General features: G+C 72.4%; 48 protein-coding genes (1 of these 48 only partly in view). 27 read left to right on the top strand and 21 right to left on the bottom strand.

Going from position 1 to position 48,789, the window contains the following annotated elements; translation table 11 throughout:
* Positions 1 to 2,125, bottom strand: partial view of an aconitate hydratase AcnA gene (acnA, locus tag ACWED2_RS36585; protein ID WP_449695088.1) — the 5' portion only. Its footprint begins 686 nt before the window's first position; 2,125 of the gene's 2,811 nt are visible here — the first part of the coding sequence; its start codon is at positions 2,123 to 2,125; its stop codon lies beyond the left edge, outside the window.
* A 308-nt stretch (positions 2,126 to 2,433) separates the two neighbouring features.
* Here acnA and ACWED2_RS36590 point away from each other — a divergent pair, with 308 nt between their 5' ends.
* From ACWED2_RS36590 to mobA, 3 genes are read left to right on the top strand one after another with little or no spacing between them, the layout of a single operon-like run.
* Positions 2,434 to 3,783: an NlpC/P60 family protein gene (locus ACWED2_RS36590; protein ID WP_449695089.1), complete on the top strand. Its 1,350-nt coding sequence runs from the start codon at positions 2,434 to 2,436 to the stop codon at positions 3,781 to 3,783.
* Positions 3,784 to 3,825: 42 nt separating this feature from the next.
* Entirely contained in the window at positions 3,826 to 4,539 is a 714-nt protein-coding gene (locus tag ACWED2_RS36595; protein WP_449695090.1) for an SAM-dependent methyltransferase, read from the top strand.
* Between the two features lie 9 nt (positions 4,540 to 4,548).
* On the top strand, positions 4,549 to 5,094 hold the full coding sequence (mobA, locus tag ACWED2_RS36600; protein WP_449695091.1) for a molybdenum cofactor guanylyltransferase: 546 nt from the start codon (positions 4,549 to 4,551) through the stop codon (positions 5,092 to 5,094).
* Positions 5,095 to 5,249: 155 nt separating this feature from the next.
* On the opposite strand, the gene ACWED2_RS36605 is transcribed toward mobA, so the two are convergent.
* Complete coding sequence (locus ACWED2_RS36605; RefSeq protein WP_449695092.1) at positions 5,250 to 5,633, bottom strand: nuclear transport factor 2 family protein; 384 nt, start codon at positions 5,631 to 5,633, stop codon at positions 5,250 to 5,252.
* Positions 5,634 to 5,675: 42 nt separating this feature from the next.
* A complete protein-coding gene (locus ACWED2_RS36610; RefSeq protein WP_449695093.1) occupies positions 5,676 to 7,211 on the bottom strand; it encodes an HD domain-containing phosphohydrolase in 1,536 nt (511 codons plus the stop codon).
* A 202-nt stretch (positions 7,212 to 7,413) separates the two neighbouring features.
* Between ACWED2_RS36610 and ACWED2_RS36615 the strand changes: the two genes are divergently transcribed.
* From ACWED2_RS36615 to ACWED2_RS36625, 3 genes are all read left to right on the top strand, one after another.
* Positions 7,414 to 8,484, top strand: a complete 1,071-nt coding sequence (locus ACWED2_RS36615; RefSeq protein WP_033260648.1) for an AAA family ATPase — start codon at positions 7,414 to 7,416, stop codon at positions 8,482 to 8,484.
* Positions 8,485 to 8,491: 7 nt separating this feature from the next.
* Positions 8,492 to 9,436, top strand: coding sequence for a DUF58 domain-containing protein (locus ACWED2_RS36620; RefSeq protein WP_449695094.1), 945 nt, complete (start codon positions 8,492 to 8,494; stop codon positions 9,434 to 9,436).
* A 142-nt stretch (positions 9,437 to 9,578) separates the two neighbouring features.
* Positions 9,579 to 10,559, top strand: coding sequence for a VWA domain-containing protein (locus ACWED2_RS36625; RefSeq protein ID WP_449695095.1), 981 nt, complete (start codon positions 9,579 to 9,581; stop codon positions 10,557 to 10,559).
* A 1-nt stretch (position 10,560) separates the two neighbouring features.
* Here the strand turns inward: ACWED2_RS36625 and ACWED2_RS36630 are convergent, their stop codons facing one another.
* The 8 genes from ACWED2_RS36630 to ACWED2_RS36665 form a co-directional block, all read right to left on the bottom strand.
* The gene (locus ACWED2_RS36630) at positions 10,561 to 11,070 is read right to left on the bottom strand and encodes a hypothetical protein (protein ID WP_449695096.1); all 510 of its coding nucleotides are present in this window, start codon (positions 11,068 to 11,070) and stop codon (positions 10,561 to 10,563) included.
* Positions 11,071 to 11,093: 23 nt separating this feature from the next.
* Positions 11,094 to 11,555: a tRNA (cytidine(34)-2'-O)-methyltransferase gene (locus ACWED2_RS36635; protein ID WP_449695097.1), complete on the bottom strand. Its 462-nt coding sequence runs from the start codon at positions 11,553 to 11,555 to the stop codon at positions 11,094 to 11,096.
* 4 nt (positions 11,556 to 11,559) lie between these two features.
* Entirely contained in the window at positions 11,560 to 11,982 is a 423-nt protein-coding gene (locus tag ACWED2_RS36640; RefSeq protein ID WP_449695099.1) for an acyl-CoA thioesterase, read from the bottom strand.
* Between the two features lie 119 nt (positions 11,983 to 12,101).
* Complete coding sequence (locus ACWED2_RS36645) at positions 12,102 to 13,046, bottom strand: TAXI family TRAP transporter solute-binding subunit (RefSeq protein ID WP_449695100.1); 945 nt, start codon at positions 13,044 to 13,046, stop codon at positions 12,102 to 12,104.
* Entirely contained in the window at positions 13,043 to 14,437 is a 1,395-nt protein-coding gene (locus ACWED2_RS36650) for a sensor histidine kinase (protein WP_449695101.1), read from the bottom strand. The genes ACWED2_RS36645 and ACWED2_RS36650 overlap by 4 nt, the downstream gene beginning before the upstream one ends.
* 4 nt (positions 14,438 to 14,441) lie before the next feature.
* Positions 14,442 to 15,119 (bottom strand): response regulator transcription factor, encoded by a 678-nt coding sequence (locus ACWED2_RS36655; RefSeq protein WP_449695102.1) that lies wholly within the window; start codon positions 15,117 to 15,119, stop codon positions 14,442 to 14,444.
* A 7-nt stretch (positions 15,120 to 15,126) separates the two neighbouring features.
* Entirely contained in the window at positions 15,127 to 16,440 is a 1,314-nt protein-coding gene (locus ACWED2_RS36660; RefSeq protein ID WP_449695103.1) for an MFS transporter, read from the bottom strand.
* Positions 16,441 to 16,558: 118 nt separating this feature from the next.
* A complete protein-coding gene (locus ACWED2_RS36665) occupies positions 16,559 to 17,320 on the bottom strand; it encodes a GntR family transcriptional regulator (protein WP_449695104.1) in 762 nt (253 codons plus the stop codon).
* 96 nt (positions 17,321 to 17,416) lie between these two features.
* On the opposite strand from ACWED2_RS36665, the gene ACWED2_RS36670 reads away from it, so the two are divergent.
* Positions 17,417 to 17,671, top strand: a complete 255-nt coding sequence (locus ACWED2_RS36670; RefSeq protein WP_449695105.1) for a hypothetical protein — start codon at positions 17,417 to 17,419, stop codon at positions 17,669 to 17,671.
* A gap of 57 nt (positions 17,672 to 17,728) precedes the next feature.
* Here the strand turns inward: ACWED2_RS36670 and ACWED2_RS36675 are convergent, their stop codons facing one another.
* Positions 17,729 to 18,298, bottom strand: a complete 570-nt coding sequence (locus ACWED2_RS36675; protein ID WP_449695106.1) for a hypothetical protein — start codon at positions 18,296 to 18,298, stop codon at positions 17,729 to 17,731.
* Positions 18,299 to 18,454: 156 nt separating this feature from the next.
* Here ACWED2_RS36675 and ACWED2_RS36680 point away from each other — a divergent pair, with 156 nt between their 5' ends.
* The 4 genes from ACWED2_RS36680 to fabI all read left to right on the top strand — a co-directional run bounded on the left by ACWED2_RS36680 (position 18,455) and on the right by fabI (position 21,852).
* Positions 18,455 to 19,510, top strand: a complete 1,056-nt coding sequence (locus ACWED2_RS36680) for a histidine kinase (RefSeq protein WP_449695107.1) — start codon at positions 18,455 to 18,457, stop codon at positions 19,508 to 19,510.
* Positions 19,507 to 20,133 (top strand): response regulator, encoded by a 627-nt coding sequence (locus tag ACWED2_RS36685; protein ID WP_449695108.1) that lies wholly within the window; start codon positions 19,507 to 19,509, stop codon positions 20,131 to 20,133. Before ACWED2_RS36680 ends, ACWED2_RS36685 begins: the two co-directional genes overlap by 4 nt.
* A gap of 212 nt (positions 20,134 to 20,345) precedes the next feature.
* The gene (fabG, locus tag ACWED2_RS36690) at positions 20,346 to 21,050 is read left to right on the top strand and encodes a 3-oxoacyl-ACP reductase FabG (RefSeq protein ID WP_449695109.1); all 705 of its coding nucleotides are present in this window, start codon (positions 20,346 to 20,348) and stop codon (positions 21,048 to 21,050) included.
* Between the two features lie 34 nt (positions 21,051 to 21,084).
* Positions 21,085 to 21,852, top strand: a complete 768-nt coding sequence (gene fabI, locus ACWED2_RS36695) for an enoyl-ACP reductase FabI (protein WP_449663764.1) — start codon at positions 21,085 to 21,087, stop codon at positions 21,850 to 21,852.
* A gap of 19 nt (positions 21,853 to 21,871) precedes the next feature.
* Here the strand turns inward: fabI and ACWED2_RS36700 are convergent, their stop codons facing one another.
* Complete coding sequence (locus tag ACWED2_RS36700; protein WP_449695110.1) at positions 21,872 to 23,032, bottom strand: Cmx/CmrA family chloramphenicol efflux MFS transporter; 1,161 nt, start codon at positions 23,030 to 23,032, stop codon at positions 21,872 to 21,874.
* Between the two features lie 69 nt (positions 23,033 to 23,101).
* Entirely contained in the window at positions 23,102 to 23,683 is a 582-nt protein-coding gene (locus tag ACWED2_RS36705; RefSeq protein ID WP_449695111.1) for a TetR/AcrR family transcriptional regulator, read from the bottom strand.
* Positions 23,684 to 23,769: 86 nt separating this feature from the next.
* Between ACWED2_RS36705 and ACWED2_RS36710 the strand changes: the two genes are divergently transcribed.
* Entirely contained in the window at positions 23,770 to 24,813 is a 1,044-nt protein-coding gene (locus tag ACWED2_RS36710; RefSeq protein ID WP_449695112.1) for a ferrochelatase, read from the top strand.
* A 9-nt stretch (positions 24,814 to 24,822) separates the two neighbouring features.
* On the opposite strand, the gene ACWED2_RS36715 is transcribed toward ACWED2_RS36710, so the two are convergent.
* Entirely contained in the window at positions 24,823 to 25,620 is a 798-nt protein-coding gene (locus tag ACWED2_RS36715) for a hypothetical protein (RefSeq protein WP_449695113.1), read from the bottom strand.
* 113 nt (positions 25,621 to 25,733) lie between these two features.
* On the opposite strand from ACWED2_RS36715, the gene ACWED2_RS36720 reads away from it, so the two are divergent.
* From ACWED2_RS36720 to mshC, 4 genes are all read left to right on the top strand, one after another.
* Positions 25,734 to 27,131, top strand: coding sequence for an ATP-binding protein (locus ACWED2_RS36720; RefSeq protein WP_449695114.1), 1,398 nt, complete (start codon positions 25,734 to 25,736; stop codon positions 27,129 to 27,131).
* On the top strand, positions 27,128 to 29,089 hold the full coding sequence (locus ACWED2_RS36725) for a hypothetical protein (RefSeq protein WP_449695115.1): 1,962 nt from the start codon (positions 27,128 to 27,130) through the stop codon (positions 29,087 to 29,089). The genes ACWED2_RS36720 and ACWED2_RS36725 overlap by 4 nt, the downstream gene beginning before the upstream one ends.
* 103 nt (positions 29,090 to 29,192) lie before the next feature.
* Positions 29,193 to 29,600 carry a MerR family transcriptional regulator gene (locus tag ACWED2_RS36730; protein WP_449695116.1) on the top strand — a complete coding sequence of 136 codons (408 nt, stop codon included), beginning with the start codon at positions 29,193 to 29,195 and terminating at the stop codon, positions 29,598 to 29,600.
* 179 nt (positions 29,601 to 29,779) lie between these two features.
* Positions 29,780 to 31,018 carry a cysteine--1-D-myo-inosityl 2-amino-2-deoxy-alpha-D-glucopyranoside ligase gene (gene mshC, locus ACWED2_RS36735; RefSeq protein WP_449695117.1) on the top strand — a complete coding sequence of 413 codons (1,239 nt, stop codon included), beginning with the start codon at positions 29,780 to 29,782 and terminating at the stop codon, positions 31,016 to 31,018.
* Between the two features lie 53 nt (positions 31,019 to 31,071).
* Here the strand turns inward: mshC and ACWED2_RS36740 are convergent, their stop codons facing one another.
* Positions 31,072 to 32,697, bottom strand: coding sequence for an ABC-F family ATP-binding cassette domain-containing protein (locus ACWED2_RS36740; RefSeq protein WP_449695118.1), 1,626 nt, complete (start codon positions 32,695 to 32,697; stop codon positions 31,072 to 31,074).
* A gap of 156 nt (positions 32,698 to 32,853) precedes the next feature.
* Positions 32,854 to 33,330, bottom strand: coding sequence for a MarR family winged helix-turn-helix transcriptional regulator (locus tag ACWED2_RS36745; protein ID WP_449695119.1), 477 nt, complete (start codon positions 33,328 to 33,330; stop codon positions 32,854 to 32,856).
* Positions 33,331 to 33,475: 145 nt separating this feature from the next.
* On the opposite strand from ACWED2_RS36745, the gene ACWED2_RS36750 reads away from it, so the two are divergent.
* Together ACWED2_RS36750 and ACWED2_RS36755 are read left to right on the top strand one after the other, a co-directional pair.
* Positions 33,476 to 34,063, top strand: a complete 588-nt coding sequence (locus ACWED2_RS36750) for an ArsR/SmtB family transcription factor (protein ID WP_449695120.1) — start codon at positions 33,476 to 33,478, stop codon at positions 34,061 to 34,063.
* A complete protein-coding gene (locus ACWED2_RS36755; protein ID WP_449695121.1) occupies positions 34,060 to 35,298 on the top strand; it encodes an MFS transporter in 1,239 nt (412 codons plus the stop codon). Before ACWED2_RS36750 ends, ACWED2_RS36755 begins: the two co-directional genes overlap by 4 nt.
* Here ACWED2_RS36755 and ACWED2_RS36760 read toward each other — a convergent pair.
* Positions 35,202 to 36,575: a serine hydrolase domain-containing protein gene (locus tag ACWED2_RS36760; protein WP_449695122.1), complete on the bottom strand. Its 1,374-nt coding sequence runs from the start codon at positions 36,573 to 36,575 to the stop codon at positions 35,202 to 35,204. The genes ACWED2_RS36755 and ACWED2_RS36760 overlap by 97 nt on opposite strands.
* Entirely contained in the window at positions 36,572 to 36,844 is a 273-nt protein-coding gene (locus ACWED2_RS36765; protein ID WP_449695123.1) for a hypothetical protein, read from the bottom strand. Before ACWED2_RS36765 ends, ACWED2_RS36760 begins: the two co-directional genes overlap by 4 nt.
* A 124-nt stretch (positions 36,845 to 36,968) precedes the next feature.
* Here ACWED2_RS36765 and ACWED2_RS36770 point away from each other — a divergent pair, with 124 nt between their 5' ends.
* Together ACWED2_RS36770 and ACWED2_RS36775 are read left to right on the top strand one after the other, a co-directional pair.
* Positions 36,969 to 37,946, top strand: a complete 978-nt coding sequence (locus ACWED2_RS36770; RefSeq protein WP_449695124.1) for a helix-turn-helix domain-containing protein — start codon at positions 36,969 to 36,971, stop codon at positions 37,944 to 37,946.
* Complete coding sequence (locus ACWED2_RS36775; RefSeq protein WP_449695125.1) at positions 37,910 to 38,743, top strand: metallophosphoesterase family protein; 834 nt, start codon at positions 37,910 to 37,912, stop codon at positions 38,741 to 38,743. The genes ACWED2_RS36770 and ACWED2_RS36775 overlap by 37 nt, the downstream gene beginning before the upstream one ends.
* Here ACWED2_RS36775 and ACWED2_RS36780 read toward each other — a convergent pair.
* Entirely contained in the window at positions 38,738 to 39,283 is a 546-nt protein-coding gene (locus ACWED2_RS36780; RefSeq protein WP_449695126.1) for a CGNR zinc finger domain-containing protein, read from the bottom strand. The genes ACWED2_RS36775 and ACWED2_RS36780 overlap by 6 nt on opposite strands.
* Before the next feature lie 38 nt (positions 39,284 to 39,321).
* Here ACWED2_RS36780 and ACWED2_RS36785 point away from each other — a divergent pair, with 38 nt between their 5' ends.
* Positions 39,322 to 40,257 carry a phosphotriesterase family protein gene (locus ACWED2_RS36785; protein WP_449695127.1) on the top strand — a complete coding sequence of 312 codons (936 nt, stop codon included), beginning with the start codon at positions 39,322 to 39,324 and terminating at the stop codon, positions 40,255 to 40,257.
* A gap of 18 nt (positions 40,258 to 40,275) precedes the next feature.
* On the opposite strand, the gene ACWED2_RS36790 is transcribed toward ACWED2_RS36785, so the two are convergent.
* Positions 40,276 to 41,181, bottom strand: coding sequence for a PAC2 family protein (locus tag ACWED2_RS36790; protein ID WP_086839241.1), 906 nt, complete (start codon positions 41,179 to 41,181; stop codon positions 40,276 to 40,278).
* 38 nt (positions 41,182 to 41,219) lie between these two features.
* Between ACWED2_RS36790 and metH the strand changes: the two genes are divergently transcribed.
* The 6 genes from metH (at position 41,220) to hisG (ending at position 48,708) form a co-directional block, all read left to right on the top strand.
* A complete protein-coding gene (metH, locus tag ACWED2_RS36795; protein ID WP_449695128.1) occupies positions 41,220 to 44,765 on the top strand; it encodes a methionine synthase in 3,546 nt (1,181 codons plus the stop codon).
* 42 nt (positions 44,766 to 44,807) lie between these two features.
* Positions 44,808 to 45,440, top strand: coding sequence for an HAD family hydrolase (locus ACWED2_RS36800; RefSeq protein ID WP_449695137.1), 633 nt, complete (start codon positions 44,808 to 44,810; stop codon positions 45,438 to 45,440).
* A 59-nt stretch (positions 45,441 to 45,499) separates the two neighbouring features.
* Entirely contained in the window at positions 45,500 to 46,960 is a 1,461-nt protein-coding gene (locus ACWED2_RS36805; protein WP_449695129.1) for a DNA-3-methyladenine glycosylase 2 family protein, read from the top strand.
* A gap of 17 nt (positions 46,961 to 46,977) precedes the next feature.
* Positions 46,978 to 47,463, top strand: a complete 486-nt coding sequence (locus ACWED2_RS36810; protein ID WP_449695130.1) for a methylated-DNA--[protein]-cysteine S-methyltransferase — start codon at positions 46,978 to 46,980, stop codon at positions 47,461 to 47,463.
* A gap of 103 nt (positions 47,464 to 47,566) precedes the next feature.
* On the top strand, positions 47,567 to 47,830 hold the full coding sequence (locus ACWED2_RS36815; protein ID WP_013226745.1) for a phosphoribosyl-ATP diphosphatase: 264 nt from the start codon (positions 47,567 to 47,569) through the stop codon (positions 47,828 to 47,830).
* A 32-nt stretch (positions 47,831 to 47,862) separates the two neighbouring features.
* Positions 47,863 to 48,708 (top strand): ATP phosphoribosyltransferase, encoded by an 846-nt coding sequence (hisG, locus tag ACWED2_RS36820; RefSeq protein WP_449695131.1) that lies wholly within the window; start codon positions 47,863 to 47,865, stop codon positions 48,706 to 48,708.
* The last annotated feature ends 81 nt before the right edge of the window (positions 48,709 to 48,789 follow it).

Consider the following 48,789-nt stretch of genomic DNA (forward strand, 5'->3'; position numbering starts at 1 on the left):
CGCCCAGCTTCGCCAGCACGCGCGCGCCGGTGATGTCCTGGACCGGCGCCGGCTCCGGCGTCATGCCCTCGAAGTACGGGGGCTTCCGCACGTAGGTGGACTCGGCGTCCCACTCGAAGGTCTTGCCCTCCGGCGTCGGCAGCGACTTCCAGCGCTCGCCGCCGTCGAAGACGTCCGCGTAGTCCTTGGTGAACATCTCCTGCGTGATCGCGTGGTCGATGGTCTCCTGGATCTCCTTGGCCGTCGGCCAGATGTCCTTCAGGAAGACGTCGTTGCCGTCCGTGTCCTGGCCCAGCGGCTGGGTCGCGAAGTCGAAGTCCATCGTGCCGGCCAGCGCGTAGGCGATGACCAGCGGCGGCGACGCGAGGTAGTTCATCTTCACGTCGGGGTTGATCCGGCCTTCGAAGTTGCGGTTGCCCGAGAGCACCGAGACCGCGGTGAGGTCGTTCTCCTGGATCGCCGCGGAGATCTCGTCCGACAGCGGGCCGGAGTTGCCGATGCAGGTGGTGCAGCCGTAGCCGACCAGGTGGTAGCCCAGCTTCTCCAGGTACGGCCACAGGTTGGCCTTGGTGTAGTAGTCGGTGACGACCTGCGAGCCCGGCGCCATCGACGTCTTGACCCACGGCTTCACCGCGAGGCCCTTCTCGACGGCGTTGCGCGCGAGCAGCGCGGCGCCGAGCATGACCGACGGGTTCGAGGTGTTGGTGCACGAGGTGATCGAGGCGATCACCACGGCGCCGTGGTCGAGGATGAACTCGCCGCGGTCGGAGCTGGAGACCTTGACCGGCTTGGACGGGCGGCCGCTGCCGCCGTTGGCCGCCGACTGGATGTCGACCGCGTCCTCGTCCTTGAACGACAGCGCCGCCGGGTCGGACGCCGGGAACGACTCCTCGACGGCCTCGTCGACCTTGGTGTGCGGGGTCTCCTGCTCGCCGTTCACGTAGTCGTGGATCGACTTGCGGAACGACGACTTCGCGTCCGACAGCTCGATGCGGTCCTGCGGGCGCTTCGGGCCGGCGATCGACGGGACGACCGTCGACAGGTCCAGCTCGAGGTACTCGGAGTAGGCCGCCTCGCGCGACGGGTCGTGCCAGAGGCCCTGCTCCTTGGCGTAGGCCTCGACCAGCGCGACCTGCTCGGCCGAGCGGCCGGTGAGCTTGAGGTAGCGGACGGTCTCGTCGTCGATCGGGAAGATCGCCGCGGTCGAGCCGAACTCTGGGCTCATGTTGCCGATGGTGGCGCGGTTGGCCAGCGGCACCTCGGCGACGCTCTCGCCGTAGAACTCGACGAACTTGCCGACCACGCCGTGGCGGCGCAGCATCTCGGTGATGGTGAGCACGACGTCGGTGGCGGTGACGCCGGCCGGGATCTCGCCGGTCAGCTTGAAGCCGACGACGCGCGGGATGAGCATCGACACCGGCTGGCCCAGCATGGCCGCCTCGGCCTCGATGCCGCCGACGCCCCAGCCCAGCACGCCCAGGCCGTTGACCATGGTGGTGTGCGAGTCGGTGCCGACGCAGGAGTCGGGGTAGGCCTGGCCGCCCCGGGACATCACCGTGCGGGCGAGGTGCTCGATGTTGACCTGGTGCACGATGCCGGTGCCCGGCGGGACGACCTTGAACTCGTCGAAGGCGCCCTGGCCCCAGCGCAGGAACTGGTAGCGCTCGCGGTTGCGCTCGTACTCGATCTCGACGTTGCGCTCGAAGGCGTCGGCGCGGCCGAAGACGTCGATGATCACCGAGTGGTCGATGACCAGCTCGGCCGGGGCGAGGGGGTTCACCTTGTCCGGGTCGCCGCCCAGGTCGGTGACGGCCTCGCGCATGGTGGCCAGGTCGACGACGCACGGCACGCCGGTGAAGTCCTGCATGATCACGCGGGCCGGCGTGAACTGGATCTCGATCGACGGGTCGGCGTTCGGGTCCCACGAACCGAGGGCGCGGATGTGGTCGGCGGTGATGTTCGCGCCGTCCTCGGTGCGCAGCAGGTTCTCGAGCAGGATCTTCAGGCTGTAGGGCAGGCGCTCGGAGCCCTCGACCTTGTTCAGGCGGAACACCTCGTACGAGGCGTCGCCGACCTTCAGCGTGTCTTTGGCGCCGAAGCTGTCCTTGCTGGCGGGTGCGGTCACGTCTAACTCCAGTGGCGGGGACGCCGCGCCGGTGCGGCAGGGGAGTCCCGGGTCAGTTCGGTCGGTTCGGTGGGGCGAGTCTTGCGCACCCCCACCGTAGGACCGGATGCGGGATGGCACACCTCGCGGTGCCTCAAACAGTACGCGCGTCCTGTTTAACGGACAAGACGACACGCGGTGTGGGCTGCGCCATCCGATCCAGGGGTCCCTCAATGAGGGGAATTGGTGCCTACGTTGTGTAAGTTTCCGCTGATGCTTGTGATAGTGGTGTGACTGCAGTGACACGCGGTGTGCGCTGGTGAGCGGAGGTGGCGGTCTTGTTAGGACGGTGCCGGGAGCCGGGGGCGCCGCGCGTCCGCCGGGGACTCAGCGTGACCGCACTCACGCTGGTGATCTTGTGCGGCGCCGGCGGCACGGGCCTGGCGGCGCCCCCGCCGCCGCCGAATCCCAGCGATTCGGAGATCCAGGCCGGCAAGGCCGACGCGAACGCGAAGGCCGGCGAGGTCGGCCGGCTGACCAACCAGCTGGCCGAGGCCGAGCAGAAGCTGACGCAGCTGCAGGACGACGTCGAACTCAAGCAGGAGCAGGCCAACAAGGCCCTGGTCGACCTGCAGGCCGCGCAGGACGACGCGGCGCGGGCGGAGAACGACGCGAAGGCCGCGCGCACCGAGGCGGACGCGGCGTCGGCGGCCATCGAGAAGGCCCGGGCGGACCTCCGGACGTTCGCCGCCGCCAGCTTCCAGCAGGGCAGCACGGTCGGCTCGCTCTCGGCGTACCTGAGCGCGGACAGCCCCAAGGACATGCTGGCCCGCGCCCAGCTGCTCGACGCCGTCGGCGGCGACCGGCTCAACGCCCTCGACCGGCTCCAGCAGGCGCAGACCGAGAAGGCCAACAAGGACGCCGCGGCCCGCAAGGCCGCCGAGATCGCCCAGCAGAAGCAGGACGCGGCGCGCCGGGCGAAGACCAGTGCCGACGCCGCGCAGACCACCGCCGAGCGCGCCGAGGACAGCCAGGCCGCCCAGAACTCCCGGCTCGAGAAGAACAAGTCCGACGTCGAGCAGCAGCTCTACGCCGCCCAGGCCAAGGTCAGCGGCCTGCAGGGGCAGCGGCAGCGCTACGAGGACTGGCTGGCCCAGAAGCAGCGTGAAGACGAGGAACGCGCACGTCAGGCCGCACTCGCGGCGTCCGGGGGCGGCGGCCGTCCCGCGGGCGGCCCGGCGCCGTCGGGCCCGGCCGGCTCGTCGATCGAGGCGGTGATCGCGCGGGCGCTGTCCAAGCTCGGCATGCCGTACGCGTGGGGCGGCGGCAATGCGAGCGGCGCGACCCGCGGCATCCGCGACGGCGGCGTCGCCGACCGCTACGGCGACTACAACAAGATCGGCTTCGACTGCTCCGGCCTGATGATCTACGCCTTCGCCGGGGTCCGTTCGCTGCCGCACTACAGCGGCTACCAGTACGGCTCGGGCCGTCAGGTGCCGTTGTCCCAGATGCGCCGCGGCGACCTGCTGTTCTGGGGCGGCCCGGGCGGCATCCACCACGTCGCGCTCTACCTCGGCGGCGGGCAGATGGTCGAGGCGCCGCAGTCCGGCCTGCGGGTGCGGGTCGCCCCGGTCCGCTACGGCGGCATCATGCCGTACGCGACCCGGCTGGTCGGCTGAAACCCGTTCGACGCCCCGGCGGGCGCGCTCCATGATCGTCCGGTGGACGAGGAACTGAACGCACTGCGGCGCACCCGGATGCGCTGGAACACGCCCCTGTCCGATCGGCACGCGGAGCTGCTGCTCGACCGGATGCAGCTGGACCACGGACGCCTCGTCGACCTCGGCTGCGGCTGGGGTGAACTGCTGCTGCGGGCGGCCGCCCGGGCCCCGGGCCTGCACGCGATCGGCGTCGACACCGACGTGACCGCCCTCGACCGCGGCCGGACGACGGCCGCGTCGCGGGACCTGGCGGTGGAGTTCACTTCGTCGGACGCCGCGACCTGGGACCTCCCGGTCGAACGGGCGTTCTGCATCGGTGCGGCCCACATCTTCGGCTCGACGAAGGCCGCGCTGGGAGCGCTCGCCCGCGTGGTGCGGCCGTCCGGCCGGCTGCTCTACGGCGACGGCTTCTGGGCGGCTCCGCCGGGCCCGCCGGCCCTCGAGATCTTCGGCCCGGACCTGCTGACCCTGCCGGAGCTGCTCGAAGCCGCGGACGGCGCCGGCTGGCGCGTGCTGCACCTGAGCACCGCCGACCAGCTGGAGTGGGACGACTTCGAGTCGACCTCGCGCGCCGGCTGGGCGGAGTGGGTGATGGCCAACCCGGAGGACCCGCGCGCTCCGCGGGTGCGGGAGTGGCTCGACCGGCGGTTGCGCGACTACGTCCGGGACTACCGGGGCGTGCTGGGCTTCACCTACCTCGTGCTGGGCCGCTAGGGTGCCTCGGTGCGCTACGCGGGGATCGTGGTGGCCGGTGGCTCGGCCCGCAGGTTGTCCGGCGTGGACAAGCCGGCGTTGTCGGTGGGCGGGAAACCGTTGCTGGCCCGCGCGATCCACGCCCTCGACGGCGCCGAGCGCGTGATCGCGGTGGGCCCCCGCCGCCCGGGCTTCGACGTCGTGTGGACCCGCGAACCGGTCCCGGGCACCGGGCCGGTGGCGGCGCTGGCGGCGGGCCTGGTCTTCGTGCCCGACGAAGTGGAGGCGGTGGTGCTGCTGGCCGCCGACCTCCCGGGCGTCCGCCGGTCCACAGTGGACAGGCTGACGGCGGCCATCGGCGACGGCGACGGCGCGGTGCTCGTGGACGCGGCGGGCGAGCGCCAGTGGCTGCTCGGCGCCTGGCGCCTGGCGGCGCTGCGGGCGGCGGTCCCGGAGCAGGCGGAGAACGCGGCCCTGCGCCGCGTCCTGGGCGGGCTGGTGGTGGCCGAGGTCCCGGCGGAACGGGGCGAAGCGGACGACATCGACACGCCCGAGGACCTGGAACGGCACCGCTGACCGGCTGGGTGACGGGGAACCGGCGGTCCTCGATGACTCATTCTCAGCACCTCCGAAGCCCTGAATGAGCCATTGAGGGCGCGGCCGGCGGCGGGCGGGGTGGCCCCGGGTCAGGACGGCTCGCCGGTGGCCGGGTCGACGACCGCCGCCACCTCTCAGTGCCCGTCCGGGCAGTAGCCGGAACAGAGCAGGGTCATCCGGGCGATCCGGCCGTCGGCACCCGGGTCGGCGAACGCCTGCTGCTCGACCACGAACCAGCCGTCGCCGAGACGCGCGGCCCGCAGCCGGGCCCGCCAGTGCAGGTGCAGCCGGGCGCCGATCTCCGTCGCGCCCGACGAGAGCAGCTCGAAGCCGAGCGTGTCGCCGAACCAGCGGGTGAACGTCGCCCGGATCTCGTCCGCGCCCTGCGCCTCGCGCAGCCCTCGCGGGACCAGCGCGGTGAGGTGGGCGTCATCGGCCAGGGCGGAGGCGAGCCGGGTGAAGTCCTGGGCGGCCAGCCCGTCGAGGAAGGTTCCGGGAACCGTGGTTGCTGTGGTCATGCCCCTGTTCTACGGGCGACGGCGGCCGGGCGGATCGGGCAACTACCCGATGAGCCCGTGGCGCATCGCGAACAGCGCCGCTTGCGTCCGCGTCGAGACCCCGAGCTTCGCGTAGATGTGCTCCAGGTGCGTCGAGACGGTCTTGCGCGACACCGTCAGCGCCGCCGCGATCTCGGGGTTGGACAGCCCGCGCGCCAGCTGCACCAGGACCTCCGTCTCCCGGGCCGTCAGCCCGGACCGGCCGGGCAGGGTCCGGCGCACCCGCCGCCCGGCCGCGGCCAGCACGGCCTCGACCGCCCGGCCGTCGAGGCGCCCCGCCCGGGCCTCCCCGGCCAGGACCTCCGCCGCCGCCGGGCCCGGCAGGGCCGCGCGATGCGGGCGGGACTCGCCCAGCGCGTGGTAGACGTCCGCGGCCGCGAGGACCCGCGAAGGCATCGCCAGGGCATCGCCGGCGAGACCGTGGGGGTACCCCGAGCCGTCGAGCCGTTCGTGGTGCTGCGCCGCGCACCGCGCCACCGCCGCCAGCGCCGGCACCCGCGCCAGCATCCGTTCGGTCAGGTACGGGTGGGTCCGGGCCCGCTCGCGCTGGGCCAGCGACCACGGCTTCGGCGCGTTCCACACCGCGCTCGGCACGCCGATCATCCCGATGTCGTGCACCCACCCCGCCCGGCGCACCACGACGACGTCGTCCGCGGGCAGGCCCAGCCGGGCGGCCGCGGTCGCGGCGAGTTCCGCGACGCCGCGGGAGTGCCCCAGCCGGTGGGGTGACTTGAGGTCCGCGAAGTCGGCGAACGCCCGCAGTGCCTCGTCGAGCTCGTCCTCGGGGAGCCGCTCGCCGAGCCGCGGGTCGAGCGCGATCACCTCGTCCCAGGCCCGGATCTCGTCGAGGCCGGCGAGCACGGTGGCGTGCCGGTCGAGGAAGCAGTCCACCAGCCGCGGGTCGAACTGCGTGCCCCGGCGCTCGCGGGCGACCGCGAGCGCGCCATCGACCCCCGCGGTGTGGTGGAAGGCCTCGACGTTGTCGGCGAGCTGGACCAGCCGCATCGCCAGGGCGAGCTCGTCGCCGCCGGCCTGGCCCGGCACACCGCGGCCGTCCCACCGCTCGAACGCCTGCAGCAGCGGGCGGCAGACGTCGTCGCCGAGCCGCAGCCGGTCCGCGAGCTCGCTGGCGCCCTGGCAGTGGGCCTGCATCACCTGCTGCACCGGCTTCCCGGCCGTGGCGAGGAACTTGCCGACCATCCCGGCCCGCCGCAGCCGCGAACCGCCGCCGCCGAGGTGGCGCGCGATGAACACCGCCATCGTGACCCCGGCCAGGTCCCCGTCGTGGCTGTCGGCGTACAGCTGCGTCTCGTCGCCGAACAGCTCGGCCAGCTCGCTCGTGTCCGCAGCACACCCGATCCACGTCAGCAGCGACGTGTAGTAGGCCGCGGCCCTGATCCCGGGCTCGACGCCGGCCGCGTCGGCCAGCCGCAGCGTGATCACTGTCTGGCGCAGGACCCGTTCCATGGGGCGGCCCATGCCGAGGTCGGCCACCAGCGAAAGGGTGGCGACCAGCTCGGCGAGCCGGACACGGGTCATCTCCGCATCCTCGCTCAGCCCGCGGCCCCTGTCAGTTCGAAAAGGGTGCTTCACAGGTGCCACACCGCTGACCGTGTTGGCTGATCGTGGGCGAAGTGCGGGGCGTCCGCGTGCCGGATGAGACCGACGGCCGGGGGCGCAGTACGGTCGCACCGCGTGATCACCGTCGCGGGGGCGGCGCACGAGAATTCGAGGAGGCAGAGTGACCGAGCCCGGCTACGCCGAGGGCGGGAACGGCCAGCAGGCGACACCGGCGCGGGACGCCCAGTTGCTGGAGCGGACCGTGTTCGAGGTCAAGCGGATCATCGTCGGCCAGGACCGCCTGGTCGAACGGATGCTGGTCGGCCTGCTGGCCAAGGGCCACCTGCTGCTCGAAGGCGTGCCCGGCGTGGCGAAGACCCTCGCGGTGGAGACGTTCGCCCGGGTCGTCGGCGGCTCGTTCTCCCGCGTGCAGTTCACCCCCGACCTGGTGCCCGCCGACATCCTCGGCACCCGCATCTACCGCCAGGGCGCCGAGCGCTTCGACGTCGAGCTCGGCCCGGTCGTGGCGAACTTCGTGCTCGCCGACGAGATCAACCGCGCGCCGGCCAAGGTCCAGTCGGCGATGCTCGAGGTGATGGCCGAGCGGCACGTGTCGATCGGCGGCCAGACGTTCCCGATGCCCGATCCGTTCCTCGTGCTCGCCACGCAGAACCCGATCGAGAACGAGGGCGTGTACCCGCTCCCCGAGGCGCAGCGCGACCGCTTCCTGTTCAAGATCGTCGTCGAGTACCCCTCCGCCGAGGAGGAGCGCGAGATCATCTACCGGATGGGCGTCACCCCGCCCACCCCGCACGAGGTGCTCAGCCCCGGCGAGCTGGTCCGGCTGCAGGGCGTCGCGTCGCAGGTGTTCGTGCACCACGCGCTGGTCGACTACGTCGTCCGGCTGGTGCTGACCACCCGGACGCCGAACGAGCACGGCCTCGCCGACGTCGCCGGCTGGGTCTCCTACGGCGCTTCGCCGCGCGCGAGCCTCGGCATCATCGCCGCCGCGCGGGCGCTGGCCCTGGTCCGCGGCCGCGACTACGTGCTGCCCCAGGACGTCGTCGACGTCGTCCCGGACGTGCTGCGCCACCGCCTCGTGCTGTCCTACGACGCGCTGGCCGACGGCGTGCCGATCGACCACATCATCACGCGGGTGCTGCAGACCGTGCCGCTGCCGCAGGTCTCGGCCCGGCCGCAGGGCGGGGCCGGCCAAGGCGGCCCGGTCCCGGCGGGCGCGCCGGTCAGGTAACCCGGCGATGGCGAAGAACGAGAAGGGCGAGCGCCCTTCGTGGGCGCCGCCGATCCTGCGCGGCGACCGCCTGGAAGCCGGCCTCCGCACCCTGGAGCTCGACGTCCGCCGCCGGCTCGACGGGCTGCTGCAGGGCAACCACCTCGGCCTGGTGCCCGGGCCGGGATCCGAGCCCGGCGAGGCCCGCCCGTACCAGCCCGGCGACGACGTGCGCCGGATGGACTGGGCGGTCACCGCCCGCACCACGACCCCGCACATCCGCGAGACGGTGGCCGACCGCGAGCTGGAGACATGGGTGGTCGCCGACCTTTCGGCGAGCCTCGACTTCGGCACCGCGCTGTGCGAGAAGCGCGACCTGGTGGTCTGCACGGTCGCGGCGGTCGCGCACCTCACCGGGGGCGGCGGCAACCGGATCGGCGCGCTGATCTCCACCGGCGCCGACACCACCCGCATCCCGGCCCGCGGCGGCCTGGCGCACGCCCGCGGGCTGGTGCGCAAGCTCGCCGAGACGCCGCGCGCGGCCGAGGGCACCCGGGGCGACTTCGCCCAGGCCCTCGAAGCGCTGCGGCGCCCGCCGCGCCGCCGTGGCCTGGCCGTGGTGATCTCCGACTTCCTGGGCGACGAGTCCTGGGAGCGGCCGCTGCGGGCGCTGGGCGGGCGCCACGAACTGATCGCGATCGAAGTCCTCGACCCGCGCGACGTCGACCTGCCCGAGGTGGGCACCGTCGTGCTGGCCGACCCGGAGACAGGGAAACAGCGCGAAGTGCACGCTTCGGCCTTGCTGCGCAAGGAGTTCGGGGCCGCGGCCCACGCCCACCGGCAGAAGGTGGCGGCCGGCCTGCGCCGCGCCGGTGCGGCCCACCTGACGCTGCGCACGGACGCCGACTGGATCGCCGACATGGTGCGGTTCGTCGTCGCCCGCAAGCGCCGCTGGTCGGGGGGTGTCGCGTGAGCAGCGTGAGGGAGCTTGCGACCGAACCATTCACCACAGTGGAGCTTGCGACCGAGCCATTCACCACAGTGGAGCTTGCGGCCGAACCATTCAACACAGCGCTGCGGGCTCAGGCGGCACCGAGCGTCAGCGAGGTGTGCGCATGAGTTTGACGGGGTTCGCGTCGCCGTGGTGGTTCCTGCTGCTGATCGCGGTCGCCGCGGTCGCCGTCGGGTACCTGCTCGCCCAGCGGGCGCGCCGGAAGCGGACCATGCGGTTCGCCAACCTGGACCTCCTGGAGAAGGTCGCGCCGAAGAGCCAGGGCTGGGTCCGGCACCTGCCGGCCGTGCTGATCGTGCTGTCGCTGCTGTTGCTCACGGTGGCGCTGGCCGGGCCGACCGCCGAGCAGAAGGTGCCGCGCAACCGGGCGACCGTGATGCTGGTGATCGACGTTTCGCTGTCGATGGAGGCCACCGACGTCCTGCCGACACGGCTGCAGGCGGCCCAGGAGGCGGCGACGAGCTTCGCGCGGAACATGACGCCGGGCATCAACCTGGGGCTGATCTCCTTCGCCGGTACGGCGACGGTGCTGGTCAACCCGACGACCGACCGCAACGGCGTGATCAAGGCGATCGAGAACCTGAAGCTGGCCCAGTCGACGGCGACCGGCGAGGGCATCTTCGCGGCGCTGCAGTCGGTGGAGAGCTTCTCCAGCGTCGTCGGCGGGGCGGACGGGCCGCCGCCGGCGCGGATCGTGCTGATGTCCGACGGGAAGCAGACGGTGCCGGAGGACCTGTACGCGGCGCGCGGCGGGTACACCGCGGCGCAGGCGGCGAAGCAGGCCGGGGTGCCGATCTCGTCGATCTCGTTCGGCACCACGCACGGTTCGGTCGACATCGACGGCAAGGCCCAGCCGGTCAGCGTGGACGACGAGTCCCTGCGTGAGATCGCCCGGCTGTCCGGCGGCGACTTCTACAAGGCAGCGAGCGCCGAGGAGCTGAAGAAGGTCTACGCGGACCTCGGCGAGCAGATCGGCTACGAGCTCAAGGACGCCGACGCGAGCAAGCCGTGGGTCGTGGTGGGCACGCTGATCCTCATGCTGGGCGCGGCGGCCAGCCTCTTCTTCGGGCAGAGATTGCCGTGACTCAGGCTCGGCGGACGCCGTAGAGGCTTCCGCCGAGCAAAGTCACCCCCGAGAGCACGCCGCTGACGAACGGCACCCACGCCGCGGCGGTCCCGAGCAGGGCGAGCCCGGCGACGCCGAGTGCGGTCAGGACCACGCCGACCACGAGGATCGAGCGGGTCTGCCACGCCGAGGCGAGCGCGACGAAGTGCAGGCCGACGATCGTGGCGATCCAGGCGACGTTGGCCTGCACGGGCGCGTCCAGCAGGCTCAGCACGAAGAACCCGGCGACGAGCAGCACCACTTCGCCGATGACGATCACCCGGTAGCTCGGGCCGAACACCGGCCGGCCTTCGAGCGTCGGCCGCCCGCCCGCGCGGACGCCGAGGACCACCACCGCCGCGAGCGCCACGACGGCGAGGGCGCGCAGCACCCAGCCGAGGGCCGCGGGAAGCGGGGCACCGGAGTTGACCAGGACGAACACCGTGCCGAACGCGGCGCCGATGAGCGCCCCCAGGAACTGCTGTCGCATCCGGCGAACCTACCGGAAGGCGATCAAGCGCCCCCGAAGCCGTTCTGGCGCCAGGCCTCGTAGACCGTGATGGCCGCGGTGTTGGCGAGGTTCAGGGACCGGTTGGACGGCCGCATCGGCAGCCGCACGCGCTCGGTCACCTCGGGCGCTTCCTGGACGTCGGCGGGCAACCCGACCGACTCGGGCCCGAACATCAGGACGTCGCCCGGGGTGTAGGCGACGTCGGTGTACAGCCGCGTCGCCGAGGCGGTGAAGGCGTAGACCTTGGCCGGCAGCAACGCTTCCCAGGCCGCGGCGAGCGAAGCGTGGACGTGCACGCGCGCCAGGTCGTGGTAGTCGAGCCCGGCGCGGCGCAGCTGCTTGTCCTCCAGGGTGAAGCCGAGCGGCTCGACCAGGTGCAGCTCGCAGCCGGTGTTGGCGGCCAGGCGGATCGCGTTGCCGGTGTTGGGCGGGATTTCGGGGTGGTAGAAGAGAACGCGGAACACGGGCTCAGTCCCCGAGCAGGGTCGCGTAGACCTTGCGCACGGCTTCGGGCGGCGCTTGCGGCCGCAGCGTGGCCGGGTCGATGAACACGTACCGGATGGTCGCCGCCGCGATCGGGGTCTCGCCGCGGTGGATCTCGAAGTCGAAGATCAGCGACGTCGTCCCGAGGTGGTTCAGGTACTGCGAGACGACCAGTTCGTCGTCGTAGCGGGCGGGGGAGCGGAACTTGAGGTTCGCTTCGGCGACCACGACGTCGGCGCCGTGGGCGAGGAACTCCTCGTGCGAACCGAACAGCGCCTTCTCCGCCTCGAAGGAGCACATGTCCACATAGGCCAGGTAGTGGGCGTTGAAGACGATGCCCTGGCCGTCGCACTCGTGGTAGCGCACGCGCAGCGGCATCTCGGCGATCGGGCGGCGAGGTGCGGTCACAGCATCAATCTAGTTCCCGATCCGACCCGAAGCAGGCCGCCCCCCTCCGCGCGGCACGCAAGCTTTGCGACCAGATCATGCGGCCGTGACTGAGGTCGGATCGGGAACCATCAGCACAGTCAGCCGTGTAGGGCCCGGTACGCGGCCGCCGCGCCCGGATGCAGCGGCACCGGCTGGGTCCCGATCAGCGGCCGGACGTCGAGGAACTGCGTCCCGACGGCTTCGGCGGGCACCAGCGCCGTGGCGCGTTCGACGAGCAGCCGGACCACGGCCGCGGCGACGTCGTCGGGCAGGGACGGCGCGCACACCAGCAGGTTGGCCACGCCGATCGTGCTCAGCGCGCCCACCCCGCGGTACGCGCCGTCGGGGACGTGGACCTGGTCGTAGACCGGTCCGTACGCCGCGCGCAGGGCGGGCACCACCGAATCCAGGGGGAGCAGCGCGATCGGGGTCGTGAGGGTGAGCTCGGCCAGTCTCGGCGTCGGGACGCCGCCGGACCACAGCATGGCGTCGACGCGGCGGTCGGCCAGCGCGTGGACCGCGTCGTCGAACCGCAGGTGCCGGGCGTCCACCGCGACTCCCGCCTTGGCGAACAGGCGCTCCCCCAGCTGTGCCGCGCCGGAGCCGTTCGCGCCCAGGGACACCGGCCGCCCGGCGAGGTCGGCGAGCTCGCGCACCGGCCCGTCCGCCCGCACGACGAGCTGCAGATAGTTCTCGTAGACGCGGCCGAGCGCGAGCAGCGGCACCTTACCGGCGAACGGGGGGCCGCCGACGAGCGCGGTCTGGGCGATGTCGGCGAGCACCAGCCCCAGGTCGGCCTGTCCCCGCTGGACCAGGCCGACGTTGGCGACGCTGGCTTCCGTCGGCACGGCTTGGGCGTGCAGCAGCGGTTCCGCCCGGTTCAGCTCGGCCGCGAGGAGCCCGGCGAAGGCCAGGTAGAACCCGCCGCGCTCGCCGGCGGCGATGGTGAGCGTGCGTTCGGGCCCGCGGTAGCCGGACGTCGAACACCCGGCCAGGGCGAGGCCGAGGCCGCCGAGCAGGGCCGTGCGGCGGGTGAGCGTCATCCCGGCTCCTCCTGCAGCGGCAGCGTGACGCGGACTTCGAGGCCGTGGGGGAGCGCCTGCCGCAGGTCCAGGACGCCGCCGCGGGTGCGCACCTGCTGGTGCGCGATGGCCAGGCCGAGGCCGGTCCCGCGCGGCGCGCCTTCGCCACCCGCGCGCCAGAACCGCTCGGTCGCCCGTGTCCGGTCCTCTTCGGACAGTCCCGGTCCGTCGTCGGCGACGACGAGGGTCGCGGTTTCCCCGCCGGTTTCCCAATCGGTGGTGATCTTCGCGCCGCGGCCGGCGTAGTGGACGGCGTTGTCGAGCAGGACGTCGAGGATCTGCGCGAGCTCGCCTTCGGGGCAGCGCACGGTCACCGGCTCGTCGTGGCCGGGCGGCGGCACGATCGTCGCCCCGGCGTCTTCGGCGGCCGGGCGCCAGGCGTCGACGCGTTCGGCGAGCACGGACGCGAGGTCGCACGCCTCGTCGGTGCCCCCGGCCGCGACGCGGGTCGCGGTGCTTTCGGCCAGCGCGAGCGCGAGCAGGCCGTCCAGGAGCTTCTCCAGGCGTTCGACTTCGGCGACGGTCGCGCGGTAGGTGGCGTCGTCGCCGTCGACCTGGTGGGCCAGGGAATCGACGCGCAGGCGCAGCGCGGCCATCGGGTTGCGGAGCTGGTGGGAGGCGTCGGCGACCAGCCGGTGCTGCTGCTCGGCCGCTTCCAGCACGGCCTCGGACATCCGGTTGACCTCGGCCGCGAGCGACCGCAGCTCGCGCGGCCCGGTGCGTTCCGGGACGTGCGCGCGGTGCCCGTCGGCCACCGCCAGCACCCCGGTCTCGAGCTCGTGCAGCGGCCGCACCATCCACCGGGCCAGCACCACGGCGAGCAGCACGAACACCATCGCGACCAGCGCCGCGCCGGCCCCGATGGTGCCCCAGCGCGTGGCGACGTCCGCGGCCGCCGCCGTCACCGACGCGCGCAGCACGACCACCCCGGACACGCGCGTGCCGGTGCCGACCGGGCGGGCGAAGTAGGCCGGTTCGGCCGACCACGGGTCCAGCCGGTCCACCCGCGGCGCCGGTTCGTTGCGCATGGCGGCCTCCACCAGCCCGCGCACCGCCGGATCGCCCGCGGTCAGGCCGCCCGCCTGCACCAGCGGGACGCGCCGCGCGTCGACGATGACGACGCCTTCGCCGTACAGCTCGGCGTAGCGCGCCGCGTCGGCCGCGAGAGCCGCGGGGTCGTGGGTGTCGACCGCCTGTTGGGCGAGCACGACGAACCGGTCGACGTCGGCGGTGCGCGAGATGACCAGCTGCTGGGTGCGCTGCTCGGCGGTGGCGGTCAGCAGCGGCACGGCGAACGCGGCGACCACGGCGAGGGCGAGGGCCACCAGGACGACCAGGAGCCGGGTGCGCACGGGCTCAGTCCCGGCCGAGCCGGTAGCCGAAGCCGCGGATGGTGGTGAGCAGGCCCGGCCGGTCGAGCTTGGCGCGCAGCCCGGTGAGGTGGACGTCGAGCGAGCGCGACACCGCGAGGTAGGCGTCGCCCCAGACCTCGTCCATCAGCTGCTGGCGGCTGACCGCGGTGCCCGGGCGGGCGGCGAGCACGGCCAGGATCTCGAACTCCTTGGTGGTCAGCCCGACGTCGTGCCCGGCCACCAGGACGCGACGGGCGCCGAGGTCGATCTCGACGTCCTCGATCCGGACGACGTCACCGGCGCCGTCGGCGGGGGCGGCACGGGCCACCGCGCGGCGGACGACGGCGTCCATCCGGGCCAGCAGTTCGGCCAGCCGGACCGGCTTGGTGAGGTAGTCGTCGGCGCCGAGCCGCAGCCCGCGCACGACCGAGCGCTCGTCGCCGCGGGCGGTCAGCACGATCACCGGGACCGGCGAGACGGCCCGGATCTTGCGGAGGACGTCGAGCCCGTCGAGGTCGGGCAGGCCCAGGTCCAGCAGCACGAGGTCGGCCGTGCGGTGGTGGTGCAGCGCGTCGGCCCCGCGGGCGACGCTGGTGACGGGATGACCGCGCGCGTGCAGCGACTCGGCGAGCGCGCCGGCGACACCCGCGTCGTCTTCGACGAGGAGCACGCGCACGGTCATCCTCCAGTCAGCGCATCTCCAGCTCGGAGGTCTTCGAGGTTTCCCGCATTGTGCCGTAGACGATGAGGGACACCAGGACGGTGCCGGTGACGTACCAGAAGAAGACCTGTTCGTGCCCGGCGCTCTTGAGGGCGAGCGCGATGAACTCCGCGGTGCCGCTGAAGAGGGCCACGGTCACCGCATAGGGCAGGCCGACGCCGACCGCGCGGATCTTCGTCGGGAAGAGCTCGGCCTTCACGATCGCGTTGATCGACGTGTAGCCGGCCACGACGACCAGCCCGGCGAGGACCAGGAAGAACGCGCCGACCGGGTTCCGCGTCGAGCCCAGTACCGTCATGATCGGGACGGTGAGCAGCGTGCCGCCGATACCGAAGAACAGCAGCAGCGGGCGGCGCCCGATCCGGTCGGACAGCCGGCCGAACACCGGCTGCAGGATCGCCGCGACGAGGATCGCCACGAAGAGCACCAGGGTGACCGACCGCCGGGGGATGTGCGCGGTGTTCTCCATGAACTTCTGGCTGTAGGTGGCGAAGGTGTAGAAGCTGACGGTGCCGCCGAGGGTCAGCCCGACGACGAGCGCGATCTCCTTGGGGTACTTGGCGAGCTCGCGCAGGGTGCCGCGTTCGTTCCCCTTGCCGGCGCCGGCTTCGCGCTGGTAGCTCTCGGACTCGTCCATCCCGCGGCGCAGCCACATCACGCTGAGCGCGGCGACCGTGCCGACGCCGAACGCGATCCGCCAACCCCACGACGTCAGCTGCTGCTCGGTGAGCAGGGCCTGCAGGATCAGCTGGAGACCGAGGGCCAGCAGCTGGCCGCCGTAGAGCGTGACGTACTGGAAGCTCGAGTAGAAGCCGCGCTTGCCGGGAGTGGCCACTTCGGACAGGTAGGTCGCCGAGGTGGAGTACTCGCCGCCGACGGAGAGCCCCTGGATCAGCCGGGCGGTGAGCAGCAGGATCGGCGCGGCGATCCCGATCGTGTGGTAGCTCGGCGTGACGGCGATGAGCAGCGAGCCGCCCGCCATCAGCGTCACCGAGAGCACCAGCGCGCTGCGCCGGCCGAACCGGTCGGCGAACCGCCCGAGCATCCACCCGCCGAGAGGACGCATCAGGAACCCGACGGCGAACACGGCCGCGGACCCGAGGAAGGCGGCGGTGGTGTCGGTGGTGGGGAAGAAGGATTTGGCGAAGTAGGTGGTGAACGCCGCGTAGGCGTACCAGTCGTACCACTCGACCAAGTTGCCGATGGAGCCGCGCAGCACGTTGCCGATCACGCGCTTCTCACTGACGGCGGCCGGGGTGGCACCGCTGAGCCGGGTTGTCATCGTCGACCTCCTGTGTTGCGACTCACGGTGACCAACGGCCCGGGGGAGCGGCAAGACGGGGAGGCAGTTCCTAACACCGGCTTAGGACGGTGACGTTCTTCGGCGTTCTTGCCGTGGGTCAGTCGGCGGGCCACTCGTACGAAAGCTCGTAGCGGTCGGCCGCCAGCACCATGTCGTTCATCTCCAGCGGCGTGCCGTTGTCGGCGTACGCGACGCGGGTGACGGTGATGACCGGTACGCCGCCGGCGAGCTGGAGTTGCGTTGCCTCGGCGGGTGTCGGCATTCGCGCTCCGACGTGCTCGGCGAACGAGCCGATCGCGTGGCCGGCCTCCTCCAGGCGCGCGTACGTGCCGCCTGACCCGGTGTCGATGTCCTCGATGGCGGTGCCGCGCGTCAGCTCACGCCGGAGGCGCGACACCGCCAGCTGGACCACCAGCCCGTCGGCGCGCATCACGCGGTCGCGGACGGTGACCTCGTTCCCTTCGGCGATGGCGAGATGGCCGGCCACGCGTGCGTCGGCGGGCTCGAAGCGGATCTTGACGGACGTCGACGGGGTGAACCCGCGTGCCGCGGCGTCGGCGAGGAACGCACCGCGATTTCCTTCGCGGGCGTCGCGGGACAGCCGCGATCGGGCGATCCGCCGAATGCTGGCCGGCGGGCGCACGAAGACGCCGCGTCCGTGCTCCGAGGTGACCAGGCCTTCGCTGCGCAGCACGTCGACGGCCTCGCGGACCGTCGGCCGCGAGACGCCGTACGTCTCGACGAGATCGTGTTCGCTGGGCAACTTCGCACCGGGGGCGAACTCGCCGGAGACGATCTTCTCGCGGAGATCGGCCGCGACCTGGCGGAAGGCTGGGACTCCACTTGTTCGATCGACCATGTCCCGAGTCTCCCACTTGCTAACTTGTCTTGACAAGTTGATGCGGAAATGCCACGGTCGGTCATCAACATGTCATGACAAGTAGTGGTGAGGCGGATGATGGCAGCGGTGATCCACGTCGACCCGGAGGCGATTCATCCCGTTGTCGAGGGCGAGTGGCATCGGACCCGGCTGACGGGGATTCCCGTGCCGGGGCAGGGCATCACCATGCTGTGCGGTCTCGCGGCGGTCGCCGAGTTCCGCCCGCTGTCCGACCGTCGGGCGCACGGTGTGCCGCACCAGTGTTCGCGCTGCGAGGCGATCTACCGCCGCGAACACGGCATGACGCCGAGCCCGGTCCGGAGGTCGTGACGGGGCGGTGGATCCGTTGCGGCGGTGCGGTGACGCCCGGCTGCGGGGGCTCGACGCTCACGCCGACTGCTGAGCCATCGCCGGCTCATCGGTCGTGACGGCGCACGCCAGCCACACCAGTGACCCGCCGGCCACGACGTGCACGACGCTGGTCACCGGGGTGTCCGGCAGCCGCGCCGCGACCGCCAGCACCGGGAGCGCCACGAGGTACGCCACCGCCGGGACGCGGGGGTGGATCCCGGCCCGCAGCAGGGACACCCCGAACAGCACCGCGCCGGTGGCGAAGACCAGTGCGCTGCCGAGCAGAGCCACCATGGTCGGGCCGCGCAGCAGTTCCTCGACGACCGCGTCGTCGAGGAAGAACAGGGCCAGGTTCAGGGTGAACGCCGCGCCGCCGAACAGGCCGAGGCCGACCGCGTTCACCGTGTAGGCGATGGCGCCGAACGCGCCTGCCGCCGTGGCCTGCCGCAGGTGGAGCACGGTCAGCAGCGGGATGGCGAACGCCGGGGACAGGCCGAGCACGAAGCTCGTCGGCGCGGTTTCGCCGGTGAACGCCTCGATCAGGCCGGGTACGGCGATGGCGAGGCCGGCGAGCACGCCGCACCCGGCGCCCAGTCGGGTCAGCATGGGGAATCTCCTTGGGATGTAAGGGTTTCCCTGAACGGTAGGAACCCTGACCGGGGCGCGGGAAGTGCCGGCCGGCCAGTGATGCGTGGCCACCCGGCACGTGCCGGGTGGCCGGAACGGGGTCCCGGTGGCGGCGAACGGCCGTAGGCTCGGGTGATGGTGACGCGGATCGTGCCGTGGGTTTCCGGTGCCGCGTACGGGATCGTGCTGCTGGCCGGGCTGTACTCCGTGCTCGCCGGCCTCGGCTCGGCGAACGCGGCACGGGTCGCCGGCTTCGTCGCCGGGATCGGCGCGTTGTTCGTGCTGGAGGCCGTCGAGTGGCGGGTGGCCCGGCTGCCGGTCGCCTTCCTCGCCGCGCGGCTGGTGCTGTTCTTCGCGGTCGCCGCGCTGGACGAGTCGGGGCTGTCGCGGGTGCTGTTCGTGCTGGTGCCGTTCGCCGCGTACCTCGCGTTCGGGCGCGCGGCCGGGCTCGTGCTCGGCGGGCTCTGCCTCGCGGTGCTCGTCGGCGGGTTCGCGGTGTGGGTGCCCAGCTGGTACCGGGACATCGAGTCCGTGTCCGACGTGCTCATGTTCACGACCGGACTGGTGCTGGCCCTCGCGATGGCCGACGTCGCGGTCCGGGAGCGGCGGGCCGCGTCGCGGGTCGCGGAACTCTCCGCCGCGGCCGAACGCAACCGGCTGGCCCGCGACATCCACGACGGCCTCGGCCACCACCTGACCGCCGTTTCCATCCAGCTGGAGAAGGTGGCCGCGTTCGCCGACCGGGACCCCGACGTCGCCGGCCGGGCGCTGGCCGACGCGCGCCGCTCGGTGGGGCACGCGCTGGAGGACGTCCGGACCTCGGTCGGCACGCTGCGGGCCGGGTCGCAGTCCCTGATCGGCGCGCTCACCGAGCTGGGCGTGGCGCTCGACGTGCACGGCGAGGAACCCGACATCGACCCCGCGACGGTCACCACCCTCTACCGGGCCGCGCAGGAGGCGGTCACGAACGCACGCCGGCACGGCGGGGCCGGTCAGGTCCGGGTTTCGGTCACCTTCGGCGCCGGGACCAGCCTGGTCGTCACCGACGACGGCCGCGGCTTCGACACCGGCGAGCCGCGGTCCGGGTTCGGCCTGCTCAGCCTGCGGGAACGCGCCGCGCTCGTCGGCGGCACGGTGACCGTGGACAGCGAGCCGGGCAACGGCACCAGGGTCACGGTGACCGTGCCGTGAGCGTCCGGGTGCTCGTGGTCGACGACCAGCGGCTGGTCCGCGAGGGGATCGCGTCCCTGCTGGACATCCAGGAAGGCATCTCGGTGGTCGGCACGGCGGCCACCGGCCGGGAGGCGATCGAGCGGACGCTGGCCCTCGGCCCGGACGTGGTGCTGATGGACGTGCGGATGCCGGAGATGGACGGCGTCGACGCGGTCGCCGTGCTGCGCCGCCGCGCCCCGGGCTGCCGCGTGGTGATGCTGACGACGTTCGACGACGAAGAGTACGTCGTGCAGGCGCTGCGGGCCGGCGCGGCCGGCTACCTGCTGAAGGACCTCCCGGCCGCGGAACTGGCCGAATCGGTCCGGCTCGCGCATGCCGGCGTCACCCAGCTCGACCAGGCGGCGGCCCGGCACGTCGCCGCGGCGCTGTCGGCGCACCCGGCTGCCCCGGAGGCCCTGACCGGCCGGGAGACGGAGGTGCTGCGGATGGTCGCGACCGGGGCGACGAACCGGGAGATCGCGTCGAGGCTGTTCCTCAGCGAGGGCACGGTGAAGAACCACATCTCCCGCATCCTCGGCCGCCTCGGCCTGCGCGACCGCACGCAGGCGGCCGTCTACGCCCGCGACCGGGGGCTCATCTGAGCCGGCCGGGGCCAAGGCTCGCTGCCGTTATCGACCTCCTGTGTTGCGACTCACGGTGACCAACCAGCGGGTAACCACCAAGGTCGGGAGGCAGTTCCCGGCACCCGCCGGCGACGGTCGCGGACACCGCGAACGCGGGTGCGCGACCCGCGGGCACTGCCGATAACCTCGTGCGCGTCAGCAGCGCACGCTTCACCAAGAGGGAGAACACAGTGGGACGGTCGGTTCTGGTCACCGGGGGCAACCGGGGCATCGGTCTGGCGATCGCCCGGGACCTCGCCGAGCAGGGGCACCGGGTCGCCGTCACGCACCGTGGTTCGGGGGCACCCGACGGGCTCTTCGGGGTCCAGGCGGACGTCACCGACTCCGAGCAGGTCGACGCCGCCTTCAAACTCGTCGAGGAGCACCAGGGGCCGGTCGAGGTGCTCGTCTCCAACGCCGGGCTGACCGACGACACGCTGCTGATGCGGATGAGCGACGAGCAGTTCGAACGCGTCCTGAACGCCAACCTCACCGGGGCCTTCCGGGTCGCCAAGCGGGCCTCGCGGGGCATGCTGCGCGGCAAGTGGGGCCGGTTCGTCTTCATCTCCTCCGTCGTCGGCCTCTCCGGCTCGGCCGGCCAGGCCAACTACGCCGCGTCGAAGGCCGGCCTGGTCGGCTTCGCGCGCTCGCTGGCCCGCGAGCTCGGCTCGCGCAACATCACCTCGAACGTCGTCGCGCCCGGGTTCGTGCACACCGACATGACCGACGAGCTGCCCGAGGCGCGCAAGAAGGAAATCCTCGCGCAGGTGCCCTCCGGCCGGTACGCCGAGCCGTCGGAGATCGCCGCCGCCGTCCGTTACCTGGCTTCCGACGAGGCCGGCTACGTCAACGGCGCGGTGCTGCCCGTCGACGGTGGCCTCGGCCTCGGCCACTGACCTTCCCAACCAGAACCACAGACTTGGAGGACCCGTGCCCGGACTGCTCGAAGGCAAGCGCCTGCTGATCACCGGCATCATCACCGACGCTTCGCTCGCCTTCCACGCGGCCAAGATCGCGCAGCAGGAAGGCGCCAAGGTCGTGCTCACCGGCTTCGGCCGCATGTCGCTGGTCGAGCGCATCGCGAAGCGGCTGCCCGAAGAGGCGCCGGTGATCGAACTGGACGTCACCAACCAGGAGCACCTCGACTCCCTCGCCGACAAGGTCCGCGAGCACGTCGACGGCCTCGACGGCGTGCTGCACTCGATCGGCTTCGCCCCGCAGACCTGCCTCGGCGCGCCGTTCATGGACGCGCCCGCCGAAGACGTCAAGACCGCGATCGAAATCTCGACGTACTCGTACATGTCACTGGCGAAGGCGTGCCTGCCGCTGCTGGGCCGGGGTTCGTCGTACGTCGGCATGGACTTCGACGCGCGGGTCGCGTGGCCGGTCTACAACTGGATGGGCGTCGCGAAGGCCGGCCTCGAGTCGGTCAACCGGTACCTGGCCAAGGAGCTGGGGCCGCAGGGGATCCGCGTCAACCTGGTCAGCGCGGGCCCGATGAAGACGATGGCCGCGAAGTCCATCCCGGGCTTCGTCGACCTCGAGGACGGCTGGGGCGAGCGCGCGCCGCTCGGCTGGGACAGCACCGACCCGGACCCGGTGGCGAAGAGCGTCTGCGCGGTCCTGTCGGACTGGCTCCCCGCCACCACCGGCTCGATGATCATGGTCGACGGCGGGGTCCACTTCCTCGGCGTCTGAGTCATCCGACGCCGGGGCCTCACACGGCCACCAGCTCACGGTCGTCGCCGCGCTGCACGACGGCGGCGACCGTGAGCGCGGCCAGCGTGGCCACGCCGAGGGCGATCCCGGTCCACGCCACGCTCGGGAAGCCCAGCCCCGCGTCGATCGCGACGCCGCCCAGCCACGGGCCTGCCGTGTTGCCGACGTTGAACGCCGACGTCGTGCTGGCCCCGACGAGCGTCGGCGCGTCCCCGGCGGCCTGGAAGGCGCGCAGGTTCAGCGCCGGGTTGGCGCCGAAGGCGGCCACGCCGAACACGAGCACGGCCGCGACGGCCACGAGCGCATCGGTGATCAGGGCGAGCATGAGCAACGCGGCCAGCGCGAGCGCGAGGCAGCCGTAGAGCGTCGCGAACGGCCGCCGGTCGGCCAGCCGCCCGCCCGCGCTGATTCCGATCAGCGCGCCGACGCCGAACAGCGCGAGCACCCCGGGCACCCACTCGCCGGGCAGGCCGTCGGTCTCGGTCAGCAACGGCGCCAGGTAGCTGAACGCGGCGAAGATCATGGCCTGGCACAGGGCGATCACCCCGAGGGCGAGCCAGACCCGGCCCCGCCGGTACAACCGCAGCTCACCGCGCAGGCTCAGCGGCCCGCCGGTCGTCTCCGGCACCAGCAGCGCCACTCCGGCGACCGCCACCAGCGTCACCACCGTCACCGCCCAGAACGCCGTCCGCCAGCCCGCGTGCTGGCCGAGGAACGTGCCGGCGGGCACCCCGGCGATGTTGGCCACGGTCAGCCCGCCGACCAGCACCGCCATCCCGCGCCCGCGCCGCTCGGTGGGCACGAGCGCGATCGTCGTCGCCAGTGCGACGGCCCAGAACCCGGCGCAGGCGAGCGCCGCGATCACGCGGGTCGCGAACAGGAGCGCGTACCCCTCGGCCAGTGCGCCGACGACGTGCGCGACGGCGAACACGCCGAGCAGGGCCAGCAGCGTGCGGCGGCGGGGAAGCCGCAGTGTCCCGATCGCCAGCAGCGGCGCGCCGACGACCATGCCGATCGCGAACGCCGAAATCAGCAGCCCGGCGTCGGGGATGCTCACGTGCAGGTCGGCGGCCATGCCGGGGAGCAGGCCGGTGATCATGAACTCGGACGTGCCCAGCGCGAACACGCTGAGCCCGAGGACGAAGACGGCCAACGGCATGAGGGTTCCTCTCGGTTGTGTATCGGTCAGTCCAAAATCAGGGCGTGCGCAGCCAGGCGGGTGTGGTGCTCAGCGCGTGATGGCCGAAAGCGCGATGTCGGCGACGGCGTGCATGCTCTGCGGGCTGGTGCCCCGGCGGGCCATCACGCGCAGGCCCGAAGTCGTGCTGAGCAGGAACTCGGCCACCTCGGCGGGGTCCATGCCGTCGCGGAGGCTGCCGTCGAGCACGCCTTCCCGGACGCATGCGGTGAACATGGTCAGGTTCCGGTCGGTGTCGTGCCGCAGTGCGGCGCCCACTTCGTCGTCGGGTAGGCCGAGTTCGGCCAGCGTGTTGACCACCAGGCAGCCTCGGCGGCGTTCTTCGAGGTCGTTTTCGATGGCGCTGTCGAAGACCGCGGCGATCCGCTCGGCCGCGGTGCCCGGACCGTCGAGGATCGCCTGCCGCTTGTCCAGCTGCGTGCGGGTGTAGTGCGCCAGTGACCGGCCGAAGAGCGCTCGCTTGCTGGTGAACGTGTTGTAGACGCTGCTGCGGCCGAGCCCGGTGGCCTCGCAGAGGTCCTGCGTCGACGTCGCTTCATAGCCGTGCTCCCAGAACGCGTGCATCGCCTTCTCGACGGCGGTGGTTTCGTCGAACTCCCGTGGCCTGGCCATGGGGAGACCGTACCACGGTTTTGGACTGGTCGATTCATAACGGGCCCGGGTCGGCGTGCGGGCGGCCACATCGGCAAGATGACGGAGTGGGATACGACGCGCTGCTGTGGCTTTCGTTCGGCGGTCCGGAAGGGCCCGACGACGTCATGCCGTTCCTCGAGAACGTGACCAGGGGCCGGGGGGTGCCGCGCGAGCGGCTCCTGGAGGTCGCCGAGCACTACCAGCACTTCGGCGGGGTTTCGCCGATCAACAAGCTGAACCGCGACGCGATGGCCGCGGTCGAGAAGCAGCTCTCGGCGGCCGGCATGGACCTGCCCGTGCACTTCGGCAACCGCAACTGGCACCCGATGGTCGAGGACACCCTGGCGTCGCTGACGTCGGAAGGCGCGAAGCGGGTCCTGGTGTTCCCCACGAGCGCGTACGGCGGCTACTCGGCGTGCCGCCAGTACGACGAGGACATCGAGCGCGCCCGCGCCGCGGTCGGTCCCGAGGCCCCCGAGCTGGTGAAGATCCGCCAGTTCTTCGACCACCCGCTGTTCGTCTCGGCGGTCGCCGACGGCGTCCGCGCGGCCCACGCGTCGCTGGGGAACGAGCCGGGGATCCGCACGGTGTTCACGGCGCACTCGGTGCCGGAGAGCGCGGACCGCGCCTCGGGCCCGCCTGCGGAGGGCGGTCGCCGGTACTCCCGCCAGATCGCCGAGGCGGCGCGCCTGGTGGCGGCCGAGGCGGGGATCGCGGAGTACGACGTCGTCTGGCAGTCGCGGTCCGGGCCGCCGCAGGTGCCGTGGCTGGAGCCGGACATCGTCGACCACCTCGACGCACTGCACGAGGCGGGCGTCCCGGGTGTGGTCGTGTCGCCGATCGGCTTCGTGTCGGACCACCTCGAGGTGATCTGGGACCTGGACAACGAGGCGGCGGAACGCGCGGCCGAGCACGGGATGGCGTTCGCCCGCGCGGCGACGGCGGGTTCCGACCCGCGGTTCGCGGAGCTGGTGGTGGAGCTGATCCGCGAGCACACGCACGGGGTGGAGCCGCGCAAGTTGTCGGCGTTCCCGGTCGCGGGCTGCACGGTGAACGGCGCCCCCTGCGCGATCGGCTGCTGCGAACCGGCGAAGCGCCCGGCCCGCTAGCTCGGAGTCTCAGCCTTCGCGGGCCGTCTGCTCCGCGAACACCCGCACCGCCTCGTTGACCGCCGCGCAGCGGGCCGTGCGGACCGCGTCCGACAGCGGCCGCAACGCCTGGGCCCGCAACGTCGACGCCGATGCCGACAACGCCCCTCCCGGGTCGTCCGAAGAAGCGATCGCCAGGATCGCCGCGATCTCCTCGGCCCGCTGGAGCACCCGCAACGCGCGCCCGGGCGTCCCGGCCGGCCAGTCCACGTTCGGTCGCGACCGCAGGTGGGCCGACAGCTCCGCGCGCACGCCCGGCCGGTCCGAAGCCACGTCGAGGGTCTGCAACGCGCCGGCGCTGGCGCGGATCGCGTCCGTCAGCCCGTGTTCGGCCTCGCCGAGCGGGACGTACTCCGGCGTCGTCGGCGACGGCAGCGAGTAGACCGTCCAGCGCACCAGGCCCTCGGCGATCGGCTCCGGCACCAGGCCGAACCCCAGGTCCGGCAGGACCAGCGCGTCGCCCGCGCGCAACGCCGCTTCGGTGAACGGGCCACCGCCGCCGAGACCGCGGACGTCGCCGGGGACGGGGAGCACCAGCTGGAGCGATTTCGCTCCTTGCGAACGCAGCGCCATCAGCAGCTGGACCGGCGTGGCCGCCCGGTTGAACGCCAGCGGGAGCGCGAACGCGTCGGCCGCGGCGGCGTCGGCGGCCACGACGTCATGCGCCTCACCCCACGCGAGCAGGGCATCGAGGACATCGTCGGACGCCGCGGCCCCGTTGAGCCACGCGCTCGACCAGACGGCGAAAGTCGCACTGGGACGGCACACAGTTCGCCATTTTACTGCCCTATTTTACCGGGCCGGCTGGCTGGCCGGTAGCGCGCCCACGCTGGAGCCGCTCCACGTCGACGCACCGCCGATCCGGCAGTAGCGTCGAACGGGTGAACGCTGTTCCAGACGCTCTTCCCCGCACCGCCGGGGCCCTGCGCGCGGCCGGGTACGAGCCGCGCCCGATCGCCCGAGAGATCCACGACAACCTGCTGACCGCCCTCAAGAACGGCGAAGACGCCTGGCCGGGCATCGTCGGGTTCTCCCGCACCGTGCTGCCGCAGCTCGAACGCGCGCTGCTGGCCGGCCACGACGTCGTCCTGCTCGGTGAACGCGGCCAGGGCAAGACCCGCCTGCTGCGCACCCTGGCCGGCCTGCTCGACGAGTGGACGCCCGTCATCGAGGGCTCCGAGCTGGGCGAACACCCGCTGCAGCCGATCACGCCGGCGTCGATCCGCCGCGCCGCCGAGCTCGGCGACGACCTGCCGGTGGCCTGGCGCCACCGCTCCGAGCGCTACACCGAAAAGCTCGCCACACCGGACACCTCCGTCGGCGACCTGATCGGCGACGTCGACCCGGTGAAGGTCGCCGAAGGCCGCAGCCTCGGCGACCCGGAGACCATCCACTTCGGCCTGGTCCCGCGCGCCCACCGCGGCATCGTCGCCATCAACGAGCTGCCCGACCTCGCCGAGCGCATCCAGGTCGCGCTGCTGAACGTGATGGAGGAGCGCGACATCCAGGTCCGCGGCTACACGCTGCGGCTGCCCCTGGACGTGTTGCTCGTCGCCACCGCGAACCCCGAGGACTACACCAACCGCGGCCGGATCATCACCCCGCTCAAGGACCGCTTCGGCGCCGAAATCCGCACCCACTACCCCCTGGATGTGGCCTCGGAAGTGGCGGTGGTCCGGCAGGAGGCGAACCTCGTCGCCGAAGTCGGCGAGCCGCTGCTGGAAGTGCTCGCCCGGTTCGTCCGGAACCTCCGCGAATCCACGGTGATCGACCAGCGCTCCGGCGTCTCGGCCCGGTTCGCCGTCGCCGCGGCGGAAACCGTCGCGGCCGCGGCCCTGCGGCGCTCGGCGCTGACCGGGGAGGAGCCCGCCGTGGCCCGCCCGGTCGACCTCGACGCCGTCCCGTCGGTGCTGCGCGGCAAGATCGAGTTCGAGCCCGGTGAAGAGGGCCGCGAGATCGAGCACCTCGTGCACCTGCTGCGGATGGCGATCGCGGAAACCGCCCGTGACCGGTTCGCCGGTCTGGACCTGCGGCCGCTGGCCGACGCGGTCGGCGAAGGCCACCTGGTGTCCACCGGCGAGCGCGTGCCGGGCAAGGACGTCCTCGAAGCCCTGCCGGAGCTGCCGGTGCTGCACGAGGTCGCCCAGCGCGCCGGGGTCGCCGCCGACGAGCCCGCCGGCCGGATCGCGGCCGCCGTCGAACTCGCCCTCGAAATGTTGTTCCTGTCGCGAAGGCTCGCGAAGGACTCCGACGACGCGACGACCGTCTACGGCCGATGACCGCGGTCCCGCTTCCCGACGGCTACTCCTACGGCCCGTGGCACGACGGGCCGGACCCCCTCGCGCCGCCGGCCGACCTGCGCGACGCCCTCGACGAGATCGGCCAGGACGTCATGGCCGGAGCGTCGCCGCGGGCCGCGCTGGAGGAGATGCTGCGGCGCGGCACGAACCGCACCGCGGGCCTCGACGAGCTGACCCGGCGGCTCTGGCAGCGCCGGTCGCAGATCCAGCGGCGCAACAACCTCGACGGCACCCTGCAGGAGGTCCAGCGCCTCCTGCGGGAAGCCCTCGACGCCGAACGCCGCGAGCTGTTCCCGGACCCGGACGACGACGCCCGGTTCCGGGAGGCCCAGCTCGACGCGCTGCCACCGGGCACGGCCGCGGCCGTCAACGAGCTGGCGAACTACGACTGGCGGTCCGAGCAGGGCCGGGAGAACTACCAGAAGATCCGGGACCTGCTCGGCCAGGAGCTGATGGAGTCCCGGTTCCAGGGCATGAAGCAGGCGCTGCAGAACGCCGGGCCCGAGGACGTCGAGCGGATCAACGAGATGCTCTCCGACCTCAACGACCTCCTCGAAGCGCACGCCCGCGGGGCCGAGGACATCCAGCAGCGCTTCGAGGACTTCATGGGCAAGCACGGCGAGTTCTTCCCGGAGAACCCGCGCAACGTCGAGGAGCTGATCGACGCGCTGGCCGAGCGGTCGGCGGCCGCGCAGCGGATGCTCAACTCGATGTCGGCCGAGCAGCGCGCGGAACTCGCCGAGCTGACCCAGCAGGCGTTCGGCGACCCGCGCCTGGCCCAGCAGCTGTCCCGGTTGGACGGTCAGCTGCGGGCGGCCCGGCCGGGCGAGGACTGGGACGGTTCGGCGCGCTTCCGCGGCAACAACCCGCTGGGCATGGGCGAAGGCGCCCAGGCCATGCAGGAGCTCGCCGAGCTGGACGCGCTGGCCGAGCAGCTCGGCCAGTCCTACCCCGGCGCGCGGCTGGAGGACATCGACCTGGAGGCGCTCGAGCGCCAGCTCGGCAAGGACGCGGGCGTCGACGCCCGCCGGCTGGCCGAGCTGGAGCGCGAGCTGCGTCGCCAGGGCCTGTTCGAACGCGCCGCCGACGGGTCGCTCCGGTTGTCGCCCAAGGCGTTGCGGCGCCTCGGCGAGACGGTGCTGTCCGACATCGTGAACGCCTTGCGCGGCAAGACCGGCGAGCGCGAGACGGAGTCGGCGGGCGCGGCCGGCGAACCCACCGGCGCGTCGCGGCCGTGGCGGTTCGGGGACATGCAGCCCTGGGACGTGCCGCGGACCATCCGCAACGCCGTCCTGCGGTCGGTGTCGGTGGGGGAGCGGCAGGTCCGGCTGGACGTCGAGGACGTCGAGGTGGTCGAGACCGAGCACCGGACGCGGGCGGCGGTGGCGCTGCTGGTCGACACGTCGTGGTCGATGGTGCAGGAAGGCCGCTGGCTGCCGATGAAGCGCACGGCGCTGGCGCTGCACCAGCTGATCAGCACCCGCTTCCGCAACGACGCCCTGCAGCTGATCACCTTCGGCCGCTACGCGCAGTCGATGGAGCTGCCGGAGCTGGTCGGCCTGGAGGGCGCGTGGGAGCAGGGCACCAACGCCCACCACGGGCTGCTGCTCGCCGGGCAGCACCTGCGGCGGCACCCGGACGCCCAGCCGGTGGTCCTGATGGTCACCGACGGCGAGCCGACGGCCCACCTGGAACCCGACGGCGAGGCGGTCTTCGACTACCCGCCCCAGCCCCGGACCCTCCACAAGACACTGTCCGAAGTGGACCGACTGGCCAAGCTGGGCGCGTCGATCTCGGTGTTCCGCCTCGGCGACGACCCGCGGCTGACGTCGTTCGTGGACCTGATCGCCCGCCGCTCGGGCGGCCGGGTGATCGCCCCGGACCTCGACGGCCTGGGCGCGGCGGTGGTGGGGGACTACCTGCGCACCCGGCGGTGACCGGCGCGGGCGCTCACCCCGGGCGGGTGAGCACCCGCGCCGCTCCGGGTGCCGGGACCGCGAAAGTTGACATCCTGTGAAGGTCGACTTCTAAGCTGGCGGGATGCAGTACTCGATCAGCCAGGTCGCGAAGGCGTCCGGCGTCTCGGCGCGGATGCTGCGCCACTACGACGCGATCGGCCTGCTCACGCCGGCGTCGGTGGCGGCGAACGGCTACCGCTGGTACGGCCGGCGCGAACTGCTGCGCCTGCAGCGCATCCTGCTGCTGCGGCGCCTCGGGCTCGGCCTGGCCGAAATCGGGGCCGTGCTCGGCGACCACGGCGACGAGGTGGCCGCGCTGCGCGGGCACCTGGCCCAGCTCGAAGCGGAGCGGCGCCGCCTCGACCGGGTGATCGCCACCGTCGAAGAGACGATCGCCGACCTCGGCCACGCCCGGATCGAGGATCCGGACCGGTTCTTCGCCGGGTTGCGCACGGATGGCGTCGTGCTGCCGCCCGGCCACGGCGAATAGCCCGGTGAAGGCGCCGGAGGGTGGCCTTCGACACCGCCCGGGACGGACTCACCGCCGCGAATCGCGGGCCGATCCCGCGCTCCCGGCGTGGCCGGCGCGGGCGATCGGAGCGCACGCCCGCGTGAGGCTCGTCCCACCGCTCGGGAAGACCCGACCCACCAGCCCTTACAGTCGGGGGTATGCAGACTTGGTCATCGGTCGACGTGCCCCGCATCCCCGGCACCCCCCGCCCGCTGCGGCTCCACGACACGGCCACCGGGCAGATCCGCCCGACCGCACCCGGAGCCACCGCCCGGATGTACGTCTGCGGCATCACGCCCTACGACGCGACGCATCTGGGGCACGCCGCGACGTACCTCGCCTTCGACCTGGTGAACCGCGTCTGGCGGGACAACGGGCACGACGTCCACTACGTGCAGAACGTCACGGACATCGACGAGCCGCTGCTGGAGCGCGCCGAGCGTGACAAGGACGACTGGGTCGTGCTGGGCATGCGCGAGACGGCGCTGTTCCGCGAGGACATGGTCGCCCTGCGGGTATTGCCGCCGAAGCAGTTCGTCGGCGCCGTGGAGAGCATCCCGGAGATCGTCGAGGTCATCGCGAAACTGCTGGCCAACGGCGCCGCGTACCGCGCGGACGACCCGGAGTTCCCGGACGTCTACTTCGACCACACGGCGACCGGCAAGTTCGGCTACGAGTCGAACTACGACGCCGAGACCATGGCGAAGTACTTCGCCGAGCGCGGCGGCGACCCCGACCGCGCCGGCAAGCGCCACCCGCTGGACGCGCTGCTGTGGCGCGTGGCCCGCGAAGGCGAGCCGTCCTGGGAGTCCGAGCTCGGCGCGGGCCGCCCGGGCTGGCACATCGAGTGCAGCGCGATCGCGGTCAACCGGCTGGGCCTGGGCTTCGACCTGCAGGGCGGCGGCTCGGACCTGATCTTTCCGCACCACGAGTACAGCGCGGCACACGCCGAAGCCGTCGCCAAGGACGGCCCGTTCGCCCGCCACTACGTGCACGCCGGGATGATCGGCCTCGACGGCGAGAAGATGTCGAAGTCGCGCGGGAACCTGGTGTTCGTCTCGCGGCTGCGCGCCGACCAGGTCGACCCGGGCGCGATCCGGCTGGCACTGTTCGCCGGCCACTACCGCGAAGACCGCCCGTGGACCGCGCAGCTGCTGGCCGACGCCGAAGCCCGGATCGCCCGCTGGCGCGAGGCCGTCTCCCTGGCGACCGGCCCGGTGGCCGACGACACCGTCACGCGGCTGCGCGACCACCTGTCCGACGACCTCGACACCCCGAAGGCCCTCGCGGCGATCGACGCGTGGGCGAATGAGGCCCTGCGCCGCGACGGCACCGACCCGACGGCCCCGGGCCTGATCCGCGACGCCGTCGACGCCCTCCTCGGCATCGCCCTCTGACGCAGCCGGGCCCGGCACTCACGCGAGTGCCGGGCCCGGCTGCGTATAACGCCCTATACCGGTCGGCCTGCGGCCAGCTCCAGGTGGTCGCCGGACCAGTCCCGGCGCAGCCACCGGTCGTGGGAGGCGATGACGACCGCGCCCGGCGCCGTCTCCAGGGCCGCGAACAGTTCTTCCGCCAGGGTCAGCGAAATGTGGTTCGTCGGCTCGTCGAGCAGCAGCACGTCCGGCGGGTCGGCGAGCAGGATCGCCAGCGCCAGCCGCCGCCGCTGGCCGACCGACAGGGCCCCGACCGGCTGCCGCAGGTCCCGGGACGCCAGCAGGCCCAGCCGGCTCAGCGGGGGAGCGTCCTCGCCGAGCGCGTCCCGGTAGACGCGGGCCGCGTTCCGCTCCGGCTCGGCGAACGCGACGTCCTGCTCCAGCAGCCCGACCCGCACGCCGTGTCCGAAGTGGACCGCCCCGGCCGACGGCGCGAGCCGCCCGGCCAGCACCGACAGCAGCGTCGACTTCCCGGCGCCGTTCCCGCCGGTGACGAGCAGCCGGGCCGAGCCGTCGACGTCCAGCCGGGGCAGGCTCAGCCGGCCCGGAACCTCCAGTGACCGCACCGAGATCGCCGGGCCGTCGCCACTCCCGCGGCCGGTGAGCTCCGCCTTGAACCGCAACGGCGCGGGCGGCTTGCGCACCTGGTCGCGTTCCAGGTTCTCCAGCCGCTGCTCGGCGTCGCGCACCCGCCGCGAGATCGTCTTCTGGACGCGGGCGCCCTTGAACGCGTGGATGAACTTGTCGTTGTCGCGCGGGCCGCGGCCGTAGGCGACGTTCCGCGCGGTGACCGCGACGGTTTCCCGCAGCTCCTTGAGTTCCTCCTGCTCCTCGGCGTACCGCTGCTCCCAGCGCGCTCGCTCGGCCTTCTTGTGGCCGAGGTAGTCGCTGAAGCTGCCGCCGTAGCGGACCGCGCCGCCGGCCTGGCGGTCGGCCGCGGCCGGGTCGAGGTCGACGATGTCGGTGCAGACGGCGTCGAGGAACACCCGGTCGTGCGAGGACAGCACCACGATCCCGGTCAGCTCGGTGAGGTGGCGTTCGAGGAACTCCATCGCCGGGTCGTCGAGGTGGTTGGTCGGCTCGTCGAGCAGCAGCGTCTCCGGCTGCCGGACCAGCAGCGCGGCCAGGCCGAGCCGGGAGCGCTGCCCGCCCGAGAGCGTGCCGAGCCGCCGGTCCGGTTCGAGGCCGCCGAGGCCGAGCCCGTCGCAGACGAGCTTGGCGCGGCGGTCGGCGTCCCACAGGTCGTGGGCCTGGGCCCACTCCAGGACCCGGCCGTACTCCTCGAGCACGCCGGCGTCGTCGGGCCGGTCGGTCATGGCCGCGGTCAGCTCGTCGAGCCGGGCCACGGCGGCGCGGATCTCGGCGAGCGCGTCGTCGAGGACGTCGGCGAAGGTCGCCTCCATCGAAAACGGCAGTTCCTGCAGCAGGAACCCGACGTCCGGGCCGCGCAGCACCTCGCCGGAGCGCGGTTCTTCGAGCCCGGCGAGCAGCCGCAGCAGGGTGGACTTGCCGGTGCCGTTCTCGCCGACCAGGCCGAGCCGCTGCCCGGCCGACGCGGTGAGCGAAACGCCGTCGAGGACGACGCGGGTGCCGTAGCCGAAGACGACGTCCTTGGCCTGCAACGGAAAAACGGGAGACATGTGCGATCACCGAGCCCTGGGGGAAGAAAGCGGAAATCCCGGCCGGGCTTCGTGGCACGCGGGAGCATCGGCTCGACCGGGTGCCGCCTCAAGCGGGATGGGCGCGGTTCAGTTCCTCATAGTGGAACCAGGTTAACGCAACAGCAGTTGAGTTAGTCAACGGGTTATGACCTGGGTCACATCCGGGAGCTCGGCTGTGGACCGCTCGGCCGCCGCGGTGCCGTCGGTGAGGAACTCCAGCAGCGCCGTCAGCTGGCGGCGGTCGAAGCGGGCGAGGCGCTCGCCGACGAAGCGGGCCATCGGTGCGTAGAGCTCGGCGAGTTCGGCCATCCGGTCCGGGAGCGGCCGCACGAACAGCCGGCGCCGGTCCGCGGGATCCGGGGCGCGCTCGGCGAGCCGGTGCCGTTCCATCCGGTCGAGCAGCCGGGTGAACGCGCCCGTGCTCATCCCGAGCAGCCGGGCGAGCTCGGACGGCGAATCGCTGACGCCGCCGTGGAGCAGGTGCAGGCAGTGCAGTTCGGTCGGGGTGACGCCCATCCGCTCGGCGACCGCGGCGTGGAAGAGCGCGGTCGACCCCACGAACCGGGGGAGGGCGAGAGCGGCGGCGGTGGCGAGTTCGCGCTGGTCGGGCAACGTCCATCCAAAGTCTGTGACGACGCAGTCACTGCTCGGTGCAGTCACTGCTGCGCGAACGATAGCGGAACCGGTTGACAAAGCCTTAGGCGGGACGAACTATGAAAGAAGGCTTTCGAAATACTTCTTTCAGATAGGACGACCGATGGCCGGGCTGCCACCGCGCAAGCGGATCGAAGACGTCGAGCTGCTGCGTGCCCTCGCGCACCCGCTGCGGTCGGCACTGCTGAACCACCTGACCGCCGTCGGCCCGCGCACCGCGAGCGAGTGCGCCGAGGCGGTCGGCTCGACGGCGTCCAACTGCAGCTGGCACCTCCGGCAGCTCGCGCAGTACGGCCTGGTCGAGCGCGCCGAGGGCGAGGACGGCCGGGAACGCCCGTGGCGCGCCCGACAGGTGGGCCTGGAGATGGGGGAGCTGGCCGACGACCCGGCGCACCGGGCCGCGCAGCTGGGGGTGGTCGGCGCGACGCTGACCCACGAGCAGGAGCTGACCCAGCGGTACCTGGACTCCCTCGACGACCTCGACCCGGCCTGGCGCGCCGCGACCGGGCTTTCGACCTACGCCCTGCGGGTCACCCCGGCGGAGCTGACCCGGCTGACCGAAGACATCGACGCGCTGCTCCGCCCGTACGTCGGCGCCATCCGCGCCGACGCCCCGGCGGACGCCCGCTCGGTGCACGTCGGGCTGCGGGCGTTCCCGCGCATCGACCACTCGGGGAAGGCGGAGGAATGAAGCGGCTCCTGGGGGTTCCGGCGTTCGCCCGGCTGTGGGTGGCCGCGTTCTTCGGCGAGACGGCCGAGTGGATGCTGCAGGTGGCGCTGCCGGTCTACGTCTTCCAGCGCACCGGCTCCGCCGCGACGACCGCGCTGAGCATCGTGCTCGGCCTGCTGCCCGCGGTGCTGCTCAGCCCGGTGGCCGGGGTCGTCGCCGACCGCTGGAACCGCCGGGCGGTGCTCTTCGGCGTCTGCGGCGGGCTCGCCGTCGTGGCGCTCCCGCTCCTGGCCGAGCCCGGTGTCGGCGTCGTGTACGCGGTGATGGCCGCCCAGGCGGCGCTGGCGTCGGTGTTCGAACCCGCCCGCAACGCGCTCGTGCCGGAGCTGGTCGGCGTCGCGGAGGTGACCGCGGCGAACGGGCTGATGAGCGTGAACGGCAGCGTCGCCCGGCTGGCCGGCGGCTGGGCCGGGGGTGCCCTGCTCGGCTTCGGCGGGCTCCCCGACGTGATGATCGGCTACCTGGCCGTTCTCGCGGTCGCCGCGGCCCTGCTGGCCAAGCCGTTCCGCCGGGTCGCCGCCCCGGCGCCGGCGCCCGTGCGGGAACCGGTGGTGCGGGCCTGGCTCGACGGCCTGCGCGAGCTGACGCACAACCGGCGCCTGCGGCGGACCGGGCTCGCGCTGGTGTTCACCTCGCTGGCGCAGGGCATGTTCCTCGTGCTGTTCGTGGTCTACGTCCTGGACGTCCTAGGCGGCAGCGAAGCCGACGCGGGCCTGCTGCGGGGCGTCCAGGCGATCGGCGGGCTGGCCGCCGGGTTCGCCCTGGCCACGGTGGCGCGTCGGGTCGCACCGGCCGCTTTGCTCGGCTGGGGGGCACTGGCACTGGGGCTGCTGTCGGCGGCGATCTGGAACCTCTCCCTGGTCACGACGGCGCTGGGGTTGTACGTCGGGCTGTTCGCCCTGGCGGGCGCCCCGGGCGTGGTGGTCGGCGCCGGGGTGTTGTCGGAGATCCAGAGCGCGGTCGCGCCCGAGCGCGCCGGGCGGGTGCTGAGCACGACGTTCGCCGCCGTCGCCACCGGTACCACCGCCGGCGCGCTGCTGGCGGGCGCGCTCGTCGCGACGACCGGGCCCGCCGTGCTGCTGAACGTCCAGGCCGGCGTCTACGTCCTCGCCGGCGTGCTGATGCTGTTTCCCCGCCGGGGATGCACCCGGCAGTTGGTGTGGAGGTACCGCGCGGCCCCGTCGGTGAAGTCGTAGAGCGCCACCGTCTGGGTGTCTTCCAGGGGATCGTCCGAGGGCATGAGGAAGTGCGCCGGGCTCACCGGCAGCAGCTCGTAGCGGAGCCTGGCCGGCTTCCCGAGGAACTCCGCGTGCATCGGGTCGAGGTCCAGCGCCAGGGACAGGGTCCCGCCCTCGGCGGTCACCTCGTACCGGGTGCCGGGCCGCTCGTACACCCCCTCGTACCGCGCGAGGTCGAGCTTCAGCGCCGGATCCGGCTTCGGCAGCTCCGGGACGGGACCCAGGATCTCGCCGAACACCCGGCGCGCGAAGCTTTCCCGCGGTCCGCCGTTCGTCAGCACGACGACGGCGGTGTTGCGGTCCGGCAGGATCCGCAGGCGGGCGTTCTGGCCGATCGTGCTGCCGTCGGTGGCATAGACCGTTTCGCCGTGCCAATCGCAGACGATCAGGCCGAGCGCCCAGGCCGGCCCGAACAGGTACGGATCGGGGACCGGCACCCGCGACCGCATCATCTCCCGGACGCTCCGCGCCGACACGATCCGCCTGCCGTCCGGCGCGCGGCCCTCGTCGAGCAGGACCTGCGCCATGGTGAGCACGTCCCGGACCGTCGACGTGATGCCGCCGCCGGGGCCGAACTCCCGGGGCAGGACGGGCATCGGCGTGACGATGGGGCCTTCGGCAAGGGACCGGATCAGGTGCCCGGTCGCGGCGCGCGTCTCGTCGACCTGCTCGGGCCGGCTGTTCGTGTTCGTCAGGCCCAGGGGAGTGAAGAGCCGCTCGCGCAGGACGTCGTCCCATCGCTTGCCGTCGAGGACTTCCACGATCCGCGCGAGGATCGCGTACCCCAGCGCGGCGCTGTAGCCGTGGGTGTGGCCCAGCGGGAAGACCTGCGGTGCGCCGGCGATGTTCTGGACCATGCGCTCGTAGATGTCTTCGTCCGCGCCGGGATCGCCGAAAGCTTCTTCGATTCCGTTGGTGTGGTTGAGCAGGTGCCGCGCGGTGACCTTGGCGGTCGTCTCCGGATCGGCCACCGCGAAGCCGGGCAGGTAGGTCCGGATCGGCGCGTCCAGGTCGGTCTTGCCCTCGTCGACCAGTTGCAGGAAGGCCAGGGCCGTCCACGTCTTGGTCATGGAACCGACCTGGTAGACGGTGTCCGTGGTCGTCGGTTCGCCGGTTTCGACGTTTTTGACGCCGACGGCGAACTCGGTGATCCCGCCACCCGAGAGCACGCCGACCGCGGCACTCGGGATGCCGTACTCCGCCAGCAGCGCGGACACCCGATCCCGGATCGTCATCGGGCGAGGCCGACCGCGTTCGCGGCGTCCGCTTCGAAGTACTCCGTCGTGGCGTGGGCGCCGGCGTGGGTCTCGAAGAACTCCCGGACGGCGTCGACGGAGTCGTGGGCGATGACGTTGACCGCCCGGCTGCCGTCCTTGCTCGCGACCGCCAGCTTCCACACCGCACCCGCGGGCAGCCGGCCGTGGGCCGTCTTCAGGCCGTTCCAGAACTTGCCTTCGTCCGCGATGGCCGAGATCGCGAGCACGTGCGTCTTCTGTTTGCTCATGCGGAAAAGCTACGTTGCGTTTTCAATACTCTCAACGGAAGAGCGTGCATAATGGCTGGTGAGACTGCAGGTCATTGCGCTCGTCCTGTCGATGAACGCAACGAGCCGTTGCACTGGAGTGTCGATGAACGCACGCAGGCTGAGCCTGGACGACCGCCGCCGCATCGCGGGCTGGCTCGCCGACGGGCTCGGGTACGCCGAGATCGGCCGGCGGCTCGGCCGGCCGACGTCCACGATCAGTCGGGAGGTGGCGCGCAACAGCGCGTCCGGCGAGTACCGGCCCGGCCACGCCCAGGAGGCCGCCGCCCACCGCGCCCGCCGTCGCCGTCCGGCCCGTCCGTCCGAGCAGCCGGCCGGCCTGGTGCGCGGGTTCGTCGACGAGTTCGCGGCCCTCCTGGCCGCGACCGGCCTGCCGCGGATGACCGCGCGCGTGTTCGTCAGCCTGCTGACCGCCGACGCCGTCGGCCTGACCGCGGCCGACCTGGTGACGCTGCTGCAGGTCAGTCCCGCCTCGGTGTCCAAGTCCATCGGTGCGCTGGAAGCGATGGAGCTGGTCGCGCGCCGGCCGGAGCCGGGCGGGCGCCGCGAGCGCTACACGATCGACGACGACGTCTGGCTCCGCGCGTGGCAGGCCGACACCGGGGCGCACGGCCGGATCGCGGTCGTCGCGCGGCGGGGGATCGGCCTCTTCGGGCCGGACTCGACCGCGGGCACCCGGCTCGCGAGCATGGCCGGGTTCTTCGGGCGGCTCAGCGAGCAGATGGGCGGCGCCACCCTGGGGGAGGCGGCGGGGTACGACGCCCTGACCGTGGTCGCCGGGCTGGTGCACGCCGGCCGGCCGCTGACCGTGGCCGAGCTGGCCACCGCGCTCGGCTGGCCCCGCGACCGGGTGGACACGGCCTTGGCCGCGCTCCGGCGTCGTCCGGCGATCGCCGATCCGCTCGAACTGTGCGGCACCGAGGCGGTCTCCGTGAAGGCGAGGCCGGACCGCCTGAGCCCGGCTCAGCGCGAAGGGATCCGCCGGTTTTCCGTAGCTTCCCCGGCCGCGGTGGTTACGGTGGAGGGGTGCCGCACCTCTTCGCCACCAGCGACCTCCACGTGACCCACGAGGGCAACGGCCCGATCCTCGACTCGGTCGTCCCGGAAACCCCCGAAGACTGGCTGCTCGTCGCCGGCGACGTCGCCGAGCTGGCCGAAGCCACCATCGGGACGCTGAAGACCCTGCGCAGCCGGTTCGCGAAGGTCGTCTGGGTGCCGGGCAACCACGAGCTGTGGACGACGAAGAACGACGACTGCCAGCTGCGCGGCCAGGCCCGGTACGAGTATCTGGTCGAGCAGTGCCGCGAGATCGGCGTGCTGACCCCGGAAGACGAGTTCCCGGTCTGGCGGCACGGCTCGCGGCCGCTGACGATCGCGCCGCTGTTCCTGCTCTACGACTACAGCTGGCGGACGCCGGAGGCGGAGGGCAAGTCCCTGGAGGAGGCCCTGCGCCAGGCCCGCGAGGCCGGCGTGGTCTGCACGGACGAGTACTTCCTGTACCCGGACCCGTACCCGAGCCGCCAGGCGTGGTGCGAGGACCGGCTGAAGATCAGCACCGAACGCCTCGACGCGATCCCCGAAGACCACGGCACGATCCTGATGTCCCACTGGCCCCTGCACCGGCACCCGACGGCCCCGCTGTACTGGCCGGAGTTCGCGCTCTGGTGCGGCACGACGAAGACCGAGGACTGGCACGTCCGCTACCGCGCGGAGATCGCCGTCTACGGTCACCTGCACATCCCGCGCAGCACCGAGGCCGACGGCGTCCGGTTCGAAGAGGTGTCGCTCGGCTATCCGCGCGAGTGGCGCAAGCGGGCGCGGGGTGCGGTGCCGATGCGCCGGATCCTCTGGCCGTCATGAGTCGTCGCGCCGCCGCTCCCTGAGCGCGCGCACCCGCCCGCGGCTGGCGCAGGCGGGAGCGGGACACCAGCGCCGCCGCCCGCCCGGATCGGCGAAGACGCCGCGGCAGTCCTGCTCGGGGCACACCCGCAGGTCGTGCCGCAGTGGTCCGGTGAGCCAGTCCGCGGCCTGGTGCGCCAGCCGGCCGAGCGCGTCCGCGGCGGTGGCGGGGGCGCTGCGGTGCACCCGGTCGAGCGCGGCCAGGTGCATCGGCTGGGCTTTGAGGAAGGGCGTCAGCGGGCTCACCTGGTCGGCTCTCGGCGGGAGCCCGCCGACCGCGCCGAGGGCGAGTTCGCGGAGGGCCTCGCGGAGCTGGTGGGCCGCGCGCACGTCGGCGTACGTGACGGGGGCGAGCGGGGTCAGCTCGACCTGGGCGAGCCAGTCGCGCAGCCGCTCGGCCGTCGGGATCCGCTCGACCGGCCGGGCACTGAAGTGGCGGCCGCGAGTGGCCAGGAGGTTCAGCCAGGGTGCGCCCATGTCGAGGCGGAAGTCTTCGGACACCTCGCCATCGTAACGCCTGAGGCGTTACACTCGCCTGCGTGACCGGGGAACCCAAGGTCCGCACGGTGCTGGGCGACATCGACCCGGCCGAACTGGGCGTGACGAACTCGCACGACCACCTCTTCTTCGCCTCGAAGCTGCTGCCGGGCCAGGAACTCGACGACCCGGTCGCCGCCGCCCACACCCTCCTCGAGTTCGAAGCGCGGGGCGGCAACGCGCTCGTCCAGTGGACGCCGTACGGCCTGACCCGGCGCACCCGCGAGCTCGCCTGGATGGCGGAGGAAATCGGTGTGCACGTGGTCGCGGCCACCGGCCTGCACCGCGCGGAGCACTACGCCCCGGTGATCCTCGGCCGCGTGATCGACGATCTGGTCAAGGAGTTCGTCGCCGACCTGACCGAGGGAACCCAGCCCGCGGACCTGCCCGACGAGCCGCGGACCGGTCCGCGCGCCGGGCTGGTCAAGGTGGCCGGCGCCTTCCACACGATCGATTCGCACGCCCGGCTGACGATGACCGCGGCCGCGGTCGCCCACGAAGAGACCGGCGCGCCCATCGCCGTGCACCTCGAACTCGGCACGGCGGGCCTGGAGACGGTCGAACTGCTCTGCGGCAAGCTCGATGTTTCACCCGACAAGGTGATTCTCGGGCACCTCAACCGGAACCCGGACCCGCAGCTGCACCGGGAGATCGCCGAGACCGGCGTGTTCCTCGGTTTCGACGGCCCGTCACGGGCCAACCACGCCACCGACCTGCGGCTCTTCGACGGCCTCCAGGCCCTCGTCGAGGCCGGTCACGGCGGGCAGATCCTGCTCGGCGGCGACACCACGACCGCCGCGGCCCGAAACCAGCCGGGCGCGGCCTACCTGCTCACCACGCTCGCACCGCGGCTGGCGAAACTGCTGGGCGGCGACGTCGTCACGGCCATGCTGGTGGCGAACCCCGCCCGGGCGTTCGCCACCAGCTGGCTCAAGTGATTCAGCCGGTGCCCTGATTCAGCGCAGGCCGAAACCTTCCTGCCCGCCGCCGCGGCCGCGGCGGCGCAGGTAGCGCTCGAACTCGGCGGCGATCTTGTCGCCGCTCACGTCCTGCTCCGCGACCTCGCTCTGGGCGTCCCCGCGCTCTTCGAGGCTGCGGACGTACTCGCTGATCTCCTCGTCCTCGTCGGCCATCTCGCTGACCGTGCGCTGCCACTCCTCGGACTGCTCGGGCAGCGCGCCCAGCGGGATCTCGACGTCGAGGATGTCCTCCAGCTTGTGCAGCAGCGCCAGCGTGGCCTTCGGGGACGGCGGGTGCGACACGTAGTGCGGCACCGCGGCCCAGATCGACACGGCCGGGATGCCCGCCTGCACGCAGTAGTCCTGCAGGATGCCGACGATGCCGGTCGGGCCCTGGTAGTTGTTCAGGTCGAGGCCGTACAGCGACGCGGTGTCCTTGTCGTAGGCCGTCCCGGTGACCGGGACCGGCCGGGTGTGCGCGGTGTCGGCGAGCAACGCCCCCAGCGTCACCACCGTCGCGACGTCGAGCTGCTGGATGTGCTCCAGCAGCTCCGCGCAGAACGCCCGCCAGCGCATGTTGGGCTCGGGGCCCTGGACGAGGACGACGTCCCGGTCGAAGCCGTCGGGGCGGCAGACCGACAGCCGCGTCGTCGGCCAGTCCACCCGTCGAGTGACGCCGTCCACCATCCGGACGGTCGGGCGGCTGACCTGGAAGTCGTAGTAGTCGTCGGGCTCCAGCTCGGCCAGCGGCGTGGCGTCCCAGTTCAGCTGCAGGTGCTCGACCGCCCGGCTGGCCGCGTCACCTGCGTCGTTCCAGCCTTCGAAGGCGACGACCATCAACGGTCGGGTGGGTTCGGGGCGGCCGCCGGGCGGCCGCGGGGTCTCGTCGACGGGCTCACTCACCGGACCAGCCTACGACCACCGGCCTTACGCTGTTCAGCATGTCCGACCGCCTGTCGTCGCCCTTCCTGGCCGCTCTGCGATCCCGCGTCCTGGTGGCGGACGGCGCCATGGGCACCGCCCTGCAGGCCCACGACCTCAGCCTCGACGACTTCGACGGCCTCGAGGGCTGCAACGAGGTCCTCAACGTCACCCGGCCCGACGTGGTCCGCTCGGTGCACCGCGGGTACCTGGAGGCCGGGGCGGACGCCGTCGAAACGAACACTTTCGGGGCCAATTTCGCCAACTTCGCCGAGTACGACATCACCGACCGGATCTTCGAGCTGGCCGAAGCCGGGGCTCGCCTGGCCCGCGAGACGGCCGACGAGTTCGCGACCCCGGACCGTCCGCGGTTCGTGCTCGGCTCGGTCGGGCCCGGCACGAAGCTGCCGACGCTCGGCCACGCGCCGTTCACCACGCTGCGTGACGCCTACCGCGAGGAGGTCCGCGGCCTGCTGGCCGGCGGCGTCGACGCGGTGATCGTCGAAACCACCCAGGACATCCTGCAGACGAAGGCGTCGATCATCGGCGCGAAGCGGGCGATGGCCGCCGAGGGCAGGCATGTGCCGATCCTCGCTTCGATCACCGTCGAAACCACCGGCACCATGCTGCTCGGCACCGAGGTCGGGGCGGCACTGGCCGCGCTGGAGCCGCTCGGCATCGACGTCATCGGGCTCAACTGCGCCACCGGCCCGGCCGAGATGAGCGAGCACCTGCGGCAGCTCGCCAAGCACGCCCGGGTGCCGCTGTCGGTGATGCCGAACGCCGGCCTGCCGGAGCTCGGGCCCAACGGGGCGGTGTACCCGCTCGGCCCGGAAGCCCTGGTCGAGGCGCTCACCGGGTTCGTGCGGGAGTTCGGTGTCGGCCTGGTCGGCGGCTGCTGCGGGACGACCGACGAGCACATCCGGCAGCTCGCCGCCGCCGTCGCGGACACGGCACCGGTGGCCCGGCGGCCGCGGCCCGAGCCGGGCGTGTCGTCGCTCTACCAGGCGGTGCCGTTCAAGCAGGACGCCAGCGTGCTGATGATCGGCGAGCGGACCAACGCCAACGGCTCGAAGGCCTTCCGCACCGCGATGCTCGAAGGCCGCTGGGACGACTGCGTCGAGATCGCCCGCGAGCAGACCCGCGACGGCGCCCACCTCCTGGACCTGTGTGTCGACTACGTCGGCCGCGACGGGACCGCCGACATGGCCGAGCTGGCCGGGCGCCTGGCCACCGCGTCGACCCTGCCGATCATGCTCGACTCCACCGAGGTCGCCGTGCTGCGCGCCGGGCTGGAGCGCCTGGGCGGCCGGTGCGCGGTCAACTCCGTCAACTACGAGGACGGCGACGGCCCCGAGTCCCGGTTCACCCAGGTCATGGAACTGGTCAGCGAGTACGGCGCCGCCGTCGTCGCCCTGACCATCGACGAGGAAGGCCAGGCGCGCACCGCGCGGAAGAAGGCCGACATCGCCACCCGGCTCATCGAGGACATCACCGGGACCTGGGGCCTGCGCCCCTCCGACGTCATCGTCGACGCGCTCACCTTCACCATCGCCACCGGCCAGGAAGAATCCCGCCGCGACGGCATCGAAACGATCGAAGGCATCCGCGAGATCAAGCGGCGGCACCCCGAGGTGCAGACCACCCTCGGCCTGTCGAACATCTCCTTCGGGCTCAACCCGGCCGCCCGGCAGGTGCTCAACTCGGTGTTCCTGCACGAGTGCGTCCAGGCCGGGCTCGACACCGCCATCGTGCACGCGTCGAAGATCCTGCCGATGGCACGCATCCCCGACGACCAGCGCGCGGTCGCCCTCGACCTGATCTACGACCGCCGCCGTGAGGGCTACGACCCGCTGCAGGAGCTGATGGCCCTGTTCGAGGGCGTCAGTGCGGCGTCGTCCAAGGCGTCGCGGGCCGAGGAACTGGCCGCGCTGCCGCTGTTCGAACGCCTCGAACGCCGGATCGTCGACGGTGAACGGGGCGGCCTCGCCGACGACCTCGACGCGGCCCTGGAGCAGCGGCCCGCCCTGCAGATCATCAACGACACACTGCTGTCCGGCATGAAGACCGTCGGCGAGCTGTTCGGCTCCGGCCAGATGCAGCTGCCGTTCGTGCTGCAGTCGGCCGAGGTCATGAAGGCCGCCGTCGCCCACCTCGAGCCGCACATGGAGAAGGAGGACGACGCCGGCAAGGGCCGGATCGTGCTGGCCACCGTCCGCGGCGACGTGCACGACATCGGCAAGAACCTCGTCGACATCATCCTGTCCAACAACGGCTACGAGGTCGTCAACCTCGGCATCAAGCAGCCCATCACGACCATCCTCGACGCGGCCGAGGAACACGGCGCCGACGCGATCGGGATGTCCGGGCTGCTGGTCAAGTCCACGGTGATCATGAAGGAGAACCTCCAGGAGATGAACTCCCGTGGCGTCTCCGCGCGTTGGCCGGTGCTGCTCGGCGGGGCCGCGTTGACCCGGTCCTACGTGGAGAACGACCTGACCGAGCTGTACCTCGGCGACGTCCGCTACGCGCGGGACGCGTTCGAGGGCCTGCGGCTGATGGACGCGATCATGGCCGCCAAGCGCGGGGAATCGCCGCTGGTGGACGCCGACGCGGAGAAGAAGCGCCAGGAGCGCAGGGAACGCCGCGAACGCTCCCTGCGGATCGCCGAGGCGCGCAAAGCCCGCAAGGCCGAGGAAGAGGGACCACTGCCCGCCCGCTCGGACGTGGCCACCGACGTGCCGGTGCCGAGCCCGCCGTTCTGGGGTTCGCGGGTGGTCAAGGGCGTCGCGCTCGCCGACTACGCCGCCATGCTCGACGAGCGCGCGACCTTCATGGGCCAGTGGGGCCTCAAGGGCGCCCGCGGCGGCGCCGGGCCGACGTACGAGGAACTGGTGGAGTCCGAAGGCCGGCCGCGGCTGCGGTACTGGCTCGACCGGCTGACCGCCGACGGCGTCCTGGCCCACGCGGCCGTCGTCTACGGCTACTTCCCGTGCGTCGCCGAGGGCGACGACCTGGTCGTGCTCACCGAGCCGTCGCCGGACGCGCCGGAGCGGGTGCGCTTCACCTTCCCTCGGCAGCGCCGCGACCGGCGGCTCTGCCTCGCCGACTTCTACCGGCCGCGGTCGTCGGGGGAGGTCGACGTCGTGCCCTTCACCGTCGTGACCATGGGGCAGCCGATCGCCGACTACGCGAACGAGCTGTTCGCGGCCGACGCCTACCGCGACTACCTCGAAGTCCACGGCCTCGGCGTCCAGCTCACCGAGGCACTCGCCGAGTACTGGCACTGCCGCATCCGGCAGGAGCTCACCTTCCCCGGCGGTGTGGCGGTCGCCTCAGAGGACCCCGACGACGTCGAGGACTTCTTCAAGCTCGGCTACCGTGGAGCCCGGTTCTCCCTGGGCTATGGCGCCTGTCCCGACCTCGAAGACCGGGCGAAGATCGTCGCCCTCCTCGAACCGGGCCGGATCGGCGTCAAGCTGTCCGAGGAGTTCCAGCTCCACCCCGAGCAGTCGACCGACGCGATCGTCTGCCACCACCCGGAAGCCAAGTACTTCAACACCTGAGGAGACTCCACTGTGGACGGACTGGCCGCCGTGCTCTGGGACATGGACGGCACGCTCGTCGATTCCGAGAAGCTGTGGGACGTCGCCCTCTACGAGACGGCGGAATGGCTGGGCGGCAAGCTCTCCGAACAGCAGCGGATGACGCTCGTCGGGTCCAACATGGACGACACGTCGTCGTACCTGCTCGAAGTGGCCGGCCTTCCGGTGACACCCGAGGCGATCGCCTCGACCGGGGAGGAGATCCGCCGCCGCACGGCCGGGCTGTTCGACGACGAGCTGCCGTGGCGCCCCGGCGCCCGCGAGGCCTTGACGGCCGTGCGCGAGGCGGGCCTGCCCTCGGCGCTGGTCACGTCCACCGAACGCGACCTGACCGAACTCGCGCTGAACACGATCGGCCGGGACTTCTTCGACGTCACCGTGTGCGGCGACGAGGTCGAAGGTCTGAACAAGCCGCTCCCGCGCCCGTACTTCAAGGCGGCCGAGCTCCTCGGCGTCGACCCCGCGCGTTGTGTCGCGGTCGAGGATTCGCCGCCGGGCACCGCCTCCGCGGTCGCGGCGGGCTGCACGGTGCTGGTGATCCCGAACGACGTCCCCGTCGAGGCGGGGGAGCGGCGGGTGTTCCGCGACTCGCTGGTGGGCATCGACGTGCCGGCCCTGGCGGCCCTGCTCGGCTGACCACGACCATGTCGCTTTTCCGCTAGCCCGGGGCCGCCCGGGTCCGCGATGCTGAAGCGGTGCATGAGGACTTCGAACGGTGCGTACGGGCCGTGCAGGCGAAGGACGCCCGGTTCGACGGGTGGTTCTACTGCGCGGTCCTGACCACCCGGATCTACTGCCGGCCCAGCTGCCCGGTGGTCCCGCCCAAGCGGCAGAACATGAGCTTCTACCCGAGCGCCGCGGCCGCCCAGCAGGCCGGGTTCCGCGCCTGCAAACGCTGCCGCCCCGACGCCAGCCCCGGTTCCCCGCTGTGGAACGAGCGCGCCGACCTGGTGGCGCGGGCGATGCGGCTGATCGCCGACGGCGTCGTCGACACCGAAGGCGTCCGCGGCCTCGCCGCCCGGCTCGGCTACAGCGTCCGGCAGGTCGAACGGCAGGTGTTCGCCGAACTCGGCGCCGGCCCGCTGGCCCTGGCCCGCGCCCAGCGCGCGCAGACCGCCCGCACCCTGATCGAGACGACCACGCTGCCGATGACCGAACTGGCCCTGGCCGCCGGGTTCGGCAGCATCCGGACGTTCAACGACACCGTCCGCGAGGTGTTCGCCCTCTCGCCGACCGAGCTGCGGCAGCGCGCGAAGGGCAAGCCTTCGGCGGCCGGGGCGCTCGTCCTCCGGCTCCCGTACCGCAAACCGCTGTGCCCGGACAACCTCTTCGGGCACCTCGTGGCGACCGGCGTGCCGGGTGTGGAGGAGTGGCGGGACGGCGCCTACCGCCGGACCCTGCGGCTGCCACACGGCCACGGCGTTGTCGCCCTCCGGCCCGAGGACGGGCACATCGCCTGCCGCCTCACCCTCGCCGACCTGCGGGACCTGCCCGCCGCCACCAGCCGGTGCCGCCGCCTGCTGGACCTTGACGCCGACCCGGTGGCCGTCGACGAGCAGCTCGCCGGCGACCCGCTCCTCGCCCCGCTGGTCGCGGCCGCGCCGGGCCGCCGGGTGCCGCGCACGGTCGACGGCGCCGAGTTCGCCGTGCGGGCCGTGCTCGGGCAGCAGGTCTCGACGGCGGCGGCCCGGACCCACGCCGCCCGGCTCGTCGTCGCCCACGGCGAACCGGTCGAGGACCCCGAAGGCGGCCTGACCCACCTGTTCCCCTCCTTCGACGCACTCGCCTCGCTGGACCCCGAGACATTGGCCATGCCGCGCAGCCGCCGTCGCACGATGCTCGCGCTGGTCGAGGCGCTGACCGACGGCCTGGACCTCAGCGCGGGCAGCGACTGGGGGGCGGCGCGGGCCGCGCTGAGCGCGTTGCCCGGCTTCGGGCCGTGGACCGTCGAGAGCATCGCCATGCGGGCACTGGGCGACCCGGACGCCTTCCTCCCCACCGATCTCGGCATCAAGTACGCGGCGGAAACGCTCGGGCTCGGCGGGCAGGCCGCCGTCGTCGCCCGTTCCGCCGCATGGCGCCCCTGGCGCGCCTACGCCACCCAGCACCTGTGGGCCACCGGTGACCACGCGATCAACCGGATGCCCGCGGCATGAAACCGACAGGAGTATCAATGCGCACCCACGCCGTCGTCGACAGCCCCTGCGGCCCGTTGACGCTGGTCGCCGAGGGCGGCGCGCTCCGCGGCCTCTACATGGTCGACCAGCGCCACCGCCCGGACGAGCTGACGTTCGGCTCCGCCGATCCGGGCGGGGAGGTCTTCGCCCGCGCCGAAACCGAACTCAAGGAGTACTTCGCCGGGCAGCGGCAGGAGTTCGAGGTGCCGCTGGCCTTCGCGGGCACGCCGTTCCAGCAGCTGGTCTGGGCCGAGCTGCGGAAGATCCCGTACGGCACGACGATCTCGTACGGCCAGCTCGCCGACCGGCTCGGCAAGCCCGCCGCGTCCCGGGCGGTCGGCCTGGCCAACGGCAAGAACCCGATCGGCATCATCGTCCCGTGCCACCGGGTGGTGGGCTCGAACGGCTCGCTCACCGGCTACGGCGGCGGCCTGGACCGCAAGCGGTACCTGCTGGACTTCGAGCAGGGCGCGCTCTTCTGATTCCCAGCCCGTGGGAGCCGGCGTCCACTCCCGTGTGAGATGGGCAGCACCCGCGGCGGGGCGGGGCGGCGCCGCGCGGTCCGGGATGGAAGGATTCCGGACCGTGAAGACCTTCGATGAGCTGTTCGCGGAGCTTGCCGAGCGCGCGCGTACCCGTCCCGACGGGTCCGGCACCGTCGTCGCCCTCGACGCCGGGGTGCACGCCCAGGGCAAGAAGGTGCTGGAGGAAGCCGGCGAGGTGTGGATCGCCGCCGAGCACGAGTCCGACGAGCGCCTCGCCGAGGAGATCTCCCAGCTGCTGTACCGGGTGCAGGTGCTGATGCTCGGCCGCGGCCTGTCGACCGAGGACGTCTACCGCTACCTGTGACGGGTCGCTCCAACAACGAGGAGAGAAGCGAAATGCTGCGTGTTGCCGTGCCGAACAAGGGAGCCCTCGCCGCCGCGGCGACGGAGATGCTCGGCGAGGCGGGCTACCGGAAGCGGCATGAGCAGCGCGACCTGACCGTGCTCGACCACGTCAACGAGGTCGAGTTCTTCTTCCTGCGTCCCAAGGACATCGCCATCTACGTCGGCTCCGGCGAGCTCGACCTCGGCATCACCGGCCGCGACCTCGCGCTCGACTCCGGCGCCCCGGTGGAGGAGATCCAGGCGCTCGGGTTCGGCGGTTCGACGTTCCGCTACGCCGCCCCGGCGGGCCGGGACTGGAAGCCGGCGGACCTGCACGGCAAGCGGCTGGCGACGTCGTACCCGCGGCTGGTCCGCGACGACCTCGCCCGCCACGGCGTCGAGGCCGAGGTGATCCGCCTCGACGGCGCAGTGGAGATCTCGATCCAGCTCGGCGTGGCGGACGCGATCGCCGACGTCGTCGAGTCGGGCCGGTCGCTGCGGCAAAACAACCTGGTGGCCTTCGGCGACCCGATCTGCGTGTCGGAAGCCGTGCTGCTGCAGCGCCGCGGCACCGAGGAGAGCAAGGCGAAGACGCAGCTGGCCGCGCGCCTGCGCGGGGTCGTGTTCGCGCAGCAGTACATGATGCTGGACTACGACTGCCCGCGGACGCTGGTGGAGCGCGCGATCGCGATCACGCCGGGCCTGGAGTCGCCGACGGTCGCCCCGCTCGCCCACGAAGACTGGGTCGCGGTGCGGGCGATGGTGCCGCGCAAGGAAGTCAACCGCATCATGGACGAGCTGGCCGAGGTCGGCGCGAAGGCGATCCTGGCCTCCGACATCCGCTCCTGCCGCCTCTGACCCCGCGCACCCGTCGTGAGTGGTAATTCGGGTTAGAACCAATGAAACACAAAGATAAGAAATGAACACACAAAATAATAA

The organism is Amycolatopsis sp. NPDC005003, from assembly GCF_053600695.1.

Excerpts from the sequence above, each read along its gene's own strand:
- ACWED2_RS36605 (WP_449695092.1), bottom strand. The coding sequence starts at position 5,633 with ATGACCACAGCAACCACGGTTCCCGGAACCTTCCTCGACGGGCTGGCC.
- ACWED2_RS36610 (WP_449695093.1), bottom strand. The coding sequence starts at position 7,211 with ATGACCCGTGTCCGGCTCGCCGAGCTGGTCGCCACCCTTTCGCTGGTG.
- ACWED2_RS36620 (WP_449695094.1), top strand. The coding sequence starts at position 8,492 with ATGGCGAAGAACGAGAAGGGCGAGCGCCCTTCGTGGGCGCCGCCGATC.
- ACWED2_RS36625 (WP_449695095.1), top strand. The coding sequence starts at position 9,579 with ATGAGTTTGACGGGGTTCGCGTCGCCGTGGTGGTTCCTGCTGCTGATC.
- ACWED2_RS36630 (WP_449695096.1), bottom strand. The coding sequence starts at position 11,070 with ATGCGACAGCAGTTCCTGGGGGCGCTCATCGGCGCCGCGTTCGGCACG.
- ACWED2_RS36645 (WP_449695100.1), bottom strand. The coding sequence starts at position 13,046 with ATGACGCTCACCCGCCGCACGGCCCTGCTCGGCGGCCTCGGCCTCGCC.
- ACWED2_RS36655 (WP_449695102.1), bottom strand. The coding sequence starts at position 15,119 with ATGACCGTGCGCGTGCTCCTCGTCGAAGACGACGCGGGTGTCGCCGGC.
- ACWED2_RS36660 (WP_449695103.1), bottom strand. The coding sequence starts at position 16,440 with ATGACAACCCGGCTCAGCGGTGCCACCCCGGCCGCCGTCAGTGAGAAG.
- ACWED2_RS36665 (WP_449695104.1), bottom strand. The coding sequence starts at position 17,320 with ATGGTCGATCGAACAAGTGGAGTCCCAGCCTTCCGCCAGGTCGCGGCC.
- ACWED2_RS36670 (WP_449695105.1), top strand. The coding sequence starts at position 17,417 with ATGATGGCAGCGGTGATCCACGTCGACCCGGAGGCGATTCATCCCGTT.
- ACWED2_RS36675 (WP_449695106.1), bottom strand. The coding sequence starts at position 18,298 with ATGCTGACCCGACTGGGCGCCGGGTGCGGCGTGCTCGCCGGCCTCGCC.
- ACWED2_RS36680 (WP_449695107.1), top strand. The coding sequence starts at position 18,455 with ATGGTGACGCGGATCGTGCCGTGGGTTTCCGGTGCCGCGTACGGGATC.
- ACWED2_RS36700 (WP_449695110.1), bottom strand. The coding sequence starts at position 23,032 with ATGCCGTTGGCCGTCTTCGTCCTCGGGCTCAGCGTGTTCGCGCTGGGC.
- ACWED2_RS36705 (WP_449695111.1), bottom strand. The coding sequence starts at position 23,683 with ATGGCCAGGCCACGGGAGTTCGACGAAACCACCGCCGTCGAGAAGGCG.
- ACWED2_RS36725 (WP_449695115.1), top strand. The coding sequence starts at position 27,128 with ATGACCGCGGTCCCGCTTCCCGACGGCTACTCCTACGGCCCGTGGCAC.
- ACWED2_RS36730 (WP_449695116.1), top strand. The coding sequence starts at position 29,193 with ATGCAGTACTCGATCAGCCAGGTCGCGAAGGCGTCCGGCGTCTCGGCG.
- mshC (WP_449695117.1), top strand. The coding sequence starts at position 29,780 with ATGCAGACTTGGTCATCGGTCGACGTGCCCCGCATCCCCGGCACCCCC.
- ACWED2_RS36740 (WP_449695118.1), bottom strand. The coding sequence starts at position 32,697 with ATGTCTCCCGTTTTTCCGTTGCAGGCCAAGGACGTCGTCTTCGGCTAC.
- ACWED2_RS36750 (WP_449695120.1), top strand. The coding sequence starts at position 33,476 with ATGGCCGGGCTGCCACCGCGCAAGCGGATCGAAGACGTCGAGCTGCTG.
- ACWED2_RS36755 (WP_449695121.1), top strand. The coding sequence starts at position 34,060 with ATGAAGCGGCTCCTGGGGGTTCCGGCGTTCGCCCGGCTGTGGGTGGCC.
- ACWED2_RS36760 (WP_449695122.1), bottom strand. The coding sequence starts at position 36,575 with ATGACGATCCGGGATCGGGTGTCCGCGCTGCTGGCGGAGTACGGCATC.
- ACWED2_RS36765 (WP_449695123.1), bottom strand. The coding sequence starts at position 36,844 with ATGAGCAAACAGAAGACGCACGTGCTCGCGATCTCGGCCATCGCGGAC.
- ACWED2_RS36770 (WP_449695124.1), top strand. The coding sequence starts at position 36,969 with ATGAACGCACGCAGGCTGAGCCTGGACGACCGCCGCCGCATCGCGGGC.
- metH (WP_449695128.1), top strand. The coding sequence starts at position 41,220 with ATGTCCGACCGCCTGTCGTCGCCCTTCCTGGCCGCTCTGCGATCCCGC.
- ACWED2_RS36800 (WP_449695137.1), top strand. The coding sequence starts at position 44,808 with ATGGACGGCACGCTCGTCGATTCCGAGAAGCTGTGGGACGTCGCCCTC.
- ACWED2_RS36810 (WP_449695130.1), top strand. The coding sequence starts at position 46,978 with ATGCGCACCCACGCCGTCGTCGACAGCCCCTGCGGCCCGTTGACGCTG.
- hisG (WP_449695131.1), top strand. The coding sequence starts at position 47,863 with ATGCTGCGTGTTGCCGTGCCGAACAAGGGAGCCCTCGCCGCCGCGGCG.